Origin of the sequence: Pedobacter sp. L105, from assembly GCF_009765875.1 — a bacterium.
Taxonomy (GTDB): domain Bacteria; phylum Bacteroidota; class Bacteroidia; order Sphingobacteriales; family Sphingobacteriaceae; genus Pedobacter.
This window is the reverse complement of record NZ_LMUP01000004.1, coordinates 951,765-1,009,435: the sequence shown is the minus strand read 5'-3', so window position 1 is coordinate 1,009,435 and position 57,671 is coordinate 951,765. Positions and strand designations below refer to the sequence as shown.

General features: G+C 40.7%; 51 protein-coding genes and 2 tRNA genes (2 of these 53 cut by a window edge). 29 read left to right on the top strand and 24 right to left on the bottom strand.

The window, feature by feature from the left end; genetic code table 11:
- The 11 genes from GSQ84_RS09495 to GSQ84_RS09445 all read left to right on the top strand — a co-directional run.
- Positions 1-1,163 carry the 3' portion of an ABC transporter ATP-binding protein gene (locus GSQ84_RS09495; RefSeq protein WP_158796987.1) on the top strand. It extends 607 nt beyond the left edge of the window, so the window shows 1,163 of its 1,770 coding nt (coding positions 608-1,770); its start codon lies beyond the left edge, outside the window; it ends in the stop codon at positions 1,161-1,163.
- Positions 1,164-1,248: 85 nt separating this feature from the next.
- The gene (gene sucD / locus GSQ84_RS09490; protein WP_158796986.1) at positions 1,249-2,121 is read left to right on the top strand and encodes a succinate--CoA ligase subunit alpha; all 873 of its coding nucleotides are present in this window, start codon (positions 1,249-1,251) and stop codon (positions 2,119-2,121) included.
- 135 nt (positions 2,122-2,256) lie between these two features.
- Positions 2,257-2,739, top strand: a complete 483-nt coding sequence (locus tag GSQ84_RS09485) for a methionine-R-sulfoxide reductase (protein ID WP_158796985.1) — start codon at positions 2,257-2,259, stop codon at positions 2,737-2,739.
- Between the two features lie 113 nt (positions 2,740-2,852).
- Positions 2,853-3,236 (top strand): septal ring lytic transglycosylase RlpA family protein, encoded by a 384-nt coding sequence (locus GSQ84_RS09480; protein ID WP_158796984.1) that lies wholly within the window; start codon positions 2,853-2,855, stop codon positions 3,234-3,236.
- 377 nt (positions 3,237-3,613) lie between these two features.
- Positions 3,614-4,585: a ribonucleoside-diphosphate reductase small subunit gene (locus tag GSQ84_RS09475; RefSeq protein WP_158796983.1), complete on the top strand. Its 972-nt coding sequence runs from the start codon at positions 3,614-3,616 to the stop codon at positions 4,583-4,585.
- 112 nt (positions 4,586-4,697) lie between these two features.
- The gene (locus GSQ84_RS09470; protein ID WP_158796982.1) at positions 4,698-7,076 is read left to right on the top strand and encodes a ribonucleoside-diphosphate reductase subunit alpha; all 2,379 of its coding nucleotides are present in this window, start codon (positions 4,698-4,700) and stop codon (positions 7,074-7,076) included.
- A gap of 77 nt (positions 7,077-7,153) precedes the next feature.
- Positions 7,154-7,372, top strand: coding sequence for a cysteine-rich CWC family protein (locus tag GSQ84_RS09465; RefSeq protein WP_158796981.1), 219 nt, complete (start codon positions 7,154-7,156; stop codon positions 7,370-7,372).
- Positions 7,373-7,423: 51 nt separating this feature from the next.
- On the top strand, positions 7,424-8,299 hold the full coding sequence (locus tag GSQ84_RS09460; RefSeq protein ID WP_158796980.1) for a carbon-nitrogen hydrolase: 876 nt from the start codon (positions 7,424-7,426) through the stop codon (positions 8,297-8,299).
- Complete coding sequence (locus GSQ84_RS09455; RefSeq protein WP_158796979.1) at positions 8,283-9,338, top strand: agmatine/peptidylarginine deiminase; 1,056 nt, start codon at positions 8,283-8,285, stop codon at positions 9,336-9,338. Before GSQ84_RS09460 ends, GSQ84_RS09455 begins: the two co-directional genes overlap by 17 nt.
- Positions 9,339-9,570: 232 nt before the next feature.
- Positions 9,571-10,314, top strand: a complete 744-nt coding sequence (gene fabG / locus GSQ84_RS09450; RefSeq protein ID WP_158796978.1) for a 3-oxoacyl-[acyl-carrier-protein] reductase — start codon at positions 9,571-9,573, stop codon at positions 10,312-10,314.
- A gap of 78 nt (positions 10,315-10,392) precedes the next feature.
- Entirely contained in the window at positions 10,393-12,477 is a 2,085-nt protein-coding gene (locus tag GSQ84_RS09445; protein ID WP_158796977.1) for a hypothetical protein, read from the top strand.
- 1 nt (position 12,478) lies between these two features.
- Here the strand turns inward: GSQ84_RS09445 and GSQ84_RS09440 are convergent, their stop codons facing one another.
- The 5 genes from GSQ84_RS09440 to carA form a co-directional block, all read right to left on the bottom strand.
- The gene (locus GSQ84_RS09440; protein ID WP_158796976.1) at positions 12,479-12,778 is read right to left on the bottom strand and encodes a septum formation initiator family protein; all 300 of its coding nucleotides are present in this window, start codon (positions 12,776-12,778) and stop codon (positions 12,479-12,481) included.
- Positions 12,779-13,387: 609 nt separating this feature from the next.
- Positions 13,388-14,683: a phosphopyruvate hydratase gene (eno, locus tag GSQ84_RS09435; RefSeq protein WP_158796975.1), complete on the bottom strand. Its 1,296-nt coding sequence runs from the start codon at positions 14,681-14,683 to the stop codon at positions 13,388-13,390.
- Positions 14,684-14,791: 108 nt separating this feature from the next.
- Positions 14,792-15,883, bottom strand: a complete 1,092-nt coding sequence (locus tag GSQ84_RS09430) for an ABC transporter permease (RefSeq protein ID WP_158796974.1) — start codon at positions 15,881-15,883, stop codon at positions 14,792-14,794.
- Between the two features lie 12 nt (positions 15,884-15,895).
- A complete protein-coding gene (locus GSQ84_RS09425; protein ID WP_158796973.1) occupies positions 15,896-16,663 on the bottom strand; it encodes an ABC transporter ATP-binding protein in 768 nt (255 codons plus the stop codon).
- 100 nt (positions 16,664-16,763) lie between these two features.
- Positions 16,764-17,876 carry a glutamine-hydrolyzing carbamoyl-phosphate synthase small subunit gene (gene carA, locus GSQ84_RS09420; protein ID WP_158796972.1) on the bottom strand — a complete coding sequence of 371 codons (1,113 nt, stop codon included), beginning with the start codon at positions 17,874-17,876 and terminating at the stop codon, positions 16,764-16,766.
- A gap of 259 nt (positions 17,877-18,135) precedes the next feature.
- On the opposite strand from carA, the gene panB reads away from it, so the two are divergent.
- Both panB and GSQ84_RS09410 read left to right on the top strand, forming a co-directional pair.
- On the top strand, positions 18,136-18,951 hold the full coding sequence (panB, locus tag GSQ84_RS09415; protein WP_158796971.1) for a 3-methyl-2-oxobutanoate hydroxymethyltransferase: 816 nt from the start codon (positions 18,136-18,138) through the stop codon (positions 18,949-18,951).
- Positions 18,952-19,638 (top strand): RluA family pseudouridine synthase, encoded by a 687-nt coding sequence (locus GSQ84_RS09410; RefSeq protein ID WP_158796970.1) that lies wholly within the window; start codon positions 18,952-18,954, stop codon positions 19,636-19,638.
- 19 nt (positions 19,639-19,657) lie between these two features.
- Here GSQ84_RS09410 and GSQ84_RS09405 read toward each other — a convergent pair whose 3' ends face one another.
- The 6 genes from GSQ84_RS09405 to GSQ84_RS09380 form a co-directional block, all read right to left on the bottom strand.
- Complete coding sequence (locus GSQ84_RS09405) at positions 19,658-20,116, bottom strand: hypothetical protein (RefSeq protein ID WP_158796969.1); 459 nt, start codon at positions 20,114-20,116, stop codon at positions 19,658-19,660.
- Positions 20,117-20,450: 334 nt separating this feature from the next.
- On the bottom strand, positions 20,451-21,875 hold the full coding sequence (locus GSQ84_RS09400; RefSeq protein ID WP_254070817.1) for a glycoside hydrolase family 30 beta sandwich domain-containing protein: 1,425 nt from the start codon (positions 21,873-21,875) through the stop codon (positions 20,451-20,453).
- Between the two features lie 22 nt (positions 21,876-21,897).
- Positions 21,898-24,174 (bottom strand): glycoside hydrolase family 3 N-terminal domain-containing protein, encoded by a 2,277-nt coding sequence (locus GSQ84_RS09395; RefSeq protein WP_254070816.1) that lies wholly within the window; start codon positions 24,172-24,174, stop codon positions 21,898-21,900.
- 92 nt (positions 24,175-24,266) lie between these two features.
- The gene (locus GSQ84_RS09390) at positions 24,267-25,694 is read right to left on the bottom strand and encodes a RagB/SusD family nutrient uptake outer membrane protein (RefSeq protein ID WP_158796967.1); all 1,428 of its coding nucleotides are present in this window, start codon (positions 25,692-25,694) and stop codon (positions 24,267-24,269) included.
- Positions 25,695-25,707: 13 nt separating this feature from the next.
- Entirely contained in the window at positions 25,708-28,614 is a 2,907-nt protein-coding gene (locus tag GSQ84_RS09385; RefSeq protein WP_158796966.1) for a TonB-dependent receptor, read from the bottom strand.
- Between the two features lie 316 nt (positions 28,615-28,930).
- Complete coding sequence (locus tag GSQ84_RS09380; RefSeq protein ID WP_254070815.1) at positions 28,931-30,790, bottom strand: 7TM diverse intracellular signaling domain-containing protein; 1,860 nt, start codon at positions 30,788-30,790, stop codon at positions 28,931-28,933.
- Positions 30,791-30,983: 193 nt separating this feature from the next.
- Between GSQ84_RS09380 and lgt the strand changes: the two genes are divergently transcribed.
- Positions 30,984-31,835, top strand: coding sequence for a prolipoprotein diacylglyceryl transferase (gene lgt, locus GSQ84_RS09375; RefSeq protein WP_254070814.1), 852 nt, complete (start codon positions 30,984-30,986; stop codon positions 31,833-31,835).
- On the opposite strand, the gene GSQ84_RS09370 is transcribed toward lgt, so the two are convergent.
- Genes GSQ84_RS09370 through GSQ84_RS09355 form a run of 4 tightly spaced genes read right to left on the bottom strand, consistent with a single transcriptional unit; the run spans position 31,825 to position 34,852 of the window.
- Positions 31,825-33,024, bottom strand: coding sequence for an MFS transporter (locus tag GSQ84_RS09370; RefSeq protein WP_158796964.1), 1,200 nt, complete (start codon positions 33,022-33,024; stop codon positions 31,825-31,827). The genes lgt and GSQ84_RS09370 overlap by 11 nt on opposite strands.
- Positions 33,025-33,082: 58 nt before the next feature.
- Positions 33,083-33,715, bottom strand: a complete 633-nt coding sequence (locus GSQ84_RS09365) for a hypothetical protein (RefSeq protein WP_158796963.1) — start codon at positions 33,713-33,715, stop codon at positions 33,083-33,085.
- A gap of 15 nt (positions 33,716-33,730) precedes the next feature.
- Positions 33,731-34,444, bottom strand: coding sequence for a YqjF family protein (locus GSQ84_RS09360; RefSeq protein WP_158796962.1), 714 nt, complete (start codon positions 34,442-34,444; stop codon positions 33,731-33,733).
- A gap of 57 nt (positions 34,445-34,501) precedes the next feature.
- Complete coding sequence (locus tag GSQ84_RS09355) at positions 34,502-34,852, bottom strand: hypothetical protein (protein ID WP_158796961.1); 351 nt, start codon at positions 34,850-34,852, stop codon at positions 34,502-34,504.
- Positions 34,853-35,007: 155 nt separating this feature from the next.
- On the opposite strand from GSQ84_RS09355, the gene GSQ84_RS09350 reads away from it, so the two are divergent.
- Positions 35,008-35,349 (top strand): single-stranded DNA-binding protein, encoded by a 342-nt coding sequence (locus GSQ84_RS09350; RefSeq protein WP_158796960.1) that lies wholly within the window; start codon positions 35,008-35,010, stop codon positions 35,347-35,349.
- Positions 35,350-35,417: 68 nt separating this feature from the next.
- Here GSQ84_RS09350 and GSQ84_RS09345 read toward each other — a convergent pair whose 3' ends face one another.
- Complete coding sequence (locus tag GSQ84_RS09345) at positions 35,418-37,481, bottom strand: TonB-dependent receptor (RefSeq protein WP_158796959.1); 2,064 nt, start codon at positions 37,479-37,481, stop codon at positions 35,418-35,420.
- A gap of 357 nt (positions 37,482-37,838) precedes the next feature.
- On the opposite strand from GSQ84_RS09345, the gene GSQ84_RS09340 reads away from it, so the two are divergent.
- Together GSQ84_RS09340 and GSQ84_RS09335 are read left to right on the top strand one after the other, a co-directional pair.
- Positions 37,839-38,999 (top strand): acyltransferase family protein, encoded by a 1,161-nt coding sequence (locus GSQ84_RS09340; RefSeq protein ID WP_158796958.1) that lies wholly within the window; start codon positions 37,839-37,841, stop codon positions 38,997-38,999.
- Positions 39,000-39,010: 11 nt separating this feature from the next.
- Positions 39,011-41,206: a beta-N-acetylhexosaminidase gene (locus GSQ84_RS09335; RefSeq protein WP_158796957.1), complete on the top strand. Its 2,196-nt coding sequence runs from the start codon at positions 39,011-39,013 to the stop codon at positions 41,204-41,206.
- Positions 41,207-41,277: 71 nt separating this feature from the next.
- On the opposite strand, the gene GSQ84_RS09330 is transcribed toward GSQ84_RS09335, so the two are convergent.
- Positions 41,278-42,513 (bottom strand): isocitrate dehydrogenase (NADP(+)), encoded by a 1,236-nt coding sequence (locus GSQ84_RS09330; protein WP_158796956.1) that lies wholly within the window; start codon positions 42,511-42,513, stop codon positions 41,278-41,280.
- A gap of 129 nt (positions 42,514-42,642) precedes the next feature.
- Between GSQ84_RS09330 and GSQ84_RS09325 the strand changes: the two genes are divergently transcribed.
- Entirely contained in the window at positions 42,643-43,065 is a 423-nt protein-coding gene (locus GSQ84_RS09325; protein ID WP_158796955.1) for a hypothetical protein, read from the top strand.
- Here GSQ84_RS09325 and GSQ84_RS09320 read toward each other — a convergent pair.
- Positions 43,062-44,945 carry a DNA polymerase III subunit gamma/tau gene (locus tag GSQ84_RS09320; RefSeq protein ID WP_158796954.1) on the bottom strand — a complete coding sequence of 628 codons (1,884 nt, stop codon included), beginning with the start codon at positions 44,943-44,945 and terminating at the stop codon, positions 43,062-43,064. The genes GSQ84_RS09325 and GSQ84_RS09320 overlap by 4 nt on opposite strands.
- A gap of 249 nt (positions 44,946-45,194) precedes the next feature.
- Here GSQ84_RS09320 and GSQ84_RS09315 point away from each other — a divergent pair, with 249 nt between their 5' ends.
- The 6 genes from GSQ84_RS09315 to rplI all read left to right on the top strand — a co-directional run bounded on the left by GSQ84_RS09315 (position 45,195) and on the right by rplI (position 49,468).
- Positions 45,195-46,445, top strand: a complete 1,251-nt coding sequence (locus GSQ84_RS09315; RefSeq protein ID WP_158796953.1) for a hypothetical protein — start codon at positions 45,195-45,197, stop codon at positions 46,443-46,445.
- Between the two features lie 109 nt (positions 46,446-46,554).
- Entirely contained in the window at positions 46,555-47,448 is an 894-nt protein-coding gene (locus GSQ84_RS09310) for a hypothetical protein (protein WP_158796952.1), read from the top strand.
- 98 nt (positions 47,449-47,546) lie between these two features.
- On the top strand, positions 47,547-48,287 hold the full coding sequence (locus GSQ84_RS09305) for a ThuA domain-containing protein (RefSeq protein ID WP_254070813.1): 741 nt from the start codon (positions 47,547-47,549) through the stop codon (positions 48,285-48,287).
- A gap of 101 nt (positions 48,288-48,388) precedes the next feature.
- A complete protein-coding gene (rpsF, locus tag GSQ84_RS09300; RefSeq protein ID WP_090555213.1) occupies positions 48,389-48,751 on the top strand; it encodes a 30S ribosomal protein S6 in 363 nt (120 codons plus the stop codon).
- The gene (gene rpsR / locus GSQ84_RS09295; protein ID WP_008244392.1) at positions 48,751-49,014 is read left to right on the top strand and encodes a 30S ribosomal protein S18; all 264 of its coding nucleotides are present in this window, start codon (positions 48,751-48,753) and stop codon (positions 49,012-49,014) included. Before rpsF ends, rpsR begins: the two co-directional genes overlap by 1 nt.
- A 10-nt stretch (positions 49,015-49,024) precedes the next feature.
- The gene (gene rplI / locus GSQ84_RS09290; protein WP_158796951.1) at positions 49,025-49,468 is read left to right on the top strand and encodes a 50S ribosomal protein L9; all 444 of its coding nucleotides are present in this window, start codon (positions 49,025-49,027) and stop codon (positions 49,466-49,468) included.
- Between the two features lie 74 nt (positions 49,469-49,542).
- Here rplI and GSQ84_RS09285 read toward each other — a convergent pair whose 3' ends face one another.
- Entirely contained in the window at positions 49,543-49,839 is a 297-nt protein-coding gene (locus GSQ84_RS09285) for a PH domain-containing protein (protein ID WP_158796950.1), read from the bottom strand.
- 37 nt (positions 49,840-49,876) lie between these two features.
- Positions 49,877-50,974, bottom strand: a complete 1,098-nt coding sequence (gene tal / locus GSQ84_RS09280; protein WP_158796949.1) for a transaldolase — start codon at positions 50,972-50,974, stop codon at positions 49,877-49,879.
- 104 nt (positions 50,975-51,078) lie between these two features.
- Here tal and mtgA point away from each other — a divergent pair, with 104 nt between their 5' ends.
- On the top strand, positions 51,079-51,804 hold the full coding sequence (gene mtgA, locus GSQ84_RS09275) for a monofunctional biosynthetic peptidoglycan transglycosylase (RefSeq protein ID WP_158796948.1): 726 nt from the start codon (positions 51,079-51,081) through the stop codon (positions 51,802-51,804).
- On the opposite strand, the gene GSQ84_RS09270 is transcribed toward mtgA, so the two are convergent.
- Positions 51,801-52,280 carry an ABC transporter ATPase gene (locus GSQ84_RS09270; protein WP_158796947.1) on the bottom strand — a complete coding sequence of 160 codons (480 nt, stop codon included), beginning with the start codon at positions 52,278-52,280 and terminating at the stop codon, positions 51,801-51,803. The genes mtgA and GSQ84_RS09270 overlap by 4 nt on opposite strands.
- 50 nt (positions 52,281-52,330) lie before the next feature.
- Here GSQ84_RS09270 and GSQ84_RS09265 point away from each other — a divergent pair, with 50 nt between their 5' ends.
- Positions 52,331-52,810 (top strand): hypothetical protein, encoded by a 480-nt coding sequence (locus GSQ84_RS09265; RefSeq protein ID WP_158796946.1) that lies wholly within the window; start codon positions 52,331-52,333, stop codon positions 52,808-52,810.
- Here GSQ84_RS09265 and GSQ84_RS09260 read toward each other — a convergent pair.
- From GSQ84_RS09260 to GSQ84_RS09250, 3 genes are read right to left on the bottom strand one after another with little or no spacing between them, the layout of a single operon-like run.
- Entirely contained in the window at positions 52,731-53,570 is an 840-nt protein-coding gene (locus GSQ84_RS09260) for an MBL fold metallo-hydrolase (RefSeq protein WP_158796945.1), read from the bottom strand. The genes GSQ84_RS09265 and GSQ84_RS09260 overlap by 80 nt on opposite strands.
- Positions 53,560-54,360 (bottom strand): (Fe-S)-binding protein, encoded by an 801-nt coding sequence (locus GSQ84_RS09255; protein ID WP_158796944.1) that lies wholly within the window; start codon positions 54,358-54,360, stop codon positions 53,560-53,562. The genes GSQ84_RS09260 and GSQ84_RS09255 overlap by 11 nt, the downstream gene beginning before the upstream one ends.
- 21 nt (positions 54,361-54,381) lie before the next feature.
- Entirely contained in the window at positions 54,382-55,677 is a 1,296-nt protein-coding gene (locus GSQ84_RS09250) for a 4Fe-4S dicluster domain-containing protein (protein ID WP_158796943.1), read from the bottom strand.
- Between the two features lie 213 nt (positions 55,678-55,890).
- Between GSQ84_RS09250 and GSQ84_RS09245 the strand changes: the two genes are divergently transcribed.
- The 3 genes from GSQ84_RS09245 to GSQ84_RS09235 form a co-directional block, all read left to right on the top strand.
- Positions 55,891-55,963, top strand: a tRNA-Phe gene (locus GSQ84_RS09245).
- 90 nt (positions 55,964-56,053) lie between these two features.
- A tRNA-Phe gene (locus GSQ84_RS09240) sits at positions 56,054-56,126 on the top strand.
- Between the two features lie 413 nt (positions 56,127-56,539).
- Positions 56,540-57,671, top strand: the 5' portion of a protein-coding gene (locus tag GSQ84_RS09235) for a family 43 glycosylhydrolase (RefSeq protein WP_254070812.1). It continues 386 nt past the right edge of the window; only the first 1,132 of its 1,518 coding nucleotides appear in the window; its start codon is at positions 56,540-56,542; its stop codon lies off the right edge, out of view.

Sequence of the window (57,671 nt, the reverse complement as noted above, 5' to 3'; positions counted from 1 at the left end):
ATCTGAATACCTATTTGCAGGAGCATATTACCGGGATTTCTATTATACAGTATTTTGCCAGGGAAGAACAGGAGTTCAATAAATTTAAAAAGATCAATGGCCGTTACAGGGATGCAAACATTCGTTCTAACTGGTCATATTCCATTTTCTTTCCTGTTGTAGAGGTTATTTCGGCCATGTGCCTTGGTTTGCTGGTATGGTATGGTGCAAAGAGTATCCTGGCCAAACCGTTGGATGTAACTCCCGGAACTATTGCCGAGTTTATCCTGTATATCGGCATGCTGTTTAAGCCAATCCGGGAACTGGCAGATAAATTTAATACCCTGCAAATGGGTATGGTGGGTGCAGAGCGTGTTTTCAAGGTTTTGGACACAGATGAAATGACGGTTAACAAGGGGACCTACGCACCTCAAAAAATGGAAGCAGATATTTCTTTTGAGCATGTTTGGTTCGCTTATAATGATGATAACTATGTACTAAAAGATATTTCATTCAAAGTTAAGGCTGGTCAGACAGTAGCCATGGTTGGCGCAACCGGAGCGGGAAAGTCTTCCACCATCAATATATTGAACCGTTTCTATGAAATTCAAAAAGGGGAGATCAAGATCGGGGGAGTAAACATTGATGATTTTGAACTGAGTTATCTCCGGAATAATATCGCAACTGTACTACAGGACGTTTTTCTATTCTCTGATACGATCTTTAACAACATTACTTTAAACAACCCATCCATTACCATGGAGGAAGTGGTTGATGCTGCCCAAAAGGTAGGGGCGCATGACTTTATTGAGCGCCTTCCCGGAGGTTATCAATACAATGTAATGGAAAGGGGTGCTACACTTTCCGTAGGGCAGGCACAGCTGATCTCTTTTATCAGGGCGCTGGTATATAACCCGTCTATCCTGGTTTTGGATGAAGCTACTTCATCCGTAGATACGGAAACAGAAATTCTGATCCAGAATGCTATCGATAAACTGATGAAAGGCCGTACTTCTATTGTGATCGCACACCGCTTATCTACGATACAGAAAGCAGACCAGATTATTGTGCTGGATAAGGGAAAGATCATGGAGATAGGGAATCACCAGGAACTGCTCAGGCTGGATGGTTATTATAAGCGCCTGTATGACCTGCAGTTTAATTCTGTAGGGATAGCCAAGTAGCATTATTGTTTCTTTTCATTAATGTTCGAATTGCATTTGGCATTCCATTCAATAATCTTAGATTTGCATAAAAAAATATAGATACATGAGTGTTTTAGTAAATAAAGATTCAAAAGTAATTGTACAAGGTTTTACCGGAAATGAAGGTAGTTACCATGCTTCACAAATGATAGAATACGGAACTGACGTAGTTGGCGGGGTTACACCTGGTAAAGGCGGACAAACTCATTTAGACAGACCGGTTTTTAATACGGTTAAAGATGCAGTTGACCAGGCCGGTGCTAATGTATCTATCATTTTTGTTCCACCTGCATTTGCTGCAGATGCTATTATGGAAGCTGCTGAAGCTGGAATTAAAGTTATTGTATGTATTACTGAAGGTATCCCAACTAAGGATATGATTCAGGTAAAAGAATATATTGCCGGAAGAGACTGCCGTTTAATCGGTCCTAACTGTCCGGGAGTAATCACTGCTGACGAAGCTAAAATTGGTATCATGCCAGGCTTTATCTTCAAAAAAGGTACTGTAGGTGTGGTATCTAAATCAGGTACACTTACTTATGAAGCGGTTGACCAGGTAGTGAAAGCTGGCCTTGGGATTACTACTGCAATAGGTATCGGTGGAGATCCAATCATTGGAACTACAACCAAAGAAGCTGTTGAACTGTTAATGAATGATCCTGAGACTGAAGGAATCATCATGATCGGTGAAATAGGTGGTGGTATGGAAGCTGAAGCTGCGTTATGGATCAAAGAACATGGTACTAAACCAGTAGTTGGGTTTATCGCCGGACAAACCGCTCCTGCAGGACGCAGAATGGGACATGCTGGTGCTATTGTTGGCGGTGCCGATGACACTGCTGCTGCAAAAATGAAAATCATGGCAGAATGTGGTATCCGCGTTGTGGAAAGCCCTGCTGAGATTGGTCAGGCAATGGCAGAATTATTAAAAAAATAATCCTTCTTAAATTTATATAAAACTGGGCTGCCTTTTGGTGAGCCCAGTTTTTTTTTGCTTTGTATCCTCCTTTTGTCACCTTACATTGTTACCTATGCTAAAAACCACTGGCATACGTTAAGCGTACATAGAATTATGAAGAAGATGATCAATAAATTAATCATAGTAGCAGGACTTTTTTTTATGACTGGTTTGATGGCTTGTGCACAGCAGCCAGAGAAAAAAGAAAATACAGCCCCGGTAATTACCAATAAAATGAACTGGAACAAATTAACTCCCGAAGAAGAAGACGTAATTGTACATAAAGGGACAGAAGCTCCCGGAACAGGTAAACTGTTAAATAATACAGTAAAAGGTACTTATTATTGCAAACGCTGTAACGCGCCGCTTTACCGTTCAGAATCGAAGTTTGAATCTGAATGCGGCTGGCCAAGTTTTGACGATGAAATCAAAGGCGCTGTTTTGAGAATACCGGATGCAGATGGATCACGCACTGAAATTGAGTGTGCAAATTGTAAAGCCCACCTGGGCCATGTGTTTTTTGGCGAAGGTTTTACTGCCAAAAATACCCGTAACTGTGTGAATTCTATTTCTATGTATTTTGTGGCTGATAAATAGCCTTTAAACCCCTAAAAACATATAAATGCCCGATGATCAGCTCATTGGGTATTTTTGTATTAGGATCTTAAGGTTTTTTTTCTAAATTTGTCAGTTCACCAACAAGATTAAATATGAAATATTGTTTGCTTTTATGGAGTATGTTTATGTTTTTGCACGCTAATGCACAGGCAGATTCTACAGCATTAGACAGTGCAATACACACAAAAACAGGTCTTGCAACCTATTATCATAGAAAATTTGAAGGGCACCGGACTACTAGTGGTGCAAAATACAGAGGTAAAAAATTCACAGCTGCACATATGACCCTTCCCCTGGGTACTATTGTTACCGTTACCAATCTTGCGAATGGAAAATCTGTAGATGTAGAGATCAATGACAGGGGGCCGCATGGCAGAAGATATTTAATCGACGTTTCCGAATGTGCCGCTAAAGAATTAGGTTTCTTTAACAAAGGGCAATCCCAGGTATCCATCAGTTACGGACACCAATCTTAAAAACTGAATTTCTCAGAAGCATAGTCAGATTTCCAAATGTTATTAACATTTGGATTGGGGAATTGTGTGACATTAAAAAATCATTAACAAGTTTCCAAAGTAAATTATAGGTAATTTTCTCCCCTTGTTGTGGATAATTACTCTCTCTTGTTAACAACTTATCCTATCGACTAGGGGCCTCAAAGTTTATATTTGTTTTAACAAAATCCTGCTGATCTCATCAAATTTAGTATTGGCTAAGGGTTTAGTATTTAATTATTTAGCATTAGATAGTAAATCTATTTTATTTTAATCTTTTGATTTTAGTATTGCAGGCCTATAATTTGGGCTGAGGGGATTTTGGCGCTATTACATTTATACATCATTTAAAATATACCATGGAAGAAGAAGTATTACTGAAAGAAAACAAAGATCGCTTTGTCCTGTTGCCAATTAAGTATCCGGCAATCTGGGAAATGTACAAAAAGAGCGAGGCTAGTTTTTGGACGGCAGAAGAGATAGACCTGTCAGATGATCAAAAACATTGGGATAACCTGAATGATGGCGAACGACATTTCATCTCTCACATCCTGGCCTTTTTCTCTGCCAGCGATGGCATTGTAAATGAAAACCTTGCAGTAAACTTTATGAGTGAAGTTCAATTGCCTGAAGCACGTTGTTTCTATGGTTTCCAGATCATGATGGAAAATATCCATTCCGAAACTTATGCTTTATTGATTGATACTTATATTAAAGACGAAGTAGAAAAAGACAGGTTGTTTCATGCCATTGAAACTGTACCCTGTGTAAAGAAAAAAGCAGAATGGGCACTGAGATGGATTGACGGAGGAAACTTTGCTGAACGTCTGGTGGCTTTTGCAGCTGTTGAAGGGATTTTCTTCAGCGGAAGTTTCTGTTCTATCTTCTGGCTGAAAAAACGCGGTTTGATGCCAGGGTTAACTTTCAGCAATGAATTGATCTCCAGAGATGAAGGTATGCACTGCGAATTTGCCTGCCTGCTTTATAAAATGCTGAAAAACAGGTTGAGTCAGGAAGCTGTACACGGTATCATCAAAGATGCTGTGGAAATAGAAAAAGAATTTGTTACCGATGCTTTGCCGGTAGCGCTTATTGGAATGAACGCCAAATTGATGTCTCAGTATATCGAATTTGTAGCCGATAGATGGTCTGCAGAACTGGGATACGATAAAATATACAATGCTACCAATCCATTTGATTTTATGGAAATGATCTCTTTACAGGGAAAAACCAACTTCTTCGAAAAACGTGTTGGAGATTATCAAAAGAGTGGTGTGTTGACTTCATCAGAAGATAAAGCTTCAGCTTTCTCTCTGGATGATGATTTTTAGTACCTATTCAACTTTGTTTAAATAAGTATTGGTTAATAAAATAATATAAATTATTGCCGATGTTCCAATGGTCTCTGACAGCAGGAATAAGCAATACAAAACCCTAAGAAATATGTTTGTAGAAAAAAGAGATGGTCGCAAAGAAGCGGTGCGGTTTGATAAAATCACTGCCCGAATCGAAAAGTTATGTTATGGCTTTAATGCTGAGCTGGTTGATCCTATTGATGTAGCCAAGAAAGTTATTGAAGGTTTATTTGATGGGGTTACAACTTCAGAATTAGATAACCTTGCTGCCGAAACTGCTGCCTCTTTAACCACAAAGCATCCGGATTACGCGCTTTTGGCCTCAAGGATAGCCGTATCTAATCTGCACAAAAATACCATTAAATCGTTTTCTAAAACGATGGAGATGCTGTATAAATATGTTGATCCTAAGACTGACAAACCAGCTTCTTTAATCGCAGATGATGTTTGGGAAGTCATTAAAGAAAATGCTGACCTTTTAGACAGTACTATTATATATGACAGAGATTTTGGATTTGATTATTTCGGATTTAAAACTCTGGAAAAATCATACCTGTTAAAAATAAACGGGATCATCGTTGAACGCCCTCAGCATTTATATATGCGTGTGGCCGTAGGTATTCACAAAAGTGATATCGATAGCGTAATTGCCAGCTATAACCTGATGAGTGAGCGCTGGTTTACCCATGGTACACCTACCTTGTTTAATGCAGGAACGCCTAAACCTCAAATGTCATCCTGCTTCCTGCTGACTATGCAGGACGATAGTATTGAAGGAATTTATGATACCCTAAAACAAACAGCTAAAATTTCGCAAAGTGCTGGCGGTATTGGATTGAGCATCCACAATGTAAGGGCAACAGGTGCTTATATCAGTGGAACCAATGGTACCAGTAACGGTATTGTGCCTATGCTAAAAGTATTCAATGATACTGCACGATATGTAGATCAGGGTGGAGGCAAGCGTAAAGGTGCTTTTGCAATCTATTTAGAACCATGGCATGCTGATGTTTTCGCTTTCCTTGATTTACGTAAAAATCACGGTAAAGAAGAAATGCGCGCCCGCGACTTATTCTATGCCTTATGGATCAGTGATTTATTTATGCAACGTGTAGAAGATAATGGCGACTGGAGCTTGTTCAGTCCGGATGAAGCACCAGGATTAGCTGACTGCTGGGGTCCTGAGTTTAACGCCTTATATGAGCGTTATGAAAAAGAAGGCCGTGCCCGTAAAACAATCAAAGCGCAGGAATTATGGTTTGCTATCCTGGATTCACAAATTGAAACCGGAACACCTTACCTGTTATATAAAGATGCTGCAAATGGTAAATCAAATCAGCAAAACCTGGGAACGATTAAAAGCTCTAACCTGTGTACTGAGATCATGGAATTTAGCTCTAAGGATGAAGTTGCGGTTTGTAACTTAGCTTCCCTGGCTTTACCAAGGTTTGTGGTAAACGGAGAGTTTGATCACCAGAAATTATACGATGTAACTTATCAGGCTACTTTAAACCTGAATAAGGTAATCGATTATAACTATTACCCTATCGAAGAAGCAAGATATTCTAATATGCGCCACAGACCGGTTGGTTTAGGCGTACAGGGATTGGCTGATGCATTTATCCTGATGCGTTTACCTTTTGAAAGTGAAGGTGCAAAAGAATTGAACAAAGATATCTTTGAAACGATCTATTTTGCTGCCATGACTGCTTCGCATGATCTTGCTGTAAAAGATGGTGCTTATGAGACTTTCAAAGGTTCTCCGTTATCTGAAGGTAAGTTCCAGTTTGACCTTTGGAAAGTAAAACCTACCAGCAACCGTTGGGATTGGGAAACTTTGCGTGCTAAAGTGGTTAAAGATGGTGTACGTAACTCTTTACTGGTTGCGCCGATGCCTACCGCTTCAACTTCGCAGATCTTAGGTAACAACGAGTGTTTTGAGCCTTATACATCTAACATTTATACCAGACGTGTGTTAAGTGGTGAATTTGTGGTAGTCAACAAACATTTATTAAAAGATTTAGTTGCTTTAGGTTTATGGACACCAGCAATGAAAGACAGAATTATTTTAGCTAACGGTTCTGTTCAGGATATCGCTGAGATCCCTGATTATATCAAAGAATTGTACAAAACAGTTTGGGAGATCAAAATGCGTAGTATCATTGATATGGCGGCCGATCGTGGCGCTTATATCTGCCAGTCTCAATCACTGAACTTGTTTATCAACGCACCAAATACCTCTAAGCTAACTTCTATGCATTTCTACGCATGGAAAAAAGGTTTAAAAACAGGAATGTATTACCTGCGTACGCAGGCAGCTTCTCAGGCAGTTAAATTTACTGTAGAGAACCAGTCTGGTAAAAACCTGGAACCTGTAATTCCGGAACATATTGAACAGGTTGTGGAAGAGATTACCGACGGACCGGTTTGTTCAATGGAGGAAGGTTGTATCAGCTGCTCAGGATAATCTAAATCTCATAAATTTCATACCATAAAGTACGGTAATTCATTTTACCGTACTTTTGTTTTTTATACTGATCTCAAATGGCCAAACACGAAATTATACCATGTGAACGCTGCGGTACGCCGATTGAGTGTAAGGCTAATTCTTACACCAAATGCCAGTGCAGTGTGGTATATCTCGATCTGAATGAAGTACAGTATATCAGCGAGCTGTACGAAAACTGCCTTTGCGCCAAATGCCTGTTTGAATTACAACAGGAATACAGGGACAGTGTAGCTAATCCATCGATTTCACAATAATCGATGTCAGAATATTTTTTCTGTTAACTTTGCACCACAAAATTTCATAGAATGGCTAAAGTACAAGTTGGATTGGTGCAGATGAGCTGCACCGGTAACAAACAAGAAAATTTAGATAAAGCGATTGTAAAGATCCGCGAAATTGCGGCTCAGGGTGCGCAGGTGGTTTGCCTGCAGGAACTTTTTACTTCTCTTTATTTTTGCGATGAAGAAGATCATGAGAACTTCAAATTGGCAGAATCTATTCCAGGCCCTTCAACAGATGCTTTGTCGATTGTAGCGGCAGAATTAAATGTAGTGATTATCGCCTCCCTTTTTGAAAAAAGAGCCGAAGGGTTATATCATAATACCACAGCAGTTCTGGATGCTGACGGTGCTTACCTTGGTAAATACCGTAAAATGCATATTCCTGACGATCCAGGGTTTTATGAGAAATTCTATTTCACCCCCGGTGACCTCGGATATAAAGTGTTTAAAACTAAATATGCCAAAATAGGCGTGCTGATCTGCTGGGATCAGTGGTATCCTGAAGCTGCCCGTATTACGGCGCTAATGGGTGCAGATTTCCTGGTTTACCCAACTGCAATTGGCTGGGCAATGACACAGGATGAAGAAACCAATAAAGAACAATATAACGCATGGCAGCTGATTCAACGTTCACATGCAATTGCAAATGGTGTTCCTGTTGTTAGCATCAACCGTGTTGGTGAAGAAGCAGGTGTTTCTTTCTGGGGCGGATCATTTGTATCCAATCCATTTGGATCACTGCTGTACCAGGCTTCACATGATGAGGAAGAACTGAAAGTGGTAGAACTTGATCTTTCTAAATCCGATCACTACAGAACACACTGGCCGTTTTTACGTGACAGAAGAATTGATAGTTATTCACCAATAACCAAAAGATATATTGATGACGAGTCTATTTGATAACTCGCCAAGGAGAGCGGGTTACCGTTTTCCGGCAGAATGGGAAAAACATGAAGCTACCTGGTTAACATGGCCGCACAAAGAAGCTTCGTGGCCTGGTAAAATTGATACGATATATGCTCCCTACTGTGAGTTTATTAAGGTTGTCGCTACCGGAGAGAAGGTAAGGATCAATGTGAACGATGAAGCAACAAAAGCGTTTGCTATCACCAAATTACAGGAAGCTGGTGCCAACCTGGAACAGATCGAATTTTATTTTAACCCAAGTAATGATGCCTGGTGTCGGGATCATGGCCCTGCATTTCTGATCAATCCAGATTCAGATCAAAAAAAGGTGGTTATCGACTGGGATTATAATGCCTGGGGAAATAAATATCCTCCCTATGAATTGGATGATGTCATCCCTACAAGAATTGGTGATCATTTTAATCTGCCTGTATTTAATCCTGGTATCATAATGGAAGGTGGTTCGGTTGAATTTAACGGTGCTGGTACCATTTTAACCTCCCGCGCTTGCCTGTTAAACAAAAACAGGAATCCTCATTTAAACCAGGAACAAATTGAAGAGTACCTGAAAGAATGTTATGGTGCGCTGCAAGTACTTTGGGTCGGGGATGGCATCGTGGGCGACGACACAGATGGCCATATTGATGATATTACACGTTTTGTAAATCCAAATACTGTTCTAACCGTAATTGAATCTAATCCACTGGATGAAAATTATATCCTGCTTAAAGAAAACCTTGAAGAACTGAAAGCGATGCGTTTATTCAATGGTATGCCATTGAATATTGTCCAGCTGCCAATGCCTTCGCCGGTAATTCATGAAGACACACGTTTACCTGCTTCCTATGCGAATTTCTATATTGCCAATGCAGCGGTGATTGTTCCTACTTTCAGGGATGTAAATGATGAAATTGCATTAGAGATTATACGTGGTGTTTTTCCTGATAGGAAAGTAGTTGGCATAGATTCAACTGACATTATATGGGGATTAGGCAGTTTCCACTGCCTGAGTCAACAGGAACCTGCCATTTAATTATACGCCTTCGTCAGCTAACGGACTTAACAGCAAAAACCTGATGGCAGCTCATTACTAAACACGTAACAAAAAATGAACTGGTAGCAGATAACCATCTAAAATAAAGAAGATCTGGTACCAGTTTATCAACCAAAAAAATATAAATAACAGATGAACCTGTATTAGATCACCATCTTAAAAAAGAGGAAATCTGATGCAAGCTCATCAACAAAAAAACATATATAACCAGATGAAATTATTAGAAGGAAAAACAGCATTGGTAACTGGTGCTTCAAAAGGAATAGGCCGTAAAATTGCAGAAAAATTTGCCGAGCAAGGTGCTAATGTAGCTTTCACTTATTTATCTTCAGTAGAAAAAGGAGAAGCCTTAGAACAGGAATTACAATCCTACGGAACTAAAATAAAAGGTTACCGTTCTGATGCTTCTAAATTTGCTGAAGCTGAAAAACTAATTGCCGATATCATTGCTGATTTTGGTACGCTGGATATTGTTGTGAATAACGCTGGTATCACTAAAGATGGATTGCTGATGCGCATGAGTGAAGAAAACTGGGATGACGTGATCAACGTTAATCTTAAATCCGTATTTAACGTGACTAAAGCTGCCTCCAAGATCATGATGAAAAACAGAAAAGGATCATTCATTAATTTGAGTTCGGTAGTAGGTGTTCAGGGAAATGCGGGTCAGGCGAATTATGCAGCCTCTAAAGCAGGTATCATTGGCTTCTCAAAATCTGTTGCTAAAGAATTGGGATCAAGGAATATCCGTACCAATGTAGTAGCTCCCGGATTTATCCGTACTGAAATGACAGATGTGCTGGATCCTAAAGTGGTTAAAGGCTGGGAAGAGGGCATTCCGTTAAAAAGAGCTGGTGAACCTGAAGATGTAGCTAATGTTTGCGTGTTCCTCGCATCAGATATGAGTGCTTACGTGACAGGACAAGTATTGTCTGTTTGCGGTGGTATGTTATAAGATAAGAAGATGGTAAATTAAGATATGAGCGTCAGGGATTTTCCCTGACGCTTTTTTTTAGCATCTTTACTTTTAGCGATGGGCGATTCATTTACCTTTTATTCTTTTCTGGCGCTTCTGGGCTGTCTGTTTTGTGGCACGTTCTTCGCCTGGTTATTGTACAGGCGGCCTTCAGCTTTGACCCCACGTTTAAACATTATCCTGGCCATTTTTAGGGGCCTTTCCCTATCCTTGATTTTATGGCTGTTATTTTCTCCACTGATCAGGCAGATTAGTTATACCCTGGAAAAACCTATTGTTATTATTGCTCAGGATAACTCACAATCTGCCGGCACCTTTAAACCTGCCGGCTTTGATTCCGAAAGATACAGGAAAGACCTTCAGCAGCTGAATAAAGACCTCTCTGAAAAATATGATGTAAGACGCTATAGTTTCAGCGATCAGGTCACCAGCGGACTTGATTTTAGCTACAAAGGAAACCTAACCGATGCCTCCGCTTTAGCCGGTCGTCTAAAGGACGAATTAATAAACAGAAATGTTGGTGCAGTTATACTGGCGACCGATGGCATTTTTAACAGGGGAGGAAATCCCGCAGCAGATCTGGTGGCTCTAAAAGCACCTGTATATACGATTGCTTTGGGGGATACCATTCCTAAAAAAGATGTATTGATCACCGAAGCAAATGCCAATGAACTGGTTTACCTCGATAATGACTTTACAGTCGAAGTGCAGGTGCAGGCTTATCAGTGTCAGCACTTACAGACTAAATTGACGGTAACGGAAGATGGAAAGCTGGTTCATGAAGAATCAGTCAGCCTTGATGCCAATCTTGTTTCTAAAAATATTCCTGTAAAATTAAAGGCCTCAAAACTCGGTCAGCATAAATATACCCTTGTCTTATCCCCTGTAAAGGGAGAAGTTTCCCTAAAAAACAATAGTCAGCAACTGGTTATTGAAGTCATTGACGATCGTAAAAAAGTATTAATTGCAGCAGCAGGTCCACATCCTGATATTGCCGCATTAAGAGAAGCCATTTCACTAAATAAACGGTATGAGGTTTCAGTTGTTATGAATGAAGAGCTGCAGCACATCGATCCTAAAGCATATGGATTAGTTATTCTTTATCAGTTGCCTGGCTTATCAGGTGATGCCAGTGTTTTCATTCGGCAACTCAGGTTGGATAAAATTCCCTTATGGTATATAATAGGAGCGCAAAGCAACCTAAGCCAGTTCAATCAGCAGCAGGCTTTAGTAAATCTCTCTCTATACAATACAGCACTACAATATACCTATAGTGATATCAACAAAAGCAGCTCAGCTTTCGATTTGAATGAACCAGCCAGAAAAACTATAGAAAACTTTGATCCGCTGCAGGCTCCAGCAGTACAGGTTAAAGTTTCCGGAGATTTCCAAACGATATTGAATCAGCGTATTGGAAAGATGAAAACTACTCTTCCCCAGTTATTCTTTGCCAATGATAACGGAATTAAAACAGGGTACCTGTTGGGCGAAGGATTGTGGAAATGGAGATTATCTGAGGCCAGGGACGGCAATGGTACAACTGTGTTTAATGAGCTGATCAGCAAAATTGTGCAGTATCTTTCCGTTAAAGACGATAAAAGAAAATTTATTGTTCATCCGTTCAAAAATCCATTTGATGAGAACGAACGCATTCAGTTCAATGCAACATTATACAATGACAGCTATGTTCCTGTGAATACACCTGATGTTAATATTCAGCTGATTGATGAACATCACAAGGTATATAATTTTACTTTTTCCCGGTTTGAATCAGCTTATCAGCTGGATGCCGGGATATTGCCGGCGGGTAACTACAGCTATCTGGCCAGTACAGCTCTTGGTATTCGGAAATATACAGCTAAAGGTTCCCTTTTTATTAATCCTCTGGTTGCCGAGTTCCAGCAAACCATTGCCAATCATCATTTATTATATCAGTTATCCAGCCAGACGAACGGAAAAGTGTACCCGCCAGCTCAGCTTTCAACAATTAAAGCAGAACTATTAAAAAGTGAACACCTGAAAACATTGAGTTATGAGGACCGCAAATACGCAGAGCTTATCAGTGCAAAGTGGTTGTTTGGATTAATCTTAATATTATTGAGTACAGAATGGTTTCTCAGAAAAAGAAACGGGGCATTATAAATTAATCTTTTGGTGCTTCTTTAATGATCACAAAGATATCTTCATTATCTTTTTTCATGAAGTACTTTTCCCTGGCAAATTTTTCAGCAGTATTTAAATTGGTATTTAATTCGTTGAGATCTTTTTTTACCTGATTGGTTTCCTTCTCATAAAAATCTTTTTCTTCCTGAAGTTTATGAACTTCTGTACGATACTCATACTGCGAAAGCATATCATTTTTATCAAAAAACAACATCCATACCACAAAGGCTGCGGCTGACAGGAAGTATTTGTTCCTAAAGATATCCAGCAATCTGTTCATGCTAACAAATATATAAAATTAAAACTCAAGCATTGAAGAGATTATCTAATTAAAAAATTCTGGTATGCTCTGTTCCGGCTGGAACCTTTGTTCGCTGCGCTCACAAAATTCCTAGGCCGTCACACAGCACACCAGAATTTTAGCAGTTTCTTCTAAGGGATTTATCAAGCCGCCCTGCTAAGGATGATCATAAGAAAAATATATTATAGGACTGCCTGGGTTCTTCTAAGGGATTTATCAAGCCACCCTGCAACGGATGATTTTAAAAAAGGTTTGCTTTATGACAGCCTAGTTTCTTCTGAGGGATTTATCAAGCCACTCTGCAACGGTTAATCTAAAAAAGGTCTGCTGTATGACAGCCCAGTTTCTTCTAAGGGATTTATCAAGCCGCCCTGCAATATGGATGATCTTAAAAAAAACGAGTATGCTGTATGACAGCCTAGGACTCTTGCAAGCGCAGCGCAGCATTATTCCAGCTGTCATACAGCATACTCGTTTTTTCAGCGAAGCCAGAAAATCTCTAACCATTTTGAAAATAAAAAAGGTATTGCAAGCTAACTTGCAATACCGTTTAATCAATTTTAACATCTGAATAATCAGACAAAAAAATTATTTTTTGTTAATGAATTTGAAATCTTTACCGATGAAACGTGCAGCAGATCCTAATTCTTCTTCAATACGTAACAATTGGTTGTATTTCGCTATCCTGTCAGAACGTGAAGCTGAACCAGTTTTGATTTGACCACAGTTTAACGCTACGGCTAAATCAGCGATAGTCGTATCTTCAGTTTCTCCAGAACGGTGACTCATTACAGAGCTGTAACCATTATTTTGTGCTAAAGAAACTGCATTGATAGTTTCAGTCAATGTACCGATCTGGTTTACTTTAACCAGGATAGAGTTTGCAATGTTTTTATCAATACCTTGTTGTAAACGTTTTACATTAGTTACAAACAAATCATCACCTACTAACTGTACTTTATGACCAATAGCTAAAGTTAAAGCTTCCCATGCAGCCCAGTCATCTTCATCCAAACCGTCTTCAATAGAGATGATCGGGTATTTATTAGCCCAATCTACCCAATATTTAACCATTTCGTCAGAAGTTAATTTCTCACCTGATGACTTGTGGAAGTTGTAAGTTTTAGTTTTTGAATCATACATCTCAGAAGATGCAGCATCCATAGCAATCCAGATATCTTTACCAGGTTTGAAACCAGCAGTTTCAATAGCTGTTAAAACAGTTTCGATAGCTTCAACGTTTGAACCGATGTTAGGGGCAAAACCACCTTCATCACCAACATTAGTTGAATATCCTTTTTTCTTTAATACGTCTTTCAGTGTATGGAAAACCTGAGTTCCCATTTGCAATGCTTCAGAGAAGCTGCTTGCTCCTAATGGCATGATCATGAACTCCTGGAAGTCAATTTTGTTATCTGCGTGAGCACCACCATTCAGGATGTTCATCATTGGAACAGGTAATGTATTTGCATTTACACCACCGATATAACGGTAAAGTGGTTGTCTGCTTTCCTGAGCTGCAGCTTTAGCTACTGCTAAAGAAACACCTAAGATTGCATTAGCGCCTAAATTTCCTTTGTTTTCTGATCCGTCAAGGTCGATCATAGCCTGATCGATCATGTTTTGCTCAAAAACATCCATTCCCTGAAGTTCTTTCGCTAATTTCTTGTTTACATTTTCAACGGCTTTTAACACACCTTTGCCCATGTAGACTTTTTTATCACCGTCTCTTAATTCAACAGCCTCATGTTTACCAGTACTTGCACCAGAAGGTACAGCAGCACGGCCCATTTGGCCATTCTCAGTGATTACTTCTACTTCAACAGTAGGGTTACCTCTTGAATCGAGGATTTGCCTTGCATGAACATCAATTATTAAACTCATTTTATTTGTTTTAAGTGTTTTATTCCTTAGTGTATAATTTACAATTACTAAGGTGATAACCAAAGTTAAAATAAAATTTAAACTCTGGTATAGATTGTCTTATAAAAATTACTCCCACTTGAACACCTTCACGGCCAGGGCATATATTCCTATACCCCAGATCACCATGATCAGGATCGGTTGTCTCACATCCCAGAGGCCTGCGCCTTCAAAAGCTACCTGCCTCATTGCGTCATTCAGATAGGTTAGTGGTAATGCCCTGCTGATGGGCTGCAGCCAGGTTGGGAAGTGGTCAATGGAGAAAAAAGTGCCTGATAAAAGGAATTGCGGCAGGGTAATAATATTTGAAATGGGAGGGATGGTACTCTCGCTTTTTGCGATACCTGAAACTACAAAGCCAAAACCCATGAATACAATCAGGCCGATGATAGACAATACCAGCATATTCAATACCGTCACGAAGCCATGTATCAGGGTGAAATGAAAGAGAAAATGGCCAATTACAATGATAAATACAGCACCCAGCAGCGCAAAGCCTATCCGGGCTAATCCTTCACCAAGAATAATGCTTGATCTTCTTACCGGGGTAGCAAAAAAACGTTTGATTACCAGGGTTTGTCTTAAACTAAAGAAAACGAAAGCTGTACCAAATACACCTGTACTCAGTAAAGAGAATCCAAGCTGTCCGGGTAAAATAAAATCTATGGTCCTGTAGATCCGTCCGTGTACAGTGCTTTCTTTCATTTCAGCAACAGCAGGTTTCAGGTTATTGGTATTAAGGCTAAACATCACATTATTCAGAATAGACTTCAGGATATTCCCTTTATCCACAGATGCTGAGGTATACTTGATATCGGCCAGGTAAGCAGGCTGTGGAACCGTGTTCTGGTGCACATCAATTACTCCGGCAATAGTCCCTTTTTCAAGTTCCTCCTGAATTTGGGCAGTAGATTTATGTTCTACCAGCTTGATCACTGCAATTTGTTCCAGTGCGCTGATTACAGGGTTATGCATATCTGATCCCGGTGCAATGGCCAGGTCGACGGTTACGCCAGAACTGCCAAGAAATCCAAAAACAAGAATAAAGATCAGGGGAAAAGCAAGGGTAAAAACTACAGCCGAAGGGCTCCGCATAATTGATCGGAAACTGGCCTTGGCCAATGCGAGCGTAGCTTTGGTATGGTTATATGGTTTATTCATTTTTTATATCATTTAGCCTTGACGCCATTCTCTGCCTGTCATATTAATAAACACATCTTCCAGGTTTGCTTTTTTTACTTCCTTTTTTCTTTCAAATCCGCTGTTCAGCAACTGATCGATCAGGTTATCTGGAGTATCCAGTGCAATGATCTCTCCGTGTTCTACAAAAGCCACACGGTCACAAAGCTGTTCTGCTTCGTCCATATAATGGGTGGTGATCAGCACAGTAGTTCCATTATTCCTGATATCAGTGATCAGGTCCCACAAATTGCGTCGTGCCTGTGGATCAAGCCCGGTGGTCGGCTCATCCAGGAAAATGATCTTAGGAGAATTGAGCAGGGTAGTTGCAATAGAAAAACGTTGTTTTTGTCCTCCTGATAATGCTTTATACTTTGCTTTGGCCTTATCCTGAAGATTTACCTTCTCCAGCATTTCCATCGGTTTGATACTTACCCCATACAAGCCGGCAAAAAGCTCCATGAGCTCTACCAAATTCAGGTTTGGATAATATCCTGCAGCTTGTAACTGTACACCGATAATACGTTTGATCTCACTGGCGTCTTTATCCACTGAAAAGCCATCTACTATAATTTCTCCGGAGGTCTTGTTACGCAGGGTTTCAATAATTTCAAGGGTAGTAGTTTTTCCTGCACCGTTAGGGCCCAGCAGTCCGAAAATCTCGTTCTCATAGACATCAAAACTCAGTCCCTTCACAGCGGTGAAATCGCCATAGTTTTTTACCAGGTTGCGGACGCTGATAATGGCATTTGTTCTATCCATAGGATAAATGTAATAAGGTTTTATGCAAAAGGAAGTGCGTAAAAACACTTCCTTCTAAATATGTCGGTAAAATGATGAATAAAGCAGGTAAATGCTTTTATTACCAGGCTATTTCGCCTTTGATCAGGCTTACGAAATCATCAAACAGGTAACGTGAATCATGTGGGCCGGGAGAAGACTCAGGGTGGTATTGTACCGAGAATGCTTTTTTACCTTTCACACGGATACCTTCAATAGACTGATCATTTAAATTGATGTGGGTGATTTCCACTTTATCAGAACTTCTAACCTCTTCAGGAATCACACCGAAACCATGGTTTTGAGAAGTTACCTCACAATGATCTTTTATAATATTTTTCACCGGGTGGTTTAAACCCCTGTGGCCATTAAACATTTTCATGGTACCAATTCCATTGGCCTGTGCCAGTAACTGGTGACCTAAACAAATACCGAAAAGTGGTTTATCTTCAGCAAGGATTTCCTTTACTGTTTCAATTGCGTATGGCATGGCAGAAGGATCGCCGGGGCCATTAGAAATAAAATAAGCATCAGCACCCCATTTGTGCATTTCTTCAAATGAAGTTTTTGCAGGGAATACTTGTATGTACAGGTCTCTCTCGTCAAAATTACGCAGGGTGTTTTTCTTGATTCCGAAATCCAGGGCTGCCACTTTATAAGTTGCATCAGGAGAACCATAAAAATAAGGTTCTTTGGTAGACACCTGAGAAGACAATTCCAGTCCGTCCATTGAAGGGACATTTGCCAGTTTAGCTTTTAACTCCTCAATATCGGTAATTTCTGAAGAAATAATCGCGTTCATTGCTCCCTGGTCCCTGATCTTCCTTACCAGTGCACGGGTGTCAATGTCAGAAATCCCAACGATATTCTCGTTTTGGAAATAATCCTGTATAGATTCACTGGCTTCCTTACGGCTATAGCCAATGTTATAATTCTTGCAAACCAAGCCTGCAATCTTAATCGAATCTGATTCGATTTCTTCTTTATGAATTCCATAATTACCGATATGGGCATTCGTAGTGACCATGATCTGACCGAAATAAGAAGGATCAGTGAATATTTCCTGATACCCCGTCATTCCTGTGTTGAAACAAATCTCTCCTGTAGTTGTACCGATTTTTCCGGCAGCTTTACCGTGGTAAACGGTTCCGTCAGCCAGTAGCAGGATCGCAGGTAACTTGGTGTAGTTAGTCATTGTAATTAAAATGAAGAATAAAGTTTAAAAAAGGGATTAATGAATGGAGACTTGCGAGTTTGATATCGCTATAATGATTAACAAATGTGCTGTTATCTAACCCGTTCATTTCGGGATACAAAGATAGGTTTTTGAACATTCATATTCATATTTTTTTTAAAAGGATTATATTAAGCTTATGTATAGGGTATATTATAATCGTTACGCTATTAGTTTCTCAATGGAATAGCCTAATTTTGTCGGCTTAAAGCATAAATTTATGTCTGTACACAAAGAAGTAAAACGTATCACAACCCACATTCTGCAGGAAATGAAGCAGAGTGGTGAGAAAATATCCATGTTAACAGCCTATGATTATTCCATGGCAACGGTTCTGGATGATGCTGGTTTAGATGTTTTATTGGTTGGCGACTCAGCTTCCAATGTAATGGCGGGTCACGAAACCACTTTACCAATTACCTTAGATCAGATGATTTACCATGCACAGGGCGTGGTAAGAGGTGCTACACGTTCCTTTGTGGTAGTCGATCTTCCCTTTGGTTCTTACCAGGGCAATTCAAAAGAGGCCCTGGCTTCTGCGATCAGGATCATGAAAGAATCGGGTGCTCACGGAGTAAAAATGGAAGGCGGAACTGAGATTGTTGATTCCATTCAGCGTATCATTACTGCAGGTATTCCGGTAATGGGCCATTTAGGATTAACTCCTCAATCTATTTATAAATTTGGAACCTATACTGTAAGGGCCAAAGGCGATGCGGAAGCGGAAAAGCTGAAAATTGATGCCCAGGCTTTACAGGAAGCCGGCTGTTTTGCCGTAGTACTGGAAAAAATACCCGCTGCCCTAGCCAAAGAAGTGACGGATAACCTGCACATCCCTGTGATAGGAATTGGTGCCGGACCGCATTGCGACGGACAGGTGCTGGTAGTTAACGATATGATCGGATTAACCAAAGGCTTTAAGCCCCGCTTCCTCCGTCAGTACCTGAATTTATATGAAGATATCTCCAACGCAGCAAAATCATATATCAGGGATGTGAAGGCGAATGATTTTCCAAATGAAAAGGAGCAATATTAGATGCCGGTAACTGCGAAAGATATCCTATATGAAGATAACCACCTGATCGCTATTAATAAGCGTGCCGGTGATATCGTACAGGTAGATGAAACCCATGATGAACCTTTGGATGAAAAGGTTAAAAAATATATTGCTATAACCTATAACAAACCCGGAAGTGCATTTTTAGGTGTGGTGCACCGACTGGACCGGCCGGTAAGTGGAGTGATCTTATTTGCTAAAACAAGTAAGGCGCTGGAGCGGATGAATGCTGTTTTTAAAAACCGTGAGGTAAAAAAAACCTATTGGGCAGTGGTACGTAACAAACCGGCAGTGGCTTCAGGAACATTAGTTCACTGGCTGGTTAAAAACCCAAAAACAAATGTTGTTACCCCATACACTACCGAAGTGGAAGGAAGTCAGCGCGCAGAACTCAGCTACAGACTGATTACTGAACTGGGTGGATACTACCTGATAGAAGTAAACCCTTTAACAGGCCGTTCCCATCAGATCAGGGTACAGCTATCTACTATGGGCTGCCCTATCGTAGGGGATAACAAATACGGTTATCCTCGTGGAAGCCGTAAAGGCAGCATTTGTTTACATGCCCGCAGGTTACAATTCTTACATCCCGTAAAAAAAGAACCTGTGAATATATTTGCCAAACTTCCTGTAGATGGATTTTGGGAGCGTTTCGAAGCCTTTTAAGGCTCCGAAACCCTTTACTTTATTTGGCAGCAGTAGATGAAAGTGAAACTGCATCTACAAATTTCAGATTAGCTATATTGGTAAATACGATCTTACCATCCTTTTCTCCGGTATCTCCATAACCTTCCAGTAATTTTCCTCCTTTTTTCAGAAATGCAACCTGCCTCACCGAAGTTTTTTCGTGGTGAGCCTGATCCATTGTATAATCTGCAATAATGGTATCTCCCTTAATTACGCCTTCAATGGTACCTGCAGTTCTGCTGGCGCCTGCGAGAACAGAGATCAGTGTTCCTGTAATCACATTGCCATTCGCCGTATAAGAAAGCGAAACGGTATCCTTGTTATTGATATACTCATAAGATTCTTTGGTCTCAGTAGTAGAACTGGAATTAGTACTGCCTTTTTGCTCCGGACCTTTATTGTGACAGGCAGCTATACAACCTGCAAGGGCCGTTAATAATACGATGGATCTTTTCATTAGAAATGTATTTAGATTTTATATCCTGGTACTCTGCAAAAAGCCATGCAGTGAATAGGATGGTCAAAAGTACATTTCTTTTTGAAAAGAGCAGGATTAGAAATTAAGCAGGCAAATTATGGATGTGAATTATACATCCTGTAACAGGATGATTCTAAATAGAACAACAAATTTAAATGAACAGGATAAGTAGTGTGGGTTATACATCCTGCATCAGATGATCTTCAATAAAAAAGACAAGGCTGTATTCGGGCCTTGTTCCATTGAAAAGGGAACGCAGCCCGAATACAGCCTTGTCTTTTTTATAAATTTGATTAAGCTTATCTAATTTGAATTACCAAACATAAGTCCCCACAGAACCTGCCGCCAGCTGAGTAGCCACAAACTTGCCATCATATTTGATATTAAACTGCTGCGTTGATGAATTACCATTCACCACAATCAATACCTTCTTGCCATCAGGCCTCATAAAAGCTACGTTTTGTAAATCACTAACTATCTCAGAACCGATTCTAACGGATCCCGGACGTACAAACTTAGAAGCATGGCCGATAATATACCAGGCAACATTCCTGGATACTGTATTAGTCACTGTAATGGCACCTAAACATGTCTTGCAGCCTCCAACGGTATGCGGACCATAACCCGGATCAGCTGCCAGGTTCCATTCCAGCACATTTTTACTCCAGTTACGGGTAGCTCCTATAATTAAAGTAGACACATGCCATTTCAGTTCTTCATCAAACTTGCCGGGGCCTCCAACCCACTGTTCCGTGAAATACAGGTTCTTGTCAGGATGAGCTTCATGTACCTTAGATAAAGCAGAGATATTCCCTGCATACAGGTGGAAAGCTGATCCGTCAACATACTGTTTCGCCTCAGGGTCGTTCAAAATCGTAATTGGATAATCAGGGCGATCTGCATTATGATCGTATACAATGATCTTAGTTTTGATTCCCGAAGATTTAAATATTGGTCCCAGTGCCGTTTTGATAAAAACTGCCTGGTCTTTTGCCTCCATATACATACTCGGTACATTACCGGGATGCAAAGGTTCATTTTGAATGGTAATAGCATCAATGGTGATCCCCTGAACCTTCATCGCCCTGATATACTTTACAAAATAGTTCGCATAAGAAATATAATACTCAGGTTTCAAACTGCCCCCCTTAAAACTAGCGTTGGTCTTCATCCAGGTAGGTGCCGTCCATGGAGAACCGAGTATTTTGATGTCAGGATTAATAGCCAGGATCTTTTTAAGGATAGGCACCAGGTCTTTCATCTCTCTGCTGATTGAAAACTTATCCTGGTTTACATCAGTTTGTCCTGCAGGTAATTCATTATAGGTAAATGTATCTGCACTCATATCCGAAGCGCCGATGCTGATCCGCAGGTAACTCACACCGATGCCATTCTTTTTGGTCGAGAACAGATCCTGTAACAGCTCATCTTTCGCCTGTGCAGGCAGGGCATTCATCAGGGTAGCACTTCCGCCGGTAAGCGTATAACCAAAACCGTCGATCGTTTGAAACTTTTGTATTTCATTTACCACTATAGTAGGATTACTATTTTGTGTGGTACTGAAATTCAGGACGGTATTTTGCTTTTGCAGTAATGCCGATTGATCACCATTGGTCAACCAGAAAGCCATATCGCCGGTAGGAGTACTGGCCGATTGTGACGGGTTGACGGTTTTTTTTGCTGAGCACGCTGCCAGGGCTAACGCGAATGCAAAACAGATATATTTATTCCTCATCATAGATTTTTAGCTGATAAAGCCGTTAGGGGGTATAATTAAAATTGATTTTCTGGTCGGCAATCTGAATAGTAAATGCACCTTCTTCGGTTACCTTTTTGCCATCCGCATTAATAAAGCCGATGTCATCCGGGCTAATATGAAAAGTCACTGTTTTCGTCTCTCCGGCTTTCAGGTTAATTTTGTCGAAAGCCCTGAGGCGTTTAGCGTCAGGGGTGATTAGCGTCGCTACAAGATCACTGGTAAACAACAAGACACTTTCTTTACCTTCAACTTTACCTGTATTGCTTACTTCCACAGTTACCGTTAACGTTTCTCCTTTCTTCAGGGAGGTTGTGCTTAATTTGATTGGACTGTATTTAAACGTGGTGTAACTTAAACCCTGTCCAAAAACATATTGCGGATTATAATCTGCATCGTAATTATACACTCCTTCTGTGGTCGACCTTGACTCTGAAGGTTTATGGTAATAAGTAAATAATGCATTAGGGAACTGCGGATACGTGTAAGGAAGTCTTCCTGAAGGATTAACCGTTCCCAAAAGAACATCTGCAATGGCATCACCGCCAAAACTTCCCGGAAGGTAAGACTGTACTACTGCACTCATTTTGTGCTCAAACTTACTGATCAGCCGCGGCCGGCCTTCGTTGAGTACTAAAATGATCTTCTTACCGGTAGCAGCGAGTTTTTGTGCCAGTTCAGTTTGAAGGTCTGACAAATAAAGATCACTTAAATTTCCAGGTGTTTCCGTGTAAGAATTTTCACCCAGGCACAGAACAATAACATCTGCATCTTTTGCTGCGGTAACGGCTTCATCCAGCTTATCGGCATATTCCTCAAAATACTTACCATCCATTTTATAGCTTACTCCGGGAACATAACTTACATTTTCCTTTCCGGCTTTAAGTTCCAAAGCTTTTAAGATCGTATGATATTTAGTTGCAAACTGTTCCACTTTCTCTCCCTGCCAGGAATAACTCCAGGCACCGTCGAGCGTTCTCATGGAATTGGCATTAGGACCTGTAACCAGGATCTTTACGGATTTACTTAAAGGCAAGGCACTATCATTGTTTTTTAAAAGCGTAATAGACTCTGCTGCGGTCTGGTAAGAGGCCTGCTCGAATTCTTTACTGCCAAATTTAGGGTAGTCTTTAGGATTGGTGGTTGGCTTGTTGAACAGGTTTAATTCATACTTTAGTGTTAAGATCCTTCTTACGGCATCGTCGATGCGTTCCATCTTTACTTTACCTTCTTTAACAAGGGCAATCAGGTCATCGCAAAAAGGCTCATAATTATAAGGCACCATAGACATATCTATACCTGCATTAATGGCAATCCTCACCGCATCTTTATTGTCCTTTGCTACATGGTCCCTTTGATTAAGGTTCTCAATATCGCCCCAATCAGTAACTGCTAAACCTTTAAATCCTAATTCTTCTTTTAAGAGTTTGGTTAAAATATTGTAGTTGGCATGTACCGGTATCCCGTTGATGATACCTGAATTGATCATGATTGTTTTTGCACCTGCATCGATAGCTGCCTTAAACGGAGGGATATGGTATTCCCTTAAAGCCTGATCGGATATAAAAGAAGGTGTTCTGTCTTTTCCTGAAACTGCGGTCTGATAACCCAAAAAATGTTTCACAGAAGAAGCTACATGATAAGGGTTAGCTACATCGTTATTTTCTCCTTCCAAACCTTTTACAGCCTGGGCACCCATCTGGCCAACCAGGTAAGGATCTTCACCAAAACTTTCCCACTGACGGGGGAAGCGTGGGTCAGCACCCAGGTCTAAAAGAGGAGAGAAAGCCCATGGAATGGAACTGGCACGGGTCTCATAAGCAGATATCTCGGCACCCCTTCTCACCAGGCTCCTGTTATAGGTAGCTGCCTGTCCAATTTGCTGTGGAAAAAGTGTAGCTCCGGCGGTATAGGTTTCCCCGTGGATGGCATCGATACCGTACAATACCGGGATGCCATTTTTTGTTTTTTTCATTGCTACCTGCTGGATATTGGTAATGATCGCATACCATTCCTGCGGTGTTCTGGCCCTGTTGTTTGAGGTATTCAACACAGAACCGAGTTTATATTGTACCAAGGCTTTCTCCATTTTTGCTTCATCCAGGGCAAAAGGTTCATCGCTGGCATAACGGCTGGAGCCTTTACCGATCACATCAAGGGTAACCTGTGTCATCTGGCCTACTTTTTCTTCCAGTGTCATTTTTTTAAGGAGGTCTTCTACCTTGGTTTTGGTATCCGTTTGGGCATTTGCGGTGAGATATCCGCAAAATAACAAGAACATTAGTTTGCTTTTAAGAGCCATATTATATTTGGTTTAACACACCAAAGGCTGAATAAACAGCCTTTGGTGTGAATGGTGAACCATAAAAGTAACTATTTTATCGTATTTATATTCGGGTTCCTGTCCAGTTCCGTCTGAGGGATTGGGAAAAGCAATTTAGCAGTAGTCACATTGTAGTTCAATGAATTACCCGCACCATCTTTCTGTGCATTCATCACCGTAATTGCCCTGTTTGTTCTCAAGAGATCAAACCATCTTTGACCTTCAAAAGCCAGTTCCAGCCTGCGTTCTTTTTCAATCGCCAGGCGCATAGAAGCCTGATCCGTTGCCGGCGTTCCTGCTAACTTTACACGGGCCCTGATCTGGTCAACCAAAACCTTTGATTGCGACCATCCAGCTCCGCTCAGTTCATTTAATGCTTCTGCTTTTAAGAGCAGGATATCAGCCAAACGGATGATATAGTTATCACTTTTATCATCTGCCCTGTATTTATTTACAAAAGGATAGTTAGACTTTGTCCAGTAATTATCCGACCAGCCTTCAGTACTTACATCCTTAAATGAAATACTTGCGTTTTTACGGATCAAATCGCCTTCATTGTCGAAAGCGGCTACCAGGTCATTGGTTGGGGTATCAAATCTTTTATAACCTGTTCCCGTAATTACACTTGGCATCCAGTTACCATGCTGTCCGCTGTAACCGTCAAACTGCAGTTCCCAGATAGACTCAGAATTGTTCTTGTTCGCAGCATCAAATAAACCACTGAAATCCGAATACAGGGAATATCCTCCTGCGATCGTTGCGTCGCAATACTGGTTTACCTTTGTCCAGTCTGGCGTAGGTTGTGAAGCATATACTTTAGCAAGGATGGCATTCGCAACCCCTTTGGTAATGATACCTTTTGTGGCGCCTGTAGTACTCGCATTGGCAACCGTAAATTCCAGGTCGGAAATGATCTGTGCGTATACTTCAGCAACTGAAGCTTTAAAAGGCTGTGTTTCTGCAATGCTAGAAGCAGTGGTCAATACCAGCGGTACGGGCCCAAACAACCTTACCAGGTTAAAATACTGGTAAGCGCGTAATCCTCTTGCTTCTGCCAGGATCTGGTTCCTTCTGTTTCCGGCATCCAATGCTGGATCTTTAATATTAGGTACATTGGATAAAACCTCGTTGGCATTTTTAATGTCAACATACAGATCGGTCCAGTCCCGGGTCACATTACCATTGGTAGAGTTCGAAGTAAAGAGATCGATCTGGATATTGGCCTGGTTATCCCCGCCTGCATAACAGTTATCGGCTGCTACATCACCCATGATCTGGTAATCCCAGATATTGTATTCTGTGTACATCCCATCGTACATCCCTTTAATTAATTTCTCTGCAGCTGCGGCGTTTACAAAAGCCTGATCTGCTGTCACCTGGTCGATAGGTGTTTTATTCAGGAAATCTTTTTTACAGCCAGATTGAACTGAAAGGACAAAAGCCCCGGCTGCGATCAGTGAATATATTTTTAAGTTCATTTTGTTCTAAGATTTAAAATCCAACATTAACACCCAGTAAGAAACTTCTTGATTGAGGATAGGTTCCATAGTCAATACCCATGGCAGGGGTATTTGATCCATTCTGACTTACTTCAGGATCAAGTCCGCTATATTTTGTAAAAGTTAAAACGTTATAACCTGTTGCAAAAATAGTCAGCTTATCCATCTTCATTCTTCCCAATACAGCTTTGCCGAAGTTGTATGAAATGGTAGCTGTTTTAAGGCGCAGGTAAGAAGAGTTCTCCACAAATCTGCTTGAAGTCAGTGAGTTTTCTGAAGAAGCAACTGATGCTTTAGGAATATCTGTGATCTGTCCCGGAGTCTCCCATCTGTTTAACACTGCGGTAGATTGATTTTTAGAATCCGTCATGCTTTCCAGGTCGATCTTCGTGGCATTAAACATTTCGCTGCCCTGAACACCCTGGAAAAACAGAGATACTCCCCAGTTGCCATAGGTTAGGTTATTGTTCACACCGTAGGTGAAACTTGGCTGTGCTGAACCGATAAACTGGCGGTCGGCAGGATCTGCTGAACCTGTAACTCCATTACCATTGGTGTCTTTATAGGTCGCGGCACCGGTCTGTGGATTCACACCTGTGAATACGTATCCGTAAAAGCTACCCAGCGGCTTGCCAACTACAACTTTTATTGCATTGTCGCGTTCGTAAATAGAACCAAAATCCAGTGAGCTGGTTGCATTACCTAAGCTGGTCACTTTATTCCTGTTAAGGGAGAAGTTTAAATCTGTTGTCCAGGTAAATTTGTCTTTCTGGAAGTTCTTGGTAGACAATACAAATTCAAAACCTTTGTTCTGCATTGAACCTACGTTCAGTGCCTGCGTGCCTAATCCTGTTGAAGGAGGCAATTGTACATTCACTAAAAGGTCATTCGTTTTTTTGATGTAGGCATCAGCGGTAAACGTTACCCTGTTGTTGAACATCGTTAAATCCACACCTAAATTTGTTTGTGTTGTTTTTTCCCACGACAATTGGTCGTTAGCAGGCTGCGACAAATTATAAGAATTTTGTGCAGTAATTTGGTATAACTTTAAGTAAGAATAGTCTCCGATACCTTCATCGTTACCCACCTTACCCCAGCTACCACGAATTTTTAAATCATTAATCGTTTTACTGTCTTTTAAAAAGTCTTCACTGGACAATCTCCATCCTGCAGAAAGCGAAGGGAAGTAACCAAAGCGGTGACCCGGTGCAAAACGTGAGGATCCATCCGCCCTGAAATTTGAGCTAAACAGGTACTTGCTGTCATAGGCATAGGTAAATCTTGCGAGGTAAGATTGTTTAGACCATTCCGAATGTACAGGAACTGTTAAGGCAATAGAGGGATCAATAGCACCGCCATCGGTATCTATAAAGCGTGATTCAGAGAAATTGGTGTACTTGTATTTTGATTCTTGTATCGTATAACCACCAATTGCACCAAAAACATTTTTACCAACAGTTTTATTGTAGCTCAGGATGTTCTCATTTAACATAATGTGCTGGTCTGTTTTATTGTTATCATATTCACCTCTCTGTGAACGGCCATAAACCGTAGCATATGGATCAAGGAAATAATTGTAATAACCTTTGTTCACATTGGTACTGATGCTTGATCTGAAAGACAGATCATTTGTAATTTTAACTTCACCTGCAAAAGCACCTATAAATTTCATTCCCCTGTTTTCGTTGGTTGATCCAAATGCATTGGCAATTGGGTTATCATATCCCCCGGGTACCGGAGTATACTGACCATTAGGGTCTTTTATCGTTAAGGTAGGAGGGGTAGTTAAGGCACCTAAAATTACACCGCCTTTCGTAATTCCTGCGTTATCCGGTACGTCAACTGAATTATTTGCAGTTATTGCACCGGTAGCGCTAAATTTCAACCATTTGGTAACTGCCTGCGTTCCGCTGAAGTTAGCTGTATATCTGTCCAGTACGGCAGGAGCAACTACACCTTTATCCTGCTGATAGCCGGAAGAGAAATAATACTGACCGCCTTTGGTGCCGCCCGCTATAGACAGCTGGTAGTTGTTTTGTCTTCCTGTTCCGAAGGTTTCATCCTGCCAGTCCATATTCTGGGTGCCGCCAAATGAAGTATAACCTTCTTCTTTCATTAAAGCAATGTATTGTGTACTGTTCAATACATCTTCTTTTTTACGGAAGTTAGAAATTCCGGTAAAAGCATTAAACCCTATTTTAAGTTTACCTGCGGTACCTTTTTTAGTGGTGATTAAAATAACCCCGTTAGCACCACTTGATCCATATATAGCAGCTGCGGAAGCATCTTTTAAGACGGTAAGTGATTCAATATCATTCGGGTTAATAAAACTTGCATCTCTTGAGGTAATCCCATCAATTACATACAAGGGACTATTTGAACCCGTGATAGAAGTATTGCCACGGATGCTGATCGATATATCTGATCCCGGTTTACCCGATTGCGAGGATACCTGCACACCGGCTGCTTTTCCCTGTAATGCCTGTAAAGGATTGGTGATGGGCTGGTTCTGTATATCTTTAGCAGAAACCGAGACTACAGCTGTGGTGAGGTCTTTCTTAACCTGTGTACCATAACCTACAACAATAACCTCATTCAGTTGCTGGTTGTTGTCTGCTAAAACCGCAGGAACATTCTTTCGGTTATTTACTGGTATCTCTATGGTGTTAAATCCAATATAAGAGAAAACCAATGTTGCAGTCCCCGGAGCAGAAAGAATATATGCACCATCGTTATTCGTAACCACGCCCTGGTTAGAACCTTTAACCGTTACCGAAACACCCGGTAAAGGAAGGCCCTTTTGATCTTTTACCTGACCTTTAATGGTGATTCCCTGTGCCATCGCTACAGAGATTCCGCATAAGAGACAAAGCATAAAAAGAGTAAAATTTTTCTTCATGATTTTTGCTTTACGTTTAATTTTTATTGACAACCAAAGTTAAGCTCAAATTAGCCTTTAAAACAAGTTTTTTAATGAATTTATTTTACATAAGTGTCTGATATATAGTTATTTGTGATCAAATCAATACGCTTTACTACCACGATTTTGAATATAGCTTTAATGCTGATTTACAGCACTTAAAGGTACTTTAACAGGATGCTTTACCAGGCTAAACGATACGCTCTGATACCCTTTAAAAATGATTGAAATAAATAGAGAAATTGAGCGTTTTAGGAATGATAAGCTGGGTTAAACCAGCTAAAAGCGTGAAAAATTACTCCAGAACCAACTGGCTCCAGCCATTTTTGTTCGCTTTTTTAAGCATGGCCTTCCGTTCTTCCATCAGTAATTTGATCTTCGATCCGTAGGTCCAGCAGGTACTTTGGCGAATATTCAGTATTTCTGCCAGCTTATGGGAGGAGATTTTTCCTTTGGTAGAATAGATCAGGAAGATCATATAAAAAGCTTTATTAATCGGAATACGGGTATTGTGAAATACGGTATAAGTTGTTACTGATTCCTCATATCCGCATTTGCTGCAGCGTCTGCTGTAAGGGATATGACCATTATAATAGTGTGTGTTTTTACACTTCCGGCAAACATAACCATCTTTCCATTTGAGTTCTGAAAGAAACAGGTTACAGCTATCCTTATCCGGATAGATCCTGCTGAACTCTTCAAAATCGACATCAGCAGACATCACACGATCGCGCGTTACCTTCTCTACATTAAATTGCAGTTCCTGGTTATCCTGCTCCAGTAAAACATTCATCCTGGAAATTTCTTCTGCCTGTTGTTTTAGCTGGTCGTTTGCTTCCTGAAGCTCTGCATTTTTAGCCTCTATGATCAGTGATTTATGGAACACTTCTTTAGTACGCTCTTCTACCTTGGCTTCCAGTTTCAGGTTTAGCGTATCCTTCAGCTTGGCATTTTCAGCCATTTGCCTGATCATCTGCCGCTGCACTTTTTCCTTCTTATGTTTTAAGATACTTACTTTATCGCCTATGGCTAAAGAGAGGAATATCATTTCCAGGACAAAACAGAAACTCAGGCTGTAATAACCCACTACACCAATGCTCAGCCAGGAAAAGCCGATCATGATTAATAATTTCAGGGTAAATCCTGCAAAAAGAAAACTATAGCCAAGCACGAAGAAGCGTGCAGGTTTGTAACCCTTTTTATAAATGTAAATCCCGGTGCCAAAGGCCACCGCAAGGGGGATAAATTCAATGAACTTATAGGTCAGCAGAGAGCGGTCTATGAAAAGGCTGTACAGGAAAATCACCGTTCTTATCCCGATAATATATACAATCAGCTGGTTGAGGCGGGGGGCTTTAGCTTTTACGAATAATAATTCCCGGGTAAACAGTAGTGCAAACACACTGGTTGCATATAGGGCGAAAGCGTAGGCGATCTGGTTCCATTGGGTAGCGGACGACCATAAGTACTGATACGCGATACCATCGGTACTCATCTCAAAAAAACCAACACCCAAATTATACAATACATAATAAAGGTACTGCCTCTGGCGCATGGCAATAAACATGATCAGGTTATAAAAACTGAATACCATGATCATTCCATAAAAGATCCCGAAATAGAAATACTCATCCAGGGCGTAAGAGATGAACCAGTCTACGGTACGGAGTACAATGATCACATCTGCGATCTGGGAAGATTTGAACTTGAAATAATAAACCTGGGTGGCATCATTGTCATTGCGGATATACAACTCGAAATTCTTATGGTGTATTTCCCGGTGTTCAAAATCAAAAGTATCCCCAAATTCTTTTATCTGGTAATGGCCATCCTTTTGCGGAAGATAGGCCGTTACATGATCAATGGTCTGATCGAAAAATTCAAGCAGGTACCTTTTGTCGGCTTTGCTGTTATGTTTTATCTTTATCCTGAACCAATAAGTAGCAGTTAAATCTTTTGTTTGAGGGGTACTTTTTAAATTGGGCTGAAAGCGGTGATCAAATGCAGTACTGCTGATCTCTTTAAAACTTAAATTATTGTTCACATCTTTCAGCGATTCAATTTCACTATAATTGAAAATATGCTGATTTACGCTGTCGTTCACGGAAACGGTTTTTTGTGCAAAAACTACCGGCCCCGTAAAGAGTAAAACCACTAAAATTTGTAAAAAATAAGTGTAGAACCGGTTGAGCATAAAAAATAAAGGATGCAGCTATTTGATTAGGAAATCAAATATAAGATTTGTTTTTCATTGAAACATAATTGTTTGATTACAGTTCCCGACCCCATATCGTGCAACGTTATTGCATATCTCTATATATGATCTATATTTGCAAACGCTCGTCCAAATGAGCAGATCAAACATGGTTATAGATACAATAGTATGGAACCCCAGTGATTCCATTATCGATTTAGGATTTTTTGCACTGCGATATTATTCTTTATGTTTCCTGCTTGCTTTTGTTTTTAGTTATATCGTTGTTAAAAAGCAATTCATAAAATATGGCGTCAATGTAGAACTGATGGATTCTATAACGGTCTATGTAGTATTAGGAACGCTGATCGGCGCACGTTTAGGCCATTGCCTGTTCTATGACTTTGCCTATTATTCCCAACACCCGCTAGAGATTATCCTTCCCTTTACCTTTAGCCCTCATTTTAAGATCACTGGTTTCCAAGGACTGGCAAGTCATGGCGGCGGTATCGGTATCATGATCAGCTTAATCCTTTTTAGCCGTAAATTCAAACTGAAACTATGGTTTCTGCTGGATCAGATCGCACTGGTTGTTCCGTTGGCAGGTACTTTTATCCGGTTGGGAAACCTGATGAACTCAGAAATCATCGGAAAACCTACTGATGTTAGCTGGGCTTTTATCTTTTTAAAAATTGATAACATTCCACGTCATCCGGCGCAACTATATGAAGCTATAGCTTATATCCTGATCTTTACATTCGTCTATTTTTTAATCAGAAAATATCCGAAGGCCCCGGGGTTCTACTTTGGATTGGTTATCTTTCTGATCTTTTGTTTCAGGATGGGGATCGAATCGATCAAAGAAGACCAGTCTGCCTTTGAAGCTGGTATGCTATTAAATATGGGACAAATTCTCAGTATTCCCTTTATCCTTGGCGGGATGCTGATCATGTATTTGAAAAGAGGCGAACCAGAACCAGCAGCGCTGGAAACGGTTAAGCAATAGCCGTTTTTATCTTTGCCTGCGCGTTGAACTTCCAGGTGAGCAGCAGACAGAGCAGAAAGCCGACAAAAGCTAAGGAAGCACCTACATATTCCGGAGAAGTATAACCTAAACCAGCAGCAATAGGCAAACCACCCAGAAAAGCACCTAATGCATTTCCGGTATTTGCACTTGCCTGCATAGCAGAAGAAGCCAGCATTTCTGCTCCTTTAGCAGCGCCGATCATTAGCATCTGCATAGGTGCGATCACAGCAAATGCCAGGCCTCCGGTAACAAAGGTTAATAGTAAAGCAGCAATTTTAAATTGACTGAGCAATGCTACCAGGATCAGGGTAATGATCATGACCAGTAATAAATAAGCGGTAGTTTTAAGCGGGGAAAACCGGTCAGCTAAACGGCCCCCAGTAAAATTTCCCACAGCCATTCCAAGACCCGCAACAACCATAATAGGTGTCATCAGGTTACTGTTAAAATGAGCTACTTCAGTCATCAAAGGGGCGATATAACTGATCCAGGCAAATAAACCACCGGTACCAATAGCAGAAATCCCGATGATGATCCATAGATCGGCTTTTTTAAAAACCTTCAGGCTGTCAGAAAACTTAACTTCAGACTGTGAAGGCAGCGCAGGTAACCAGCGTTTAATACTTGCGGCAGTGATCAGCGCGATCGCAGAAATCACCACAAACGATATGCGCCAGTTAAAATTATGGCCAATAAAAGTGCCCAGTGGAACGCCTATAATATTCGCAATCGTTAAACCGGCAAACATCACCGAAACTGATTTTGCTTCACTGCCCGGATCGGCCAGTTTAGCGGCTACTACTGCACCAATTCCAAAAAATGCGCCATGCGGTAAACCTACCAGGAAACGTGCGACCAGCAAAAGGCCATAAGTTGGGGCAATACTAAACAATATATTTCCACTGGCTACGGTGATCATCAAACCTATTAATACTTTTTTAGGGGGATATTTTCCGAGTACACCCACCATTACCGGGGCACCCACAATAACGCCAAGGGCATAAATTGCAATCAGGTTACCTGCTGCAGGAATACTGATGGCGAGCGATTTAGCTACATCCGGCAACACACCCATCATCATGAATTCTGTCATGCCCAGGGCAATACCCCCAAGGCAGAGTGTGATCAGGCTTGTTTTTGTATTGGAGATCAGTTTCAATAACTTCATATGAGCGCAAATTTAAGGCAAATATAAGATTGTTACTCCTTCTAAAAACGTTTTAGTATCAGATATGATATGGGTATGAAATTTCTTCCAGATCTTCTATTAGCTGTTCCCAGTCTTCCAGGGTGTCAACCAGCGATAAAACCATTTCTTTTGTCAGTGTTTCCTGGTTGTAAATCCTGGTCACCGTATCCAGCGGGATGCCACTTGCGGTATAGTTGCCTTTAAAATAATCAGTTGCCCATAACATATAGGTGGATGGCTGCCCGTCAAAAGGGCTTAATAATTCTGCCGAATGGTCATCGTTAGCTGCAATGATACCTGTTTTCCAATCCTGCCCGGCTGTTTTCCATAAGCAGAAGGTTGTTCCGGCAGAATGTACGGGTTCCCCGAAAATAAACTCATGAAAGCAATTTGGGAGCTGGTCGGTCAATTTAATCTTGTCGTCCTGTTCTGCTTCAGAGAAAAAACCGTTGATTACCGCGCCATCTTTGGTAAAAAGCATCAGCAGCTGATCGCCTTCACCATTGCGCATCTCGAAAAATTCCTCTCCATCAGCCCAGAGACTATTGTAGGAGTGGTACCGGTAAACCCAATCCTGACAAAGTATCGCATCAAGTACGGCCATTGCCTTGCACGTGGCCTGCAATTGAGTGCTATCTGGTAAAAGTTCTGTTTTTTTTGTGGAGATCATATTAAAAATTGGCAATTAGCCATGTATTACTTTTTTACCTTCTACAGAAATGTCTGAACCTTCTGCCAGCATCACCGAGGTAGGTTTCTGCCGGTTTAAAAATTCGAAATTTTGGCCATAAGTTAAGCCGAAATCTACGGCGATCTTAAAATGTTTCACTTTATACTGAGCCCATTTTGGATGCCTTACTTCATATTCATTCGTCTTTGAAGCGCTGTACCTGGCATAGCCCCAATAATGCTCAGTGATAAACTCTGCTTCACTATTTGCAGCAATCTCTGAAAGTCCTTTATTGGCGGTTACCTCGAACGACTGCCATTCGTTTTTACAGCGCCAGCGGTATTCTACTGTTCTTTGTTCCTCCTCCTCTGTCCAGCTGTGTGTCATGGGCATCGTTTCATAATTCTCGTTGTAAATGGTGTTAGCCACTACAGAAAGGGCAAACTTAGGGACAATTTCCTTAATAAATACAACTCCTCTCTTCCAGCTGTCCCCATCTTTATATTTTACATAAAACCGCAGGTTTACTTCCTCAAAATTTGCGTGAAATGGAATACTGAAGCCCAGTAACTTCGTATTTTTAAACAGGAAACCGATCAAACTGACATAACAGTCTCCGTTCCATAGATCGAGCTCTGTCCCTACGGGTAAATAGGGAGTCAAAAGCTCTTTGTCAATAATGTAGTTGGCGAAAGCCAGCTTTCTCCACTCTCCGGTTAAAAAACTCATTTGGTTAAGGTCTAGGTGATTGATCTACCAAAATACTAAACGTAAACGACATGTGCTTTATTCATTCTCAAAAGTGGTCAGTATTAATTCCTCGTCATTGACTAAAATATACCCATAGCCATAACAGTAATGATAAACTTCTCCTTTGGCTCCATGCGCCTGATGGGTGAAAAAATTAAAATCAAATCCAGCTGCACTGAGCATGGCCCGGGACAATTTGGTTACCCCATTTTCACTTAACTTCTTAAGAATGCCGGCATTCCTTTTCAGGATGCTGTTGATTTCTTTTAAAGCGGCATTGTAATTCCTGTTGAGCTCATTGTTATGGTGACTGCGGCAATGATCGTTACAAAATTTCTTATCAGTACGGCCTCTCAATTGAAGCCCACAATTCAGGCAATATTCCATGGTAATAAATTCTTTATCGATTTAAAGTTAACCTTTAGTTATATTTAATTTATAAATAATTTATTTTAAACGATTATAATCGTTTATCTGCCGACTAACAGAGTTCCGGTTTTTCATATTTGGCTAACAAATTTTAATCACATGAATTGAATGATATGGAAAAAATAAGAAACAGTGTCCGTTTAACGGGGTATGCAGGTGCAGAGCCGACAGTAATGAGTTTTGCCGGCGACAAAAAAATGGTGAGGTTAAGCATTGGAGTGCATGCCTTTTATAAGAATAGCCTTGGTGAAGCGGTTGACCAGACGCAATGGTTCAACCTGATTTTTTGGAACCATAAAGTAGACCTGGTAGAAGGGATAGTGAAAAAGGGTACTGCCCTGCGTGTAGAAGGAAGATTAAGTACACAGACCTTTACCGATAAAAACGGAGATCAGCGGTATACGACAGAGATCGTAGTCAATGAGCTGGAAATAGTAGATAAATATGAGTTATAAAAGGTGAGTAACGGCAACAAAAATCCCCATTGTAACCGGCGTGGTTGCCAATGGGGATCTATTGTGATTTATAAATGGAGACTTAAACCAGCATAATAATTCCTGGTTGCGGCCGCATTGAAATACCGGCCTCCAACAGCATTTAAATCATTGCCCAGGCTGTATTTCTGGTTGAGTAAATTATCTACACCTGCATAAATTTCTACAGGAACTTTGCCGAGCTTTATACTTCTGCAGCCAACTTTGCCCGAAACCAGATGATATTTTGGTGCATAAACTGTATTTGCGTCTGTCAGGGGTAATTTAGAAGTGTAATTGTGCTGGGCAAATACATAAAATCCTTTTGGCAATTGAAACTCCAGTCCGGTGACTACGATGGCTTTAGGCACGCCCGTAAGATCGTTACCTGACAGGTTTACGCCGTTACTGAAGTAATCGTCAAATTTAAAATGACTTAATGTATAAGCATTGGTTAGTAACAGTCCCCTGATGAATTGCGCATGGTTCTGACGGATGATCCAGGCAGACAGGGATGTTTCCAGCCCCCACTGTTTAGTGGCGCCCGCATTGACAAAATATTGTGTCTCATCGGGATTCATTCTGCTGACAATGGTGTTTTTCTGGTTAAAATAAAATCCTGTAAGGTCAATAAATACCCGGCTGTCGGCAGTTTTAAACCGTAAACCTGTTTCATAATTCCATCCGGTTTCTGGCTGTAAATTAACGTTGATTACATTATCTGTAGCCCTGATCTCTGCCAGCGTAGGCGGCGAATAACCTCTGCTTACGGATGCCCGTACGGATAAATCAGGAGTGAACAGATAGGAGAGCGCAGCTCTCGGCATAAACTGGGTATCAAAACTTCTGGTCTGTTCAGCAATGACTACAGGGTAAGAACTCTTGTAATGGTATTTATAAAGGTTTCCACTGGCTGATATTTCCAATAGCAGTTTATTAAAAAGATCAACGTTTACATTGGCGAAGCCGAAGTTAGTAGCTGCTTTAAGTTTATCAGAAGATTGTGGTGCTCCAGGAACCCCTTTATTATTATCTGTATTGATGTCGTCAGTTGAAGTAGTACCGCTTTCCACACCCAGGTTAAATTTCCAGTTCACGTCATCAGCTTTTTTTTCATATTCTACATAAGAGCGTAATCCAAGGGTAAACTCCATCCTATGCTCATAATTGGTGATGAAAGGGTTTTTGAAATCGGTATAAGAAGTAAATACCGATAACACATGTTTAAAATTGGGGCTGATCTGCCAGGTATTTGTTAAACCGCCAAAAACCGTTTTGGTATAAATAGCAGCCTGTTGTGTAATGGCACTTGGAATAGCCCCTGTAGCTGATGCAGGTCTGGATAAAGATGGGTCCAGCGCATACTGTGCAGCAGTAAGCCCGCCTGGTGTCTGATAAAATAGATCAGAATAAAATACCAGTGCTTTCAGGCTGGCTGCAGGGTTATAATCCCATTGCTGATCAAGCTGTATGTACTTACGGCTCATGGCACTGTGATCGCGGTAACCATCACTCCTCTGGTACGACTCTGTAAAGTTAAACTGATAGTCTTTCCATCGTTTCCCTAAAACTACATTTTCGCGGAACAACCCAAAAGAACCTCCACTGATATCTGCACCTAATCTGGTACTGTCAGGAGCGAGTTCTGGGGTGTTGATCAGCACCACCCCTCCAGAGTTTGCACCATAGATGCTGCTCTGAGGCCCCTTTAATACTTCCACATTTCCTACTGATGAAATGTCCAGTTCATTCAGATAAGTATCGCCGCTTGCATCTGTAATAGGGAGGTCGTCGAAATATACCTTTACATCCCTTACGCCAAAAGGAGAACGCAAAAGGCTTCCTCTCAGTGATAACCGGTAACTCCCCGGAGAACGTTCTTCCATGCGTACACCCGGTATCGTATTCATCGAAGAAACGAGAGAGCTGTTGGGTTGCAAATCCAGGATAGCCTGGTTTAAAATACCCACAGATCCGGTTGATCGCAGTAAAGGAAGTGAAGAAAAATAGGGCCTGATCACTACTTCATTTAATTTTTTTGTGGTATCCTGGCGAACTTGTGCATATCCGGAACAGGCGGCTATCACCAATATTAGGGTAGAAATTTTCTTCATCTATTCCCTTTACTTAAAAGGGTTTTAGTAGCTTCGGCAGGACCGTTAAGGGTTGTTATACCGTAATATTTTTTTGTCATTTGGTGAGGCTGTATTTTTTAACAAGGTAGTAAAAAGGAGATGGGTATAAAATATACTTTATGTAACTTTTAGCACTGCTATTCTCTTTATAGTAAACCTTGGGTGCAGCTTATAAAAAATCCGTTTGGAGAGGCCTGGAGCATACCAGAATAGCTATTAGAATATATTACACTTTATAAAAGAAAGATAGATAAAATCTTATCTTAGTAGGGCTTATAATTAACTGCAGGCTATTTTTTAACTATTATCATCAAAAAAAGCATTTTAACATCGTCTATGGAAGCTACACTAACACAAGAAAGCGTAAAAGGGGCCAAGGCTGCCAAGGGACCGCGTCTGTTGTCTCTTGATTTTTTCAGGGGATTTACGGTTGCCGCTATGATCCTGGTCAATAATCCGGGGAGCTGGAGCCATATTTATGCCCCGCTGGAACATTCTGTATGGAATGGCTGTACACCCACAGATCTGGTTTTTCCATTTTTCTTATTTATGGTAGGCGTGTCTATTGTTTATGCGATGGAAAATAAAAAAAGCGATCCTGCCCTTCACGGTACGCTCATTTTATCTGCCTTACGCAGGATGGTGCTTATATTTCTGGTTGGTATGTGCCTCTCCCTGATTTCACACTTTGATTTTGTTCACCTGAGAATCCCGGGGGTGTTGTCGCGCATTGCCATTGTATTTGGTATCAGTGCTATAATTTATATCAAAACAACCACAAGAACACAGGTATACCTTATCCTGATTTTACTGATTGGATATTATATATTAATGAACTTTGTACCGGTACCCGGTTTTGGCCGGCCTAACCTGGATCCGGAGACTAACCTGGGTGCCTGGCTGGACAGACTTGTATTTACAGAGAACCATTTATGGAGAAGCTCCAAAACATGGGATCCTGAAGGTTTGTTAGGTACACTACCGGCTGTTGGAACTTGTTTATTGGGTATCCTGACAGGTACCTGGTTAAAAATGGGTAAACTAAAGACCCGCAAAGACCTGACGATGTTATTAAGTACTGGTGTTGTGCTGATCATTTTGGCCCAGATATGGAACATTTTCTTTCCTATTAACAAAGCATTATGGTCCAGTTCTTTTGTGCTGTTAACAGCAGGTCTGGCGATCATCATTCTTTCATTATCCTATTGGATCATCGATATTAAAGGATACCATCGTCTTATTCCACCATTTATCGCTTTTGGACGTAACGCCATCACTGCCTATGTAATTGCTGGTGTGCTGCCTACAGTATTGTCATTGATTCCGGCAACGGTAAACGGTCAGCGTTCCAATATCTGGGCTTATGTAAATGAAGCGCTACTGGTTCCGCATTTATCTCCAAACAATGCTTCCCTTGCTTCGGCCATACTTATTGTGCTGCTTATTTTTATTCCTATCTGGTGGATGTACAAGAAAAAAATCATTGTTAAAATATGAAGGCCTGTAAAATGAAACGTTTAGTAGCTTTACTCAGTCTGGTCTTTCTGTATATTAACACTGCTTCTGCTCAGCTGGCAATTATTCCACAGCCCCTTCATGTCACTGCTGCCAAAGGTGCTTTTGTACTAAAAGGTCAGGGCGTGATCGGTGTCGATCAGGAAAGTGAAGCTGTTGGAAGATATCTTCAGCGCTATTTGCTGGATACCTATGCCCTGGTTTTTAAAGTGAATGTCTACCAGCATATTCCCTTGCATACAGCGATTAAATTGATCAGTAATAAAAGTTCAGCAGAAGGCGCTTATACCTTGTCGGTAAATTCTGGTGGAATTACTATTGGTGGTAATGGAGCCGGGGTATTTTACGGTGTCCAGTCACTTTTGCAATTGATGCCGCAGGGCAGGGGTATGCTCTTTCGGGTTCCAGCCTGTACCGTAGAGGACCAGCCAAGGTTCAACTGGCGCGGACTAAGCCTCGATGTGAGCCGGCATTTTTTTACGGTCGCTGAAGTAGAAAAATATATCGACGTGATGGCGCATTACAAACTGAATGTTTTTCACTGGCATTTAACAGATGATGAAGGCTGGCGTATTCAAATCGATAAATATCCAAAACTGACGGAAGTAGGATCTAAAATCAGTTACTGGGCAAAACAAGGGAAATTCAGGAAGCTGGATAACCTGGTTGATGACGGCAGGGATGGTTTTTATACCAAGGCAGATATCCGTGAGGTGATCAAATATGCCAAAGACCGTTACATCACTATACTGCCGGAGATCGAAATGCCGGGACATAGTGAAGCAGCTATATTTGCTTATCCGGAGTTGGGCTGCCAGGATTCTACAGGTGCAAAAAACCGGGTAAGGATGTATGATCCCAGTGAACATACTTTCCAGTTTCTGGAAGATGTACTCTCAGAAGTAATAGAACTTTTTCCAAATGACTATATCCATATTGGAGGAGACGAAGCTGAAATGGACGACTGGCTGCATAGCCCTACTGCTGTAGCACTGATGAAAAAAGAACACCTTAAAAACGTAAGGGAAATTCAAAGTTATTTTATCAAAAGAATTGAAAAATTCCTGCTTTCCAAAAACAAAAAGCTGGTAGGATGGGACGAAATCCTGGAAGGGGGATTGGCAGAATCTGCAACAGTGATGAGCTGGCGTGGTGAAGAAGGAGGATTGGCGGCTGCAAGAATGCATCACCCTGTGGTGATGACCCCATTGCCTTATATGTACTTTGATGCGCCGCAGGCTAAAGTAGCTACGGAACCTATAGGCTGGAACCCGCCGGTATACTGGCAGATGGTTTACCAGTACGAACCGGTCTCTGCATCGCTTGCCGCCAATGAAACCAGTTATATTCTGGGGGCGCAAGGTAATATCTGGACAGAAAAAGTTCCTAATTTACAGCATCTGGAATATATGGTTTATCCCAGGGCACTGGCCGTTGCAGAACTCACCTGGACAGCAAAGGAAAATAAGAATATCGACAGGTTTGAACAGAGTATGTACGGGCAGTATAACTTTTTTAAACTCTGGAACCTAAATGCCCGGCTGCCAAACGTACAGGGAATGGAAGATCTGGTAACTAATAAAGATAACATTGGGATCGTTTTAAAGCATCCTCTAAAAGATGCCCGTATACAATATACACTGGACGGTACGCGGCCAGATACGAAGATGGCCTCAAAGCCTTTCCCTCTTGTTATACAAGCTGCGGTAAAAGATAGTCTCCTGATCTCTGCTGATGTAAGCCTGCAAGGTACAGAACAGCATATATTCCAAACGGCCCTGGTTAAACAGGTAACGGTTAATCCTTCTACTGTTGAAGCGGCCGGCTTAAAACCAGGCTTAAATCTTACGGAAGAAAAAGCCATGCTGGGTAATCCGGCTAAAGGAATCAAAGCAGTCAGTGCAGGCACATACCTTAACGGTTACCTTAAGATCAGTACGGAAGGGGACTACAGGATTTCCACCGATTTTGAAATCAGCCCTGCAGTTGATCTGGATAAGCAGGTGATCATCAGCCAGAATAAAAATAAATATGTAGCGCCCCAGTCGGCACTTTTACACCTGAAGATTGGATATTATCAGCTGCGTGGATATTATCCGGTTAATGACAAAAATAAAGGACAAACCTTACTGGTTATCAAAAACGCGGAGGGAAAACTATTGGATACTGCGGTGAGTTTGTTTCATTAACACAAGAACATAAAAAAAACCGCCTCATTTATACATGAGGCGGTTCATCTTGATCAGATCAATCAGGTGGATTAACCTAATCTTGCCTGTAAGTTTTCGTCAATTGCTGCCAAAAACTCTTCAGTGTATAAGTAATCTTTACCATGTTCCACTTTATTGCCGTGGATACAAACTGCAAGATCTTTAGTCATTTTTCCGCTTTCAACAGTTTCGATACAAACCTGCTCTAAAGTATGGCAGAAATTGATCAGCTCCTGGTTGTTGTCTAAAACACCACGGAATTCTAATCCTCTTGTCCATGCAAAGATAGATGCGATAGGGTTAGTAGAAGTTGGTTTTCCAGCCTGGTGATCACGGTAGTGACGTGTAACGGTACCATGTGCAGCTTCAGCTTCCATAGTTTTTCCGTCTGGTGTAATCAGCACTGAGGTCATCAATCCTAATGAACCAAAACCTTGTGCAACAGTATCAGACTGTACATCACCATCATAGTTTTTACAAGCCCACACAAAATTACCATTCCATTTCAACGCAGAAGCAACCATGTCATCGATCAAACGGTGCTCATAAGTGATACCTGCTTCTTTGAATTTAGCTACGAAATCATTTTCATAGATCTCCTGGAAGATATCTTTGAAACGACCATCGTATTTTTTAAGGATGGTGTTTTTTGTAGACAAGTATAAAGGCCATTTTTTGTTCAATGCCTGGTTAAAACAAGCATGTGCAAAACCACGGATACTTTCGTCAGTGTTGTACATTGCTAAAGCAACGCCATCACCCTGGAAGTTATATACATCAAAAGACTGAACTTCACTTCCATCTTCAGGAGTGAATGAAATAGTCAGTTTACCTTTTCCTTTAGTTACGAAATCCGTAGCACGGTACTGATCGCCAAAAGCATGACGGCCGATACATATTGGAGCAGTCCAGTTTGGTACCAAACGGGGAACATTGCCCATTACAATTGGCTCACGGAAAACAGTCCCATCAAGGATATTACGGATGGTTCCGTTTGGTGATCTCCACATTTGTTTCAAACCAAACTCTTTTACGCGTTCTTCATCAGGAGTGATGGTAGCGCATTTGATACCTACACCATATTTTTTGATGGCTTCAGCAGAATCTATAGTTACCTGGTCGTTAGTTTCATCACGATATTCTATACCAAGATCATAATATTTAATATCAAGATCAAGGTAAGGTAAAATCAGTTTATCCTTAATGAATTTCCAGATGATGCGGGTCATTTCATCACCATCTAACTCTACAACTGGCTGGGCTACTTTAATTTTTTGTACAGACATATTATGAATTCAATTTTTACTTATTAAAAAAACAAATATATAAAATTTGGCTTTACCGCCTCATTTTCGCGTAAATTACAAAAACAAATAAAGATTAAGTAACGTTATACTGACATAAAACATAAGGTCATGAGTACGAACGAAAATAATACAGGCGAAGATAAGAGGGCAACAGATAAAATCCACGGTACAAACCTTGGAGAAACCAAAGATTTCAACGATCTGACCTTCAATAAAGACAAAGATAGTTACGAGCTGGATGTAAAAGGTAAGGACAAGGATTATGATCATCCGCTTCCTTACGAAACTACAGCTGCAGATGGCGGTGACGATAATTCTGATTATGATGAAGCCAATCCTTATATAGGTGATGAGTATGCCAATAAAAAAGATAAGGCTGATGCCGATCTTGATGATCTGGGCATGCATGTTGACGATGGAGAAATTGTAGAGCTGGATGCCGAAGATGAATTTTTATCGAGGACACCAGAAGATGAACGTACTGATCTCGATGAAGAAGGTTATCCAATCAACGACAGCCCCAAGGCTTAAGGCAACAGATCCAGGTTGAAGCGTTTACGGAGATCTTCCAGCTTAGGGTTTTTTTCTACAAGGTAATGGTATCTTTCAATACTGGTATACAACCGGTTTTCAATTTTATTTTCCACCTTCCTGGTTACAATCCCTACGTCAAAATTTTTCAGCCTGGTTCTTAAAAAGTTAAGAAACTCTACCTGTTCATTTTGCAGGATACTTTCCTGAGCCAGGTTAGTGATCAGTACCGTAATCTCAGTCGGTTTGGTGAGCTCAGGCTCATTGGTGGTCAGGATGGTATATAAATTGATCTTATTCTCCTCTTTGGTCTTTTGTATATACTCTTTCCACAAGACCATCAGTTCATCATGGGTAAAAGGTTCTTTGTCCTCTCCAAACACATACTTAGGTTCTTTATCGTCAATTCCGCCTTCGGCATTCAATGGTCCGGTGAGTGATGGAATGGATGTTCCGCCCGTGATTGTACCGGGAGTAGAAGGTTTTAGTACAATCTTATTGGCAGAACTTAAATTCGGAGTAGCCACAATACGATCGTTATTTGTAACGGGGATTTGCGGCAGGGTGATGGTCTTAGGCAGATCTGTTAGCGAAATATCCGGGATCGTGATCACTGGTGTGACAACCCTTGCAGCTGTCTGGACAAAACCTGATGATGGCGGTGGTAAGGGTTCCGGTCTGTCGGCTGCAGGTGCCTCTTCAGTTTTTACACTAGTTTTTTTTTTAGTCTGATCTGTGTCAGTTGCTGGTGTAGAAGCTATATGGGGTAATTGTGCGAGTTGCAGTACCGATGGGATATGGCACATTTTGATGAGCGCCAGCTCTACCTGTAAGCGCTGGTTTTTACTGTTTTTATAAGTGAGGTCACACTGATTGGCTAAATTCAACGCGGTGAGGATAAAAGATACATCCGTTTCCCTGCTTTGTGCAATATACTTTTGTTTGATGTTCTCACTTACTTCCAGCAGTTTCACCGTTTGGGGATCTTTACCTACCAGTAAATTTCTGAGGTGACTCGCCAGGCCATTGATGAAATTATTTCCGTCAAAACCATTATTCAGGATTTCGTCAAACAAAACCAAGGCCTGACTCACATCAGCACTGGTCAGGTATTGTGTTAACCTGAAATAATAATCGTAATCCAGGATATTCAGGTTATCTATAACAGACTTGTAGGTCAGGTTCTTATTGGTATAACTGACAATCTGGTCGAACATAGATAATGCATCGCGCAAACCTCCATCAGCCTTTTGGGCAATAATATGCAGTCCGTCGGCCTCCACATTGATATTTTCGCGGATAGCGATTTTATTCAGGAGCCCTGAAATATCCTCTACCTGTATCCTGTTAAAATCAAAGATCTGACAGCGGGAAAGGATAGTGGGTAATATCTTATGTTTTTCTGTCGTGGCCAGAATAAATATCGCATAAGATGGCGGTTCTTCCAGTGTTTTCAGGAATGCATTAAAAGCATTTGCAGAAAGCATGTGCACCTCGTCAATGATATAGATTTTATACTTTCCGGCCTGTGGCGGGATACGCACTTGTTCAATCAGGCTGCGGATATCATCCACTGAATTGTTTGAAGCTGCATCCAGTTCATGAAAATTGAAGGAATGCCCTGTTTGGAAAGAAACACAGGATTCGCAAACTCCGCAGGCTTCAATTTCATTCGTCAGATTGGTGCAGTTGATAGTTTTTGCCAGGATCCGCGCACAGGTAGTCTTTCCTACTCCTCTCGGACCGCAAAAAAGGAAAGCTTGCGCCAGCTGATTGTTCTTAATCGCATTTTTTAAAGTCCCCGTAATGTGCTGTTGCCCCACAACGGTTTCAAACGCTGCTGGACGGTACTTACGGGCGGAGACAATAAAATTTTCCATTACAATGCGAAATTATAAAATTTTTACGGAGCAGAGGGATTTGTGGGAAAATAATATGTTTGATATAAAAAGTTATATTAAAGGACGAACGATGGACTATTTGTTATGTGTATGATTATGTTTACTATAGTTACGCCAGTTGTTTTATTGATAAATTTAATATTTCTGAAGGTTAAAATCGTTCCAATAGATAAATTTATCTAAATAATTCATACTTTCGAAGCTCACGCTCTAATCAAATATTCATTCATGAAACGCTTTCTCGTGTTTTTATTGTTATCGGCTCCCGTATTGGCTGTCGCTCAGTCAAACTATATCAAAGGATATATCGTAACATCTTCTAAAGATACCTTAAAAGGATACATTGATTATAAGGAACGGGGAGTTAATCCCGTTTCATTTAGTTTTAAATCCGATCTGAAAGATAAACCCAGGGTCGTTGAATTAAAGGATTGTTCTGCATTTGCTATTGGCGATATCGATGCATACGAGAAATACACAGTAGACATCAGTATGAGTACTACAGATATTTCAAACCTGTCAACTGGTCTGGATTCAAGTTCCAGGAAGGACATTGTATTTTTAAAGGTACTGCAGAAAGGCCAAAATGTAAGTCTGTTCTCTTACAGGGATCATCTGAAAACAAGGTATTATCTGAAAGATAGAGAAGATGCTGTGCCCTATGAACTAAGCAGGCAGGTTTTTTATGACCGTGAACATGCGGGTGTTATTGTGACGACTGATAAATACAAGAGGCAAATATTGATGGTGCTAAGAAAGTTTAACATCAATTCATTACCTGTTGAAAGAAAATTGGAATCCTTGAATTACAGGGATAATGATTTAAGTGATATTGTAGCGCTAATTAACCACAAAAAGGCAGTTCAGTCGAAATATTCAAAGGCCCGCTTCTTTGCCGGAGCAGGATTAAGTATAAACAAGACAAAGTACACCGGGCAAAATGATCTTGCCGGCCCGGGAGCGACTAACAAAAAGTCTTATTCCCCAATTTTAACAGGCGGTATAGATCTGTTTGGGAACCCAGCTATTGGAAAACTGATTCTAAGATTGCAGGTGTCCCTTCAAATGGCCAAAAGCGAAGTATCTGCAACAACAACCCATACTGATAAACCATTTGTAGACGCTTCTTTTACTCAATATCTTGCTACATTTTCTCCCCAAATCATCTACAATATTTATAATACCAACTCCCTTAAATTCTTTATTGGTGGGGGATTTGATTTGAATTTACCAAGTTATAGCAAGAATGAATATTTTAGTCTTACTTCTTTTGGACAAAAAAATTACAGGGATGATTACGAGACCTTTTCTTCTTTAAACTTGTCTATTCCATTCTCCGCCGGTGTAGTGCTCCATAAAAATGTTGAACTGTCAATTGGATATACGGTTCCTTTTAATATTACGAATAATGGCAATAGCTATGAAATTCAAATGCAAAAGTATAAAGTTGGGGTAAGTTATCTTTTTGGTAAGCATTAAGATATTTTAATTAATTCAGAATTGGGATTGTTTTAATTTACTTTGCATGATCTTATTCGCGGTGAATAAGATCATGCAATCTTAAATACCTATCCTATCAATATACCCAATGAAAAAAATCAGTATCCTATTCTTCTTAATCTCCATAACAACGGTAGTTCGGTCTCAATCTATCAGTCAAACCTTAAAAGCACTGGATTTGCCTTATTATAAATTCAATGAGAAACCTGCTGCCGGTCAGATAGGGATGCGCAGAAACAGCTATGATGCAATTCCTGTACCTTTAGAAAATAACAACTTATTTGCCGCTGCCTATTTATACTATGATGATTTGAATGAACTGAGCAGGGTAAGTTATGAGATGAAAAAGAATAAGACGAAGAAAAACGGGCCTGATATCATCAAATTATTAAGGGAAAACTTTGGTACAGAGGTTAAAGCAGTAGTAGATGATCATGTGCTTTCCACAACTTATTACTTTGTAAACGATAATGAAAAGGCCACATTCAGATTTTCTTCCGGTATAATGGGATCCAGTTTGGATGTGACGGAATTGAATAATTATAAACTCAAAGAGGTGTATAGTGAATCTAAGAAAACTACAACCATCTCTCCCTTTAATCTGGATGACCAGGTTGTCAGCAATAATAACCTTTCCTATACTATTGATTTTTCAGGAATTATTGAATCCAAAAGTATATTGATCAGTATCAGGTCACATGGCAAAGAATTGAAATATATGAAATCTATTGAGATCACTTTGGAAGATGGAACTGTTACAACCATAGACCTGTCTGCCCAAAATGAGATCTTGAAATCAGTTCGTGTACCGTTGATCATTGAAGTAGGCGTAGCTAATCTTAGTGAAACTTTGTGCAAGGCAATTCTTGAAAGTAAAGTAGTGAAGATAAAAATCACAGGGGAAAAAATAACGGGTGATGTTATCCTGACCCCATCTATGAAAAAAGGACTGGAATTGGTTTATCACAGGATTTATAAGTAACGGTTATCATCATATTAGCACTGGTTAACTATTATGTTACGTGTTGAGCTGGATACGCGAGTTAATTTTTGGTAAATTGTAAAACTAAATATAAACCAATGATGAAACTCAGACATTTAATCAGCAGTGTGATACTGCTGACCGCACTCTTATTCAGTATAACAGTGCAGGCGCAGAAAAGAAAAGTACTTGTTTTTTCAAAAACATCAGGATTCCATCACAAATCCATTCCTGAAGGAATTGCTGCCATTCAGAAACTGGGTGTAGAAAATAACTTTGGCGTAGACAGCACTACAGATTCAACACAGTTTACAACGGCAAATCTGAAACAGTATGCTGCTGTCATCTTTTTAAGCACCACAGGGAATGTGCTAAGTGACGAAGAGCAAAGCGCTTTTGAACATTATATCCAATCAGGGAAGGGTTTTGTGGGGGTGCATGCAGCGGCAGATACAGAATATGGCTGGCCATGGTACGGCAAACTGGTCGGTGCCTATTTCTTAAAACACCCGGAGCAGCAAATGGCTACGCTAAACATCATCGACCGCAAAAGCATTGCAACGAAACATTTGCCTGAAACTTGGGCAAGAAAAGATGAATGGTACAACTATAAAGACATCAGTCCGGATATCAAAGTGCTGATTGAACTGGATGAAAGCACTTATAAAGGTGGCCTGAATGGGGCACACCATCCCATCGCCTGGTACCATGATTATGATGGGGGAAGGTCATTCTACACAGGTTTGGGGCATGTGGAAGAGTCTTATTCAGATCCGCTGTTCCTCAAACACTTACTGGGAGGGATACAATACGCGATGGGTCAAAAGCGAATGGAATAAAAAGCATACAATAATTGGCCGAAGGGTTTGATTTATAGAAATTTATTCCTAAGTTTGCGTCCCCATAGTGATATGGGATTTAACATAAAATAATCATAACAATGAATCAGTACGAAACTGTTATCGTTCTAACCCCGTTGTTGTCAGAAGAAATTGCAAAAGAAGCATTAGCGAAATTTAGCAAAATCATCACTGACAGCGGTGCCGAAATTGTTCAAGAGGACAATTGGGGTTTGAGAAAATTAGCGTATCCGATTGAAAAAAAAGCAAGCGGATTTTTCCACCTTACAGAGTACAAATCTTCAGGTGAATTAATTAACAAATTGGAATTAGAACTAAAACGCGATGAGCGTGTTCTACGTTTCCTGACCATTAGATTAGACCGTCACGCGGTTGCATATAATGAGAAGAAACGCAGTGGTGCTTTTAACAAAAAACCTAAGAAAGAGGAGGCTGCAGCATAATGGCTAAAGATCAGATACAATATGTTACCGCTCCAAAAGTGGACGATAACAGAAAAAAATATTGCCGTTTCAAAAAGAATGGTATTAAATATATCGATTATAAAGACGCAAACTTTTTGTTAAAATTCATCAATGATCAAGGTAAAATCTTACCTCGCCGTTTAACCGGTACATCATTGAAATTTCAACGTAAAGTGGCTCAAGCGGTAAAACGTTCACGCCACATTGGTTTGTTACCTTTCGTTGCTGACCAATTAAAATAGGAGCTGAGACATGGAAATTATATTAAAACAGGACATCAAATCTCTTGGAGAGAAAGATGATATTGTAAACGTAAAGCCAGGTTACGGCCGTAACTACCTGATCCCACAAGGATTTGGTGCTTTAGCTACTTCTTCTGCTAAAAAAGTATTAGCAGAAAACCTGAAACAAGCAGCGTTCAAACAAGATAAAATTAAAAAAGATGCTGAAGGTATCGCTACACGTTTAACTGATGTTAAACTGACTATCGGTGCTAAAGCTGGTGAAACTGGTAAAATCTTTGGTGCAGTAAACACCATTATGATTGCTGATGCATTAAAACAACAAGGTTTTGATGTTGACCGTCGCCGTATCACTTTCGAAACTGAGCCTAAATTTGTTGGTGAATATGTAGCCAACTTAAACTTACACAAAGAAGTGAAAGTTAAAGTTCCTTTCGAAGTTGTAGCTGAGTAAGCTCATCTTTAACGATAAAAAAAAGCGTTCCTTGTTAAAGGGAACGCTTTTTTTATGTGCAGGAAAAAAGAAACTTAAATAATTCTTCTTCTTTTGGTCCTGTTTTCATCAATGATCTTTCTGATCTCTTTGATATCACCCTTGGAGAAACCGTGAACTTCTATTCTGTTACCTGCTACAAAAAGTCGCAGTGTAGCAAAACCTATCATTGGAGATTCTACTTCAATCGAAGTAATATCTTCATAGTTGATATACTTGGAATCACCGCTAAACAGGCCAGGAGTTTTTATTTCAATGCTGTTCTCTTCTAAAGTGATTTCCGTTGGGAAAACCTTGTTTCCTTCTGATAGTCTTGATGCTGTAAACTTCATTTTTATGATCTGATATAACCTGATGCAAATCTAGTTATTAAGCAGAATGTTTTTGCTTTTCAATCGCATTTAATAATTTCTCATAAGGCGCATTGAATTTTGCTATCCCTTCATCTTCCAGTTGCTGTGTGTACTTTGCCAGGTCAATTTCCGCATGGTGTAATTGTGCCAGTACAGATGTAGCACCTTCCAGGTCAATTTCCAGCCTGCTTTCAGGATCTCCATGATCGCGGTAGGCATCCAGTGTTTCCATAGGAATAGTATCTACGGTATCCGGACCAATTAAGGCCTCCACATATTTAGTATCTTTAAATGCAGGGTCTTTACTGCTGGTACTTGCCCAAAGCAAACGTTGTGGTCTTGCTCCTTTAGCTGCCAGTTTTTCCCAGCGTTCACCGCTGAATACTTCTTTATAGATTTCGTAGGCTTTCTTTGCAGAAGCAATAGCCACTTCACCTTTTAGTTCACCCAGATTTTTTTCCTGTAATATTGGATCAAGCAGTACATCGATACGGCTTAAAAAGAAACTGGCAACAGAAGAGATCTCATTGATGCTTTCGCCTTTTGCAGAGCGTTCTTCCAAACCTTCAATATAAGCTTCAGCAACTTTTCTGTAACGCTCTAATCCAAATAACAAAGTCACGTTGATATTCAATCCTTCGGAAATTGTTTTTTTGATGGCGGCCAATCCTGGTTGTGTACCAGGGATCTTGATCATTACATTTTTACGGTCTACCTCTTTCCAGAGTTCAAGCGCCTGTTTGATCGTTCCTTCGGTGTCCAGTGCCAGCAGAGGAGAAACTTCCAGACTTACATATCCGTCGGCGCCTCTAACTTCTTCATTGTACACAGGCAACAACAAATCAGCTGCCTGCTGTATGTCTTTCACAGCCATGCGATAAAAAATCACATCGTTACTCAGGTTTTCTTTGGCTAATTCTGTAATATCGGCATCATAGTCGCAGCTGCTGCTGATGGCTTTCTCAAAGATAGCCGGATTAGAAGTTAATCCCCTTACGCCATCTACTTCGATCAGTTGTTTTAATTTACCAGATTTAATGATTTCGCGATCAATAAAATCGAGCCAAATGCTCTGACCATAATCGTGTATTTTTTTTACTTTACTAGTTTCCATGTTAAAATCTTTACCCCTGTAACAAATGGCCTGCTTTAATGTTTAAGTTGCTTTAAATATATGCACTGGCATGACAAATCTGTACTTTTTGCTAACTTTGGGCAATGGCAAAAAAGCGCGCTTCCAGTACTAAATCAAGTAAATTCAGTCTTCAAAAACTAAAAGTCCTCCTGGCAAAGATTATGTTAGGCTTTATTCTTATTACCGTTTTTTGGGTAGTTGCGCTTCGTTACATCAATCCGCCTTTTACCTTACTGATGGTATTGCGGGATATTGAACGGAAAACGGATGGTAAAGACTTTAAGATCGACAAGAAATGGGTGAAATATAATGATATGTCGCCTTATATGGGACGTGCTGCCATAGCTGGTGAAGACCAGAAGTTTATGCACCATTACGGCTTTGACCTGACGGCTATCAATAGGGCTTATCATGCCAATAAAGCCGATTCTACTAAAGTTAAGGGAGGAAGTACCATATCGCAGCAGACTGCAAAGAATGTATTTTTATGGCCTGGCCGCTCGTGGATCAGAAAGGGTTTTGAAGCCTACTTCACCGTGCTGATCGAGATTTTCTGGAGTAAAAAGCGCATTTTAGAAGTATACCTGAACGTGATTGAAATGGGAGATGGGATCTATGGCGCTGAAGCAGCTTCACAAAGTTATTATGGCAAATCCTGCAGGAACCTTAGCCGCACTGAAGCGGCGATGATTGCTGCCTGTTTTCCTAATCCTATCCGGTGGACGCCTAAACGTCCTACCCGGTTTATCAACCACAGGCATTTCCTGATCATGCGTAATATCAGGATACTGGGGCCAATAAAGTTTTAAAGCAGTTCTGCGAAAACCTTATTGTGCCAGCTGTCTTTGAAAGGCACTTCCCATTTCGTTTCAAATTCGGCAAGTGTTTGTACCATATTGTTAAAAACGATGGATTCAGGGGTGATTTTTTTAATACTGATCAGTGTTTCAAAATCCTCCTTGTTTACCACTACCACTTTATCATTAACTTTGTAGGCCATGTTGAAACGGTTAAACAGATCCACACCATATTCCAGTTCCAAACCTTTAACCACTCTTACAGATGCATCGATAGAACAACCTGTAGCGCCGGCTGTAGCTTCATCTACTACAAATACAATGAAATAACGATATAAGATATCGGCTTTAGCCTGTAACTGATGGCCATGGGCTTTCCACTGAGAAGTGAAAGCGTTCAAGTCCTGCTGAATTGCACTGATCTCCTGATCGGTGAATTCACGGTCGCTCTGGTAGATCCAAACTTTAGATTGTGGAGAAAAACTCATACACAAATTTAACATTTTATTTAAATTCAACTCGTAAAATATCCAGCCTGATGAAAAAGTTTACAATCCTCTTGAAAATGGGGAAATATGTCCTTCCCTGCCTCATTTTCCTATCCTCCTCCTCCTATGGACCAACAGAGGAAGAGGCCGGATATGTACAGCAAAAGTTAACGGAACACTATAATGAGGAGTCTGGGATAAAGAATGTTAAGAAGTATGAACTGCATATTACTAACACCGGGTTCTGCCGGTACAAGCGCTTTTTTAACAATGGGAAAGTAGAGTATTTCTCCTGTAACCTGGTGAAATATAAAGCCCTGGATTATTTAGGCACCGTGCAGTCGGGCACTTTGCTGCTGCGGACCAAAGGAGATGATGTGATCGTACAAACCTATAACGACAGCAGGGGAGGAGATATTGACAGTATGGCTACTTCCATAGCCATACCGCTTAAGAATATTCAGGCTGAAGATTTGAATGACCTGGAAGAGAAGCTGGAGCAGATGAGCGTGAAACTCCATCAACAGTAAATACCGGTGTTTCTGCATGCCTTGAAGCAATAATAATCATGGTCTCCTGCGCATGCTGATTAAACATATACTCAACTACTTCAGGATCGTTATTGTCTTTTGATAAATGGGCTAATAACAAATGGCTTAAATTAGCCGGACGGAAGTTGATCAGTAAGTCCAGCGCCTGTTTATTGCTTAGGTGACCCATGCCGCCACTGATCCTTGTTTTCAAATAATAAGGATATTTCCCGGTGCGTAACAGTTCTTCATCGTAATTCGCTTCCAGAAATGCTGCGTTGCATTGCTGAAAATGCAGGCTAAGCTGATCGCAAACAATCCCCAGATCTGTAAATACACCAACTTTAATCTCTCCGCAGGAAACCAGGAAACTATGCGGTTCTGCTGCATCGTGAATTTTTGGAAAGCAGGTAATCTGGAGTGAACCGATCTGTACGGTTTCATGACTGGTAAAAGGACGTACCAGTTCTTCCGGTAAAGTTAGCCGGCAGTTGTTCATGGTGTCTGGCGTAATATAAACCGGAATAAGGTATTTCTTCGCCATTACTTTTAAGCCGCGGATATGATCGCCATGTTCATGGGAGATAAAGATCGCTTTTACTTTGCCCATAGACAAGCCGAGACGCGTCATCCTGATTTCTGTCTCCTTGCAGGAAATACCTGCATCTACCAGTATCGCTTCGTCTGCATTACCCACATAATAACAATTGCCATTACTGCCGGAATTTAAAGACGTAATAAAAAGAGGATTACAACCCATTTGCTCTTGCGGTAATTTCAGCAATATCTAACACTTGTACATTCTGGTTCTGGTCTTTCATTTTCACCCCATCGCTCAGCATCGTCATACAGAAAGGACAACCTGCAGCAATGATATTAGGATTCGTTTCCAGGGCTTCTTCAATTCTTTCGATATTGATATCCTTGTTCCCTTTTTCCGGTTCCTTAAACATCTGCGCACCACCAGCACCACAGCAAAGCCCGTTAGACTTGCAGCGTTTCATTTCTACCAATTGTGCGTCCAGTACTTCTAAAGCTTTCCTGGGAGCTTCATATACGCCATTACCGCGACCTAAATAACATGGGTCATGGTAAGTGATCTTTTTGCCTTTAAAACTTTCTCCGCCTTCGGCTTTCAGTTTTCCGTCATTGATCAGGTCCTGGATCAGCTGGGTATGGTGGATTACTTCGTAATTACCGCCTAATCCCGGATATTCATTTTTGATGGTATTGAAACAATGCGGACAGCCCGTTACAATCTTTTTAATGTTGTATCCGTTCAGCACTTCTATATTCGTCATGGCCTGCATCTGGAACAGAAATTCGTTACCCGCACGTTTTGCAGGATCTCCAGTACAGCTTTCTTCAGTTCCCAGCACTGCATATTTGATACCCACATGGTGCAGGATCTTGCAGATGTCGCGGGTTGTTTTTTGTGCACGTTCATCATAACTTCCCGCACAGCCTACCCAGAATAGGATTTCAGGTTCTTCGCCCCTGGCAATCATTTCTGCCATGGTAGGCACTTCTATATTTAGTTTCTCGCTCATTATTCAGCTTGATAATAAAAATTAATTTTCTTTAGCCCAGTTTAACCTGTCCGCCGGAGAATATTTCCACGGTGCTCCGTTGTTTTCAATGTTGCCCAGCATAGCGCTGATGCTTGAAGGTGCCTGTGATTCTTCCATTACGGCATAACGTCTCAGGTCGGTAATAATAGCCAGCGGGTCAATGTTGATCGGGCAGGCTTGTACGCAGGCGTTACAGCTTGTACAGGCCCATATCTCCTCCCTGGTGATATAATCATCAATCAGCGACTTTCCATCATCAAAACCAGGCCCGTTCTTATCCAGGCTTTTTCCAACTTCTTCCATCCGGTCGCGCGTGTCCATCATAATCTTACGCGGAGAAAGCAATTTCCCTGTAATGTTGGCCGGACATACCGAAGTACAGCGGCCGCATTCCGTGCAAGTATAGGCATTCATGAGGTTTACCCAGGTCAGATCATTCACATCTTTTGCCCCAAATCTGCCCGCAGCGGCTTCGGGAGGGGTAAAGGAAGGATCTAGCATGGCTTTTACCTCATTGGTTACACTTTGCATGTTGGTAAATTCGCCCTTTGGCTCCAGGTTAGAAAAATAGGTATTTGGAAAGGCGAACAGGATATGGAAATGTTTGGAATAAGGCAAGTAGTTCAGGAAAGCCAGGATGCCGATAATGTGGAACCACCAGCAGCTTCTTTCAATAGCGATCAACCCTGATTCTGTTCCGGGCAATAAGTTTTGCAGGAATTGGCTTACCGGGAAAGCACCCGCTGTCACATAGTGATGTACACCGAGTGATTGTAATTTTGCGTCGGCAGCGTTCATCAGCAAAAATGCTGTCATCAGCAGAATTTCTGTGAACAGGATATAATTCGCGTCCGACTTAGGCCAGCCGTTCAGTTCCCTGCCCATGAATCTTTTTAATTTTAAGATATTTCTTCTGATCAGGAAGATGGCACAGGATACCCAGACACCCAGCGCAAGTATTTCAAAGGCCCCGATCAGGAAATTATAAATACCACCCAGGCCGCTAAAAATACGGTGGGTGCCAAATATTCCGTCGATCATAATTTCTAGTACTTCGAGATTGATGATCACAAAGCCAAGGTATACCACCAGGTGCAATGCGGCAGGAATAGGGCGAACTACCATCTTACTTTGCCCGAAAGCAACCTTAAGCATGGTCATCAGTCTTTTTTCAGGCTGATCAGAGCGGTCAGTGTCCCTGCCAAGTTTAATATTACGGATTACTTTCTTCAGGTTGAAGCTGAATAATGCGATGGCTGCAATCGTAATTGCTATAAATAGGATTTGTGAAATCATTATCTAGTTGATCTTTTACAGGCATGCTAAGTTAAAATAAATAAAAGAAAGAAATTACTATGCATGCATAATTATCGAAAATTTAGAGTGGTTTTAAATAAATCTAAAGCCTTTTTAAACTTTTTTAGAAAATAATTTTGCAATTCAAAAAAAGAAACTACATTTGCACTCCCCAACCGAGGGGAGCATGAACGTGTTTGTGCTAATGAAGATGGTGCGGTAGCTCAGTCGGTAGAGCAAAGGATTGAAAATCCTTGTGTCGCCGGTTCGATCCCGGCCCACACCACTGCAAAGGGCTTCAGATTCATCTGAAGCTTTTTTGTTTTAAATTCTCTAACCGAGGGTGGCATGAACGTGTTCATGTTGTAATAAAGATGGTGCGGTAGCTCAGTCGGTAGAGCAAAGGATTGAAAATCCTTGTGTCGCCGGTTCGATCCCGGCCCACACCACGTTTAATATCAAGAGGTTACAGGCTAAAACCTGTAACCTCTTTTTGTTTGGTCATACTTTGGACATACATTTTATGATTACATTTGATTTAAAGATGCCACCTTTTACACTCTTATAAAAAATGTAGTTTCTCGTATTCAGGAACAAAATAAAACGAAATCTGATAAATGGATTTCGAGAGAAGATGGTATGTAGTTATTGCGGATCAAAACAACTTTGCAAAGCTGAAGGATGAAGATCATAGCCGCTGAAGATATCATAAAACATATGTTATTTATCAAATGATGTAAACAGGCATTTGATTTTTTATAGATATTGACCAACTAACGTTTTATAAACCGATCCCTCCTTATCAATGAAAGTTAACCGTATAACTATGCTTCAAATATTTAGATGTTTATCATTTATTTATATGTTTCTGTTTGTCTCCACACAATTATTAGCACAGAAAACGGTAAAAAATCAAGATCTTATTATTGTAAATTTCGATAAGCAAGGGAATCAGGTTATCCGTTACAATAGTGTTGGTGACGCTATTGACGCTCACGATGGCGAAATAGCTTTATTTGGGGGCACTTATTACCTGTATGGCACCAGTTATGATTGTGGTTTTGAATGGGGTAATAAAAATGCTCCGTTTTGCGGTTTTAAAGTTTACTCGTCAAAAGATATGCGGACCTGGACAGATAAGGGTTATCTCTTTGATGCTAAAACCGAGGTTTGGCAGACTCGCTGCAATGGAAACACATATGGTTGTTTTCGTCCCCACGTTATTTTTAACAACAAAACCAAATTATATGTCCTTTGGATAAACGTTTATGATAACGTATCCGGATACCGCGTTTTTACCAGTAAAACTCCTATTGGCCCTTTCAACGAGGTTGCAGAACCGAAACTGGCTGTGAATGCAAATATGCCTGCAGGAGGATTAAATAATGGCGATCATGATACTTTCGTTGATGATAATGGCACAGCTTATCTGGCTTACACCGACTGGCGCACAAAGGGAACTATTGTGATAGAAAAATTGAGTAGTGATTACCTGACAGGCACAGGCGAAGTTGTTAAAGGGGTTACTGACGGAAACACTGAGGCACCAGGCATGTTTAAAAGGAACGGCATTTATTATGTAGTATATTCCGATCCCAATTGTGGTTACTGTTCAGGTACCGGTGCTTCCTATAAAACATCTGGTTCACCGCTTGGACCATGGTCGGCCGCTAAGAGAATAAGTAACAACTCCTGTGGTGGACAGCCATCTTTTGTATCAACCATAAAACTGGATAGTGGCAACTTATATCTTTTTGGGAGCGATCTATGGAATAATGCTGCTAAAAACGAAGCTTTGGCCAATTATTACTGGGCACCGCTTAGGTTCAATTCCGATGGTTCAATTATACCAATGACTTGTGACCAACCCTTTAAAGTTAATAAAAACAGCAAAGTAGTAAGAATTTCAGCTGTCGACGAACCTAACAACGTTAAAGACTCATGCAACATCAAGGGAGAAATAAAAAGATCACAGTCTTTTGTATCCGGTACGA

What these genes read in the sequence shown, in the direction of transcription:
- eno (WP_158796975.1), bottom strand. Translation starts at nt 14,683, where the DNA reads ATGAGTTTAATAATTGATGTTCATGCAAGGCAAATCCTCGATTCAAGA.
- rpsR (WP_008244392.1), top strand. Translation starts at nt 48,751, where the DNA reads ATGGCTAAAGATCAGATACAATATGTTACCGCTCCAAAAGTGGACGAT.
- rplI (WP_158796951.1), top strand. Translation starts at nt 49,025, where the DNA reads ATGGAAATTATATTAAAACAGGACATCAAATCTCTTGGAGAGAAAGAT.
- GSQ84_RS09455 (WP_158796979.1), top strand. Translation starts at nt 8,283, where the DNA reads ATGACGAGTCTATTTGATAACTCGCCAAGGAGAGCGGGTTACCGTTTT.
- GSQ84_RS09360 (WP_158796962.1), bottom strand. Translation starts at nt 34,444, where the DNA reads ATGAGTTTTTTAACCGGAGAGTGGAGAAAGCTGGCTTTCGCCAACTAC.
- GSQ84_RS09255 (WP_158796944.1), bottom strand. Translation starts at nt 54,360, where the DNA reads ATGAGCGAGAAACTAAATATAGAAGTGCCTACCATGGCAGAAATGATT.
- GSQ84_RS09475 (WP_158796983.1), top strand. Translation starts at nt 3,614, where the DNA reads ATGGAAGAAGAAGTATTACTGAAAGAAAACAAAGATCGCTTTGTCCTG.
- GSQ84_RS09400 (WP_254070817.1), bottom strand. Translation starts at nt 21,875, where the DNA reads ATGATGAGGAATAAATATATCTGTTTTGCATTCGCGTTAGCCCTGGCA.
- GSQ84_RS09425 (WP_158796973.1), bottom strand. Translation starts at nt 16,663, where the DNA reads ATGGATAGAACAAATGCCATTATCAGCGTCCGCAACCTGGTAAAAAAC.
- GSQ84_RS09330 (WP_158796956.1), bottom strand. Translation starts at nt 42,513, where the DNA reads ATGTCTGTACAAAAAATTAAAGTAGCCCAGCCAGTTGTAGAGTTAGAT.
- GSQ84_RS09285 (WP_158796950.1), bottom strand. Translation starts at nt 49,839, where the DNA reads ATGAAGTTTACAGCATCAAGACTATCAGAAGGAAACAAGGTTTTCCCA.
- GSQ84_RS09335 (WP_158796957.1), top strand. Translation starts at nt 39,011, where the DNA reads ATGAAACGTTTAGTAGCTTTACTCAGTCTGGTCTTTCTGTATATTAAC.
- GSQ84_RS09315 (WP_158796953.1), top strand. Translation starts at nt 45,195, where the DNA reads ATGAAACGCTTTCTCGTGTTTTTATTGTTATCGGCTCCCGTATTGGCT.
- GSQ84_RS09480 (WP_158796984.1), top strand. Translation starts at nt 2,853, where the DNA reads ATGAAATATTGTTTGCTTTTATGGAGTATGTTTATGTTTTTGCACGCT.
- GSQ84_RS09250 (WP_158796943.1), bottom strand. Translation starts at nt 55,677, where the DNA reads ATGATTTCACAAATCCTATTTATAGCAATTACGATTGCAGCCATCGCA.
- GSQ84_RS09460 (WP_158796980.1), top strand. Translation starts at nt 7,424, where the DNA reads ATGGCTAAAGTACAAGTTGGATTGGTGCAGATGAGCTGCACCGGTAAC.
- GSQ84_RS09340 (WP_158796958.1), top strand. Translation starts at nt 37,839, where the DNA reads ATGGAAGCTACACTAACACAAGAAAGCGTAAAAGGGGCCAAGGCTGCC.
- fabG (WP_158796978.1), top strand. Translation starts at nt 9,571, where the DNA reads ATGAAATTATTAGAAGGAAAAACAGCATTGGTAACTGGTGCTTCAAAA.
- GSQ84_RS09385 (WP_158796966.1), bottom strand. Translation starts at nt 28,614, where the DNA reads ATGAAGAAAAATTTTACTCTTTTTATGCTTTGTCTCTTATGCGGAATC.
- GSQ84_RS09265 (WP_158796946.1), top strand. Translation starts at nt 52,331, where the DNA reads ATGAAAAAGTTTACAATCCTCTTGAAAATGGGGAAATATGTCCTTCCC.
- panB (WP_158796971.1), top strand. Translation starts at nt 18,136, where the DNA reads ATGTCTGTACACAAAGAAGTAAAACGTATCACAACCCACATTCTGCAG.
- GSQ84_RS09470 (WP_158796982.1), top strand. Translation starts at nt 4,698, where the DNA reads ATGTTTGTAGAAAAAAGAGATGGTCGCAAAGAAGCGGTGCGGTTTGAT.
- GSQ84_RS09270 (WP_158796947.1), bottom strand. Translation starts at nt 52,280, where the DNA reads ATGAGTTTTTCTCCACAATCTAAAGTTTGGATCTACCAGAGCGACCGT.
- lgt (WP_254070814.1), top strand. Translation starts at nt 30,984, where the DNA reads ATGAGCAGATCAAACATGGTTATAGATACAATAGTATGGAACCCCAGT.
- GSQ84_RS09325 (WP_158796955.1), top strand. Translation starts at nt 42,643, where the DNA reads ATGAGTACGAACGAAAATAATACAGGCGAAGATAAGAGGGCAACAGAT.
- GSQ84_RS09310 (WP_158796952.1), top strand. Translation starts at nt 46,555, where the DNA reads ATGAAAAAAATCAGTATCCTATTCTTCTTAATCTCCATAACAACGGTA.
- GSQ84_RS09355 (WP_158796961.1), bottom strand. Translation starts at nt 34,852, where the DNA reads ATGGAATATTGCCTGAATTGTGGGCTTCAATTGAGAGGCCGTACTGAT.
- tal (WP_158796949.1), bottom strand. Translation starts at nt 50,974, where the DNA reads ATGGAAACTAGTAAAGTAAAAAAAATACACGATTATGGTCAGAGCATT.
- GSQ84_RS09305 (WP_254070813.1), top strand. Translation starts at nt 47,547, where the DNA reads ATGATGAAACTCAGACATTTAATCAGCAGTGTGATACTGCTGACCGCA.
- GSQ84_RS09430 (WP_158796974.1), bottom strand. Translation starts at nt 15,883, where the DNA reads ATGAATAAACCATATAACCATACCAAAGCTACGCTCGCATTGGCCAAG.
- GSQ84_RS09350 (WP_158796960.1), top strand. Translation starts at nt 35,008, where the DNA reads ATGGAAAAAATAAGAAACAGTGTCCGTTTAACGGGGTATGCAGGTGCA.
- carA (WP_158796972.1), bottom strand. Translation starts at nt 17,876, where the DNA reads ATGACTAACTACACCAAGTTACCTGCGATCCTGCTACTGGCTGACGGA.
- GSQ84_RS09395 (WP_254070816.1), bottom strand. Translation starts at nt 24,174, where the DNA reads ATGTTCTTGTTATTTTGCGGATATCTCACCGCAAATGCCCAAACGGAT.
- GSQ84_RS09445 (WP_158796977.1), top strand. Translation starts at nt 10,393, where the DNA reads ATGGGCGATTCATTTACCTTTTATTCTTTTCTGGCGCTTCTGGGCTGT.
- GSQ84_RS09390 (WP_158796967.1), bottom strand. Translation starts at nt 25,694, where the DNA reads ATGAACTTAAAAATATATTCACTGATCGCAGCCGGGGCTTTTGTCCTT.
- GSQ84_RS09440 (WP_158796976.1), bottom strand. Translation starts at nt 12,778, where the DNA reads ATGAACAGATTGCTGGATATCTTTAGGAACAAATACTTCCTGTCAGCC.
- GSQ84_RS09405 (WP_158796969.1), bottom strand. Translation starts at nt 20,116, where the DNA reads ATGAAAAGATCCATCGTATTATTAACGGCCCTTGCAGGTTGTATAGCT.
- GSQ84_RS09485 (WP_158796985.1), top strand. Translation starts at nt 2,257, where the DNA reads ATGAAGAAGATGATCAATAAATTAATCATAGTAGCAGGACTTTTTTTT.
- GSQ84_RS09370 (WP_158796964.1), bottom strand. Translation starts at nt 33,024, where the DNA reads ATGAAGTTATTGAAACTGATCTCCAATACAAAAACAAGCCTGATCACA.
- GSQ84_RS09365 (WP_158796963.1), bottom strand. Translation starts at nt 33,715, where the DNA reads ATGATCTCCACAAAAAAAACAGAACTTTTACCAGATAGCACTCAATTG.
- mtgA (WP_158796948.1), top strand. Translation starts at nt 51,079, where the DNA reads ATGGCAAAAAAGCGCGCTTCCAGTACTAAATCAAGTAAATTCAGTCTT.
- GSQ84_RS09410 (WP_158796970.1), top strand. Translation starts at nt 18,952, where the DNA reads ATGCCGGTAACTGCGAAAGATATCCTATATGAAGATAACCACCTGATC.
- sucD (WP_158796986.1), top strand. Translation starts at nt 1,249, where the DNA reads ATGAGTGTTTTAGTAAATAAAGATTCAAAAGTAATTGTACAAGGTTTT.
- rpsF (WP_090555213.1), top strand. Translation starts at nt 48,389, where the DNA reads ATGAATCAGTACGAAACTGTTATCGTTCTAACCCCGTTGTTGTCAGAA.
- GSQ84_RS09465 (WP_158796981.1), top strand. Translation starts at nt 7,154, where the DNA reads ATGGCCAAACACGAAATTATACCATGTGAACGCTGCGGTACGCCGATT.
- GSQ84_RS09260 (WP_158796945.1), bottom strand. Translation starts at nt 53,570, where the DNA reads ATGGGTTGTAATCCTCTTTTTATTACGTCTTTAAATTCCGGCAGTAAT.
- GSQ84_RS09345 (WP_158796959.1), bottom strand. Translation starts at nt 37,481, where the DNA reads ATGAAGAAAATTTCTACCCTAATATTGGTGATAGCCGCCTGTTCCGGA.
- GSQ84_RS09320 (WP_158796954.1), bottom strand. Translation starts at nt 44,945, where the DNA reads ATGGAAAATTTTATTGTCTCCGCCCGTAAGTACCGTCCAGCAGCGTTT.